General features: G+C 63.0%; 60 protein-coding genes, 1 tRNA gene and 2 pseudogenes (2 of these 63 only partly in view). 46 read left to right on the top strand and 17 right to left on the bottom strand.

Annotated features, from left to right (window positions below):
• The 11 genes and pseudogenes from BN69_RS07400 to BN69_RS07450 all read left to right on the top strand — a co-directional run.
• Positions 1-171, top strand: the 3' end of a protein-coding gene (locus BN69_RS07400) for a hypothetical protein (protein ID WP_014890959.1). The gene continues 237 nt to the left of window position 1, outside the view; 171 of the gene's 408 nt are visible here — the last part of the coding sequence; the start codon falls outside the window, past its left edge; the stop codon is at positions 169-171.
• A 69-nt stretch (positions 172-240) separates the two neighbouring features.
• The gene (locus BN69_RS07405; RefSeq protein WP_014890960.1) at positions 241-561 is read left to right on the top strand and encodes a hypothetical protein; all 321 of its coding nucleotides are present in this window, start codon (positions 241-243) and stop codon (positions 559-561) included.
• A 2-nt stretch (positions 562-563) separates the two neighbouring features.
• Positions 564-725: pseudogene (locus tag BN69_RS07410) on the top strand (phage portal protein); the annotation flags it as partial.
• A 188-nt stretch (positions 726-913) separates the two neighbouring features.
• Positions 914-1,102: a hypothetical protein gene (locus tag BN69_RS07415; RefSeq protein WP_014890962.1), complete on the top strand. Its 189-nt coding sequence runs from the start codon at positions 914-916 to the stop codon at positions 1,100-1,102.
• Entirely contained in the window at positions 1,099-1,275 is a 177-nt protein-coding gene (locus BN69_RS07420; protein ID WP_014890963.1) for a hypothetical protein, read from the top strand. The genes BN69_RS07415 and BN69_RS07420 overlap by 4 nt, the downstream gene beginning before the upstream one ends.
• Entirely contained in the window at positions 1,275-1,874 is a 600-nt protein-coding gene (locus BN69_RS07425; RefSeq protein WP_014890964.1) for an HK97 family phage prohead protease, read from the top strand. Before BN69_RS07420 ends, BN69_RS07425 begins: the two co-directional genes overlap by 1 nt.
• Positions 1,875-2,007: 133 nt before the next feature.
• A complete protein-coding gene (locus BN69_RS07430) occupies positions 2,008-3,234 on the top strand; it encodes a phage major capsid protein (protein ID WP_014890965.1) in 1,227 nt (408 codons plus the stop codon).
• Between the two features lie 69 nt (positions 3,235-3,303).
• A complete protein-coding gene (locus tag BN69_RS07435; RefSeq protein ID WP_014890966.1) occupies positions 3,304-3,879 on the top strand; it encodes a head-tail connector protein in 576 nt (191 codons plus the stop codon).
• The gene (locus BN69_RS07440; RefSeq protein ID WP_014890967.1) at positions 3,876-4,202 is read left to right on the top strand and encodes a phage head closure protein; all 327 of its coding nucleotides are present in this window, start codon (positions 3,876-3,878) and stop codon (positions 4,200-4,202) included. Before BN69_RS07435 ends, BN69_RS07440 begins: the two co-directional genes overlap by 4 nt.
• 10 nt (positions 4,203-4,212) lie before the next feature.
• A complete protein-coding gene (locus BN69_RS07445; protein WP_014890968.1) occupies positions 4,213-4,620 on the top strand; it encodes a DUF3168 domain-containing protein in 408 nt (135 codons plus the stop codon).
• Between the two features lie 12 nt (positions 4,621-4,632).
• On the top strand, positions 4,633-5,040 hold the full coding sequence (locus BN69_RS07450) for a phage major tail protein, TP901-1 family (RefSeq protein WP_014890969.1): 408 nt from the start codon (positions 4,633-4,635) through the stop codon (positions 5,038-5,040).
• A gap of 287 nt (positions 5,041-5,327) precedes the next feature.
• Here the strand turns inward: BN69_RS07450 and BN69_RS07455 are convergent, their stop codons facing one another.
• Positions 5,328-6,371, bottom strand: a complete 1,044-nt coding sequence (locus tag BN69_RS07455) for an IS110 family RNA-guided transposase (RefSeq protein ID WP_014889743.1) — start codon at positions 6,369-6,371, stop codon at positions 5,328-5,330.
• A gap of 233 nt (positions 6,372-6,604) precedes the next feature.
• Here BN69_RS07455 and BN69_RS07460 point away from each other — a divergent pair, with 233 nt between their 5' ends.
• From BN69_RS07460 to BN69_RS07520, 15 genes are all read left to right on the top strand, one after another.
• Positions 6,605-6,961, top strand: a complete 357-nt coding sequence (locus BN69_RS07460) for a gene transfer agent family protein (protein WP_014890970.1) — start codon at positions 6,605-6,607, stop codon at positions 6,959-6,961.
• Positions 6,958-7,197 carry a rcc01693 family protein gene (locus tag BN69_RS18725; protein ID WP_256364814.1) on the top strand — a complete coding sequence of 80 codons (240 nt, stop codon included), beginning with the start codon at positions 6,958-6,960 and terminating at the stop codon, positions 7,195-7,197. Before BN69_RS07460 ends, BN69_RS18725 begins: the two co-directional genes overlap by 4 nt.
• Positions 7,194-7,787: a phage tail tape measure protein gene (locus BN69_RS07465; protein ID WP_014890972.1), complete on the top strand. Its 594-nt coding sequence runs from the start codon at positions 7,194-7,196 to the stop codon at positions 7,785-7,787. Before BN69_RS18725 ends, BN69_RS07465 begins: the two co-directional genes overlap by 4 nt.
• Positions 7,788-7,802: 15 nt before the next feature.
• Positions 7,803-8,441 (top strand): DUF2460 domain-containing protein, encoded by a 639-nt coding sequence (locus BN69_RS07470; RefSeq protein ID WP_014890973.1) that lies wholly within the window; start codon positions 7,803-7,805, stop codon positions 8,439-8,441.
• A 44-nt stretch (positions 8,442-8,485) separates the two neighbouring features.
• The gene (locus tag BN69_RS07475; protein ID WP_014890974.1) at positions 8,486-9,376 is read left to right on the top strand and encodes a DUF2163 domain-containing protein; all 891 of its coding nucleotides are present in this window, start codon (positions 8,486-8,488) and stop codon (positions 9,374-9,376) included.
• Entirely contained in the window at positions 9,373-9,804 is a 432-nt protein-coding gene (locus BN69_RS07480; RefSeq protein ID WP_014890975.1) for an NlpC/P60 family protein, read from the top strand. The genes BN69_RS07475 and BN69_RS07480 overlap by 4 nt, the downstream gene beginning before the upstream one ends.
• A gap of 145 nt (positions 9,805-9,949) precedes the next feature.
• Positions 9,950-13,831, top strand: a complete 3,882-nt coding sequence (locus tag BN69_RS07485; protein ID WP_014890976.1) for a baseplate multidomain protein megatron — start codon at positions 9,950-9,952, stop codon at positions 13,829-13,831.
• A gap of 8 nt (positions 13,832-13,839) precedes the next feature.
• The gene (locus tag BN69_RS07490; protein WP_014890977.1) at positions 13,840-15,429 is read left to right on the top strand and encodes a DUF2793 domain-containing protein; all 1,590 of its coding nucleotides are present in this window, start codon (positions 13,840-13,842) and stop codon (positions 15,427-15,429) included.
• Positions 15,430-15,494: 65 nt separating this feature from the next.
• Positions 15,495-16,106, top strand: a complete 612-nt coding sequence (locus BN69_RS07495) for an N-acetylmuramoyl-L-alanine amidase (RefSeq protein ID WP_014890978.1) — start codon at positions 15,495-15,497, stop codon at positions 16,104-16,106.
• A gap of 39 nt (positions 16,107-16,145) precedes the next feature.
• Positions 16,146-16,322 carry a hypothetical protein gene (locus BN69_RS19575; protein WP_014890979.1) on the top strand — a complete coding sequence of 59 codons (177 nt, stop codon included), beginning with the start codon at positions 16,146-16,148 and terminating at the stop codon, positions 16,320-16,322.
• A 1-nt stretch (position 16,323) separates the two neighbouring features.
• Positions 16,324-16,545, top strand: coding sequence for a hypothetical protein (locus BN69_RS07500; protein WP_014890980.1), 222 nt, complete (start codon positions 16,324-16,326; stop codon positions 16,543-16,545).
• Positions 16,532-16,726 (top strand): hypothetical protein, encoded by a 195-nt coding sequence (locus tag BN69_RS07505; protein ID WP_041926854.1) that lies wholly within the window; start codon positions 16,532-16,534, stop codon positions 16,724-16,726. Before BN69_RS07500 ends, BN69_RS07505 begins: the two co-directional genes overlap by 14 nt.
• 76 nt (positions 16,727-16,802) lie before the next feature.
• Positions 16,803-17,186: a PepSY domain-containing protein gene (locus BN69_RS07510; protein WP_014890981.1), complete on the top strand. Its 384-nt coding sequence runs from the start codon at positions 16,803-16,805 to the stop codon at positions 17,184-17,186.
• 22 nt (positions 17,187-17,208) lie between these two features.
• Positions 17,209-17,892, top strand: a complete 684-nt coding sequence (locus BN69_RS07515; protein ID WP_014890982.1) for a response regulator transcription factor — start codon at positions 17,209-17,211, stop codon at positions 17,890-17,892.
• Positions 17,893-17,896: 4 nt separating this feature from the next.
• Positions 17,897-19,273 carry an ATP-binding protein gene (locus BN69_RS07520; RefSeq protein ID WP_014890983.1) on the top strand — a complete coding sequence of 459 codons (1,377 nt, stop codon included), beginning with the start codon at positions 17,897-17,899 and terminating at the stop codon, positions 19,271-19,273.
• A gap of 77 nt (positions 19,274-19,350) precedes the next feature.
• On the opposite strand, the gene BN69_RS07525 is transcribed toward BN69_RS07520, so the two are convergent.
• Together BN69_RS07525 and BN69_RS07530 are read right to left on the bottom strand one after the other, a co-directional pair.
• Positions 19,351-19,746 carry a DUF3126 family protein gene (locus BN69_RS07525; protein ID WP_014890984.1) on the bottom strand — a complete coding sequence of 132 codons (396 nt, stop codon included), beginning with the start codon at positions 19,744-19,746 and terminating at the stop codon, positions 19,351-19,353.
• A gap of 122 nt (positions 19,747-19,868) precedes the next feature.
• Complete coding sequence (locus BN69_RS07530) at positions 19,869-20,402, bottom strand: hypothetical protein (protein WP_041927211.1); 534 nt, start codon at positions 20,400-20,402, stop codon at positions 19,869-19,871.
• Positions 20,403-20,635: 233 nt separating this feature from the next.
• Between BN69_RS07530 and BN69_RS07535 the strand changes: the two genes are divergently transcribed.
• From BN69_RS07535 to BN69_RS07570, 9 genes are all read left to right on the top strand, one after another.
• Positions 20,636-21,217, top strand: coding sequence for a DNA-3-methyladenine glycosylase I (locus tag BN69_RS07535; RefSeq protein ID WP_014890986.1), 582 nt, complete (start codon positions 20,636-20,638; stop codon positions 21,215-21,217).
• Positions 21,218-21,221: 4 nt separating this feature from the next.
• Positions 21,222-21,854, top strand: a complete 633-nt coding sequence (locus BN69_RS07540) for an HD domain-containing protein (protein WP_014890987.1) — start codon at positions 21,222-21,224, stop codon at positions 21,852-21,854.
• Positions 21,855-21,875: 21 nt separating this feature from the next.
• Entirely contained in the window at positions 21,876-22,400 is a 525-nt protein-coding gene (locus BN69_RS07545) for a tyrosine phosphatase family protein (RefSeq protein WP_014890988.1), read from the top strand.
• On the top strand, positions 22,360-23,388 hold the full coding sequence (locus tag BN69_RS07550) for an NUDIX hydrolase (RefSeq protein ID WP_051013239.1): 1,029 nt from the start codon (positions 22,360-22,362) through the stop codon (positions 23,386-23,388). Before BN69_RS07545 ends, BN69_RS07550 begins: the two co-directional genes overlap by 41 nt.
• An 84-nt stretch (positions 23,389-23,472) precedes the next feature.
• A complete protein-coding gene (locus BN69_RS07555; RefSeq protein WP_014890990.1) occupies positions 23,473-24,243 on the top strand; it encodes a hypothetical protein in 771 nt (256 codons plus the stop codon).
• A 334-nt stretch (positions 24,244-24,577) separates the two neighbouring features.
• Positions 24,578-26,530 (top strand): chemotaxis protein CheB, encoded by a 1,953-nt coding sequence (locus tag BN69_RS19105; protein ID WP_014890991.1) that lies wholly within the window; start codon positions 24,578-24,580, stop codon positions 26,528-26,530.
• Position 26,531: 1 nt separating this feature from the next.
• Positions 26,532-27,713 carry a sensor histidine kinase gene (locus tag BN69_RS19110; protein ID WP_014890992.1) on the top strand — a complete coding sequence of 394 codons (1,182 nt, stop codon included), beginning with the start codon at positions 26,532-26,534 and terminating at the stop codon, positions 27,711-27,713.
• Positions 27,713-28,102 carry a response regulator gene (locus tag BN69_RS07565; RefSeq protein WP_014890993.1) on the top strand — a complete coding sequence of 130 codons (390 nt, stop codon included), beginning with the start codon at positions 27,713-27,715 and terminating at the stop codon, positions 28,100-28,102. Before BN69_RS19110 ends, BN69_RS07565 begins: the two co-directional genes overlap by 1 nt.
• 286 nt (positions 28,103-28,388) lie before the next feature.
• Complete coding sequence (locus tag BN69_RS07570; RefSeq protein WP_014890994.1) at positions 28,389-29,885, top strand: peptidoglycan L,D-endopeptidase MepK; 1,497 nt, start codon at positions 28,389-28,391, stop codon at positions 29,883-29,885.
• A 413-nt stretch (positions 29,886-30,298) separates the two neighbouring features.
• Here BN69_RS07570 and mdh read toward each other — a convergent pair whose 3' ends face one another.
• The gene (mdh, locus tag BN69_RS07575) at positions 30,299-31,261 is read right to left on the bottom strand and encodes a malate dehydrogenase (protein ID WP_014890995.1); all 963 of its coding nucleotides are present in this window, start codon (positions 31,259-31,261) and stop codon (positions 30,299-30,301) included.
• Positions 31,262-31,503: 242 nt separating this feature from the next.
• Here mdh and BN69_RS07580 point away from each other — a divergent pair, with 242 nt between their 5' ends.
• Positions 31,504-32,055 carry a hypothetical protein gene (locus BN69_RS07580; RefSeq protein ID WP_014890996.1) on the top strand — a complete coding sequence of 184 codons (552 nt, stop codon included), beginning with the start codon at positions 31,504-31,506 and terminating at the stop codon, positions 32,053-32,055.
• Between the two features lie 111 nt (positions 32,056-32,166).
• Positions 32,167-32,242, top strand: a tRNA-Lys gene (locus BN69_RS07585).
• 200 nt (positions 32,243-32,442) lie between these two features.
• Here BN69_RS07585 and BN69_RS19625 read toward each other — a convergent pair.
• Positions 32,443-33,028, bottom strand: a pseudogene (locus BN69_RS19625) (ATP-binding protein); the annotation flags it as partial.
• Positions 33,029-33,554: 526 nt separating this feature from the next.
• Positions 33,555-35,021: a choice-of-anchor I family protein gene (locus BN69_RS07595; RefSeq protein WP_014890998.1), complete on the bottom strand. Its 1,467-nt coding sequence runs from the start codon at positions 35,019-35,021 to the stop codon at positions 33,555-33,557.
• Between the two features lie 313 nt (positions 35,022-35,334).
• On the opposite strand from BN69_RS07595, the gene BN69_RS07600 reads away from it, so the two are divergent.
• A complete protein-coding gene (locus BN69_RS07600; RefSeq protein WP_014890999.1) occupies positions 35,335-35,685 on the top strand; it encodes a hypothetical protein in 351 nt (116 codons plus the stop codon).
• Between the two features lie 671 nt (positions 35,686-36,356).
• A complete protein-coding gene (locus BN69_RS07605) occupies positions 36,357-38,042 on the top strand; it encodes a PhoX family protein (protein WP_014891001.1) in 1,686 nt (561 codons plus the stop codon).
• A gap of 154 nt (positions 38,043-38,196) precedes the next feature.
• Here BN69_RS07605 and BN69_RS07610 read toward each other — a convergent pair whose 3' ends face one another.
• From BN69_RS07610 to BN69_RS07625, 4 genes are all read right to left on the bottom strand, one after another.
• A complete protein-coding gene (locus BN69_RS07610; protein WP_014891002.1) occupies positions 38,197-38,811 on the bottom strand; it encodes a hypothetical protein in 615 nt (204 codons plus the stop codon).
• A complete protein-coding gene (gspM, locus tag BN69_RS07615) occupies positions 38,808-39,416 on the bottom strand; it encodes a type II secretion system protein GspM (RefSeq protein ID WP_014891003.1) in 609 nt (202 codons plus the stop codon). The genes BN69_RS07610 and gspM overlap by 4 nt, the downstream gene beginning before the upstream one ends.
• The gene (locus BN69_RS07620) at positions 39,413-40,543 is read right to left on the bottom strand and encodes a PilN domain-containing protein (RefSeq protein ID WP_014891004.1); all 1,131 of its coding nucleotides are present in this window, start codon (positions 40,541-40,543) and stop codon (positions 39,413-39,415) included. Before BN69_RS07620 ends, gspM begins: the two co-directional genes overlap by 4 nt.
• Positions 40,544-40,635: 92 nt before the next feature.
• Positions 40,636-41,223 (bottom strand): DUF1190 domain-containing protein, encoded by a 588-nt coding sequence (locus tag BN69_RS07625; RefSeq protein ID WP_244435058.1) that lies wholly within the window; start codon positions 41,221-41,223, stop codon positions 40,636-40,638.
• A 188-nt stretch (positions 41,224-41,411) separates the two neighbouring features.
• Here BN69_RS07625 and BN69_RS07630 point away from each other — a divergent pair, with 188 nt between their 5' ends.
• From BN69_RS07630 to BN69_RS07650, 5 genes are read left to right on the top strand one after another with little or no spacing between them, the layout of a single operon-like run.
• Complete coding sequence (locus BN69_RS07630) at positions 41,412-43,163, top strand: GspE/PulE family protein (RefSeq protein WP_014891006.1); 1,752 nt, start codon at positions 41,412-41,414, stop codon at positions 43,161-43,163.
• A gap of 7 nt (positions 43,164-43,170) precedes the next feature.
• On the top strand, positions 43,171-44,385 hold the full coding sequence (locus tag BN69_RS07635; RefSeq protein WP_014891007.1) for a type II secretion system F family protein: 1,215 nt from the start codon (positions 43,171-43,173) through the stop codon (positions 44,383-44,385).
• Complete coding sequence (locus BN69_RS07640; protein WP_014891008.1) at positions 44,382-44,843, top strand: GspH/FimT family pseudopilin; 462 nt, start codon at positions 44,382-44,384, stop codon at positions 44,841-44,843. The genes BN69_RS07635 and BN69_RS07640 overlap by 4 nt, the downstream gene beginning before the upstream one ends.
• Complete coding sequence (locus BN69_RS18405; protein ID WP_051013242.1) at positions 44,828-45,238, top strand: type II secretion system protein; 411 nt, start codon at positions 44,828-44,830, stop codon at positions 45,236-45,238. The genes BN69_RS07640 and BN69_RS18405 overlap by 16 nt, the downstream gene beginning before the upstream one ends.
• A complete protein-coding gene (locus BN69_RS07650) occupies positions 45,235-45,861 on the top strand; it encodes a prepilin-type N-terminal cleavage/methylation domain-containing protein (protein WP_014891010.1) in 627 nt (208 codons plus the stop codon). Before BN69_RS18405 ends, BN69_RS07650 begins: the two co-directional genes overlap by 4 nt.
• Before the next feature lie 3 nt (positions 45,862-45,864).
• Here the strand turns inward: BN69_RS07650 and BN69_RS07655 are convergent, their stop codons facing one another.
• Entirely contained in the window at positions 45,865-46,389 is a 525-nt protein-coding gene (locus BN69_RS07655) for a prepilin peptidase (RefSeq protein WP_244435059.1), read from the bottom strand.
• 434 nt (positions 46,390-46,823) lie between these two features.
• Between BN69_RS07655 and gspD the strand changes: the two genes are divergently transcribed.
• Positions 46,824-49,118, top strand: coding sequence for a type II secretion system secretin GspD (gene gspD, locus BN69_RS07660; RefSeq protein ID WP_014891012.1), 2,295 nt, complete (start codon positions 46,824-46,826; stop codon positions 49,116-49,118).
• Between the two features lie 6 nt (positions 49,119-49,124).
• Here the strand turns inward: gspD and BN69_RS07665 are convergent, their stop codons facing one another.
• The 6 genes from BN69_RS07665 to BN69_RS19115 all read right to left on the bottom strand — a co-directional run bounded on the left by BN69_RS07665 (position 49,125) and on the right by BN69_RS19115 (position 54,753).
• Positions 49,125-50,084 carry a type II secretion system protein GspK gene (locus BN69_RS07665; RefSeq protein WP_014891013.1) on the bottom strand — a complete coding sequence of 320 codons (960 nt, stop codon included), beginning with the start codon at positions 50,082-50,084 and terminating at the stop codon, positions 49,125-49,127.
• 8 nt (positions 50,085-50,092) lie between these two features.
• Complete coding sequence (gene gspG, locus BN69_RS07670; protein WP_041927215.1) at positions 50,093-50,563, bottom strand: type II secretion system major pseudopilin GspG; 471 nt, start codon at positions 50,561-50,563, stop codon at positions 50,093-50,095.
• An 84-nt stretch (positions 50,564-50,647) separates the two neighbouring features.
• A complete protein-coding gene (locus BN69_RS07675; protein WP_244435060.1) occupies positions 50,648-51,157 on the bottom strand; it encodes a hypothetical protein in 510 nt (169 codons plus the stop codon).
• 356 nt (positions 51,158-51,513) lie between these two features.
• Positions 51,514-53,673: a hypothetical protein gene (locus tag BN69_RS07685; RefSeq protein WP_148277063.1), complete on the bottom strand. Its 2,160-nt coding sequence runs from the start codon at positions 53,671-53,673 to the stop codon at positions 51,514-51,516.
• A 206-nt stretch (positions 53,674-53,879) separates the two neighbouring features.
• Positions 53,880-54,191 carry an IS630 transposase-related protein gene (locus BN69_RS07690; protein ID WP_014891019.1) on the bottom strand — a complete coding sequence of 104 codons (312 nt, stop codon included), beginning with the start codon at positions 54,189-54,191 and terminating at the stop codon, positions 53,880-53,882.
• Between the two features lie 73 nt (positions 54,192-54,264).
• Complete coding sequence (locus BN69_RS19115) at positions 54,265-54,753, bottom strand: integrase arm-type DNA-binding domain-containing protein (protein ID WP_148277064.1); 489 nt, start codon at positions 54,751-54,753, stop codon at positions 54,265-54,267.
• A gap of 784 nt (positions 54,754-55,537) precedes the next feature.
• Here BN69_RS19115 and BN69_RS07700 point away from each other — a divergent pair.
• A protein-coding gene (locus BN69_RS07700; RefSeq protein WP_014891022.1) for an adenylate/guanylate cyclase domain-containing protein crosses the window boundary here: on the top strand, positions 55,538-55,980 show its 5' end (the start). It continues 583 nt past the right edge of the window; 443 of the gene's 1,026 nt are visible here — the first part of the coding sequence; it begins with the start codon at positions 55,538-55,540; the stop codon falls past the right edge of the window.

A 55,980-nucleotide genomic window follows, 5' to 3' on the forward strand; every position in this document is an offset into this window, starting at 1 on the left:
CGCGAGGAACGGATTGAATTGTTGCGTGCGATGGAGGCCTATTACGCCGACTTCCAGCGCGATCAACTCGATCCTGGGCTGACCTGGATGCGCGAGCGCAAGGAGATTTTCACCCCTGCTTTCGAGGAAGTGATCGGACTGATGCGTGAGGAGCTCGCGGCGACATCGTAAACGGTGTGCGCAGAACTCTTGGGTCATCGACCAGAATGGCAAACTCCACTACCTCTTTGGAGGTCGTTAATGTCCACCTGCTTTTTCTTCGATAGCGCCTTACGGCTCGACCAGACCAAGGAGCTGCTCTCCCAAGCTCGTGAAAAATATCGAGATATTCTCCGCTACTTCTGGCTTTCGGAAGTCGAAGAAGCGAGGCCTCCTAATATTGAAGACGACGCCGAATACGGTTTCGATCCAAAATGTACCTTCCTGATCGAATGGAACAAAGAACGCTCGGAACTGCTCGAACTCATCCCCGCGATCTTTTATGAGGCGTTCGGCAAGGAGAATATCCTTGTACGCGACAACAACTACGACGTGGTCCCGCCTCCCAAAACAGTTGATTAGCGGGCGCGGCGCGCGAGATCGCGCTCGCCTTCGGCGTGCCGCCGCTGCTGTTGGGTCTGCCCGGCGACAATACGTTCAGCAATTACGCCGAGGCCAATCGCGCCTTCCGGCGCCAGACCGTTCTGCCGCTCGTCGCGCGCGTGCAGAAGAGTTTTCGCTGGATCACGCTTTCGAAGGACGGGCGTCTAGCGTTATGTCGTTCCCGACGCTTCGCAATAGCGAAGCGATCGTGAATCCATAAGCAAACATCGAGACTCGATTGCAGTCCTGGATTCCCGATCGCGCGCACAGCGCGCGTCGGAAATGACTCGACAAGCGCGTCGCCCTGCCGCCTTAGAAATTGAACGCAGCCATGTCCGACATTCTGAACGCCATCTTGGAGCGCGGCGATCTCGCGCATCTCGCGCTCTTCCTGTGGGCCTGCGCCGCCACCGCGCAAGCCTATCTCGCGTTGCGCGAACTCGGCGAGGCGACGCGCCGCCTTGACGCTTTCGTGCGCGAACTCGCGCGGTTCAACCGACGCTGCAGGAGCGATCAATGAGTCAGAACAATTGGCTTCGGCATTTCTTCAAGCGTTCGCGCGCGCGCCCTGCGCGCCGGCGCGAAGACCCTTCCGCGGTCTTCAAGACCTTCGTCGAATTGCTGGCGCAATTGCGCAATGACGCCCGTGCGGCAAGCCAAGCGCCGATCAACGCCCAGGCGGAGCGGCGCTGATGGCGGCGCTTCGAAGAACTGGCGCTCGGGAAGTAAAGCGGGCCGAACTGCCGCTGCTGCAAGCAAATGACGCTGGAGCATTCTCGGGCTACGCCAGCCTCTTTGGCGTCGTCGACTCGGGCGGCGACATGGTGTTGGCCGGCGCCTTTGCGCGTTCGCTGATCAAGCGCGGCGCGCCAGGCGTGAAAATGCTTTGGCAGCATAACGCCGCCGAGCCGATCGGCGTTTGGACCTCGATCGTCGAAGACGCGCGAGGGCTGAAAGTCGAAGGCCGGCTCGATCTCTCCGTGGCGCGGGCGCGCGAGGCGCTGTCGCTGATGCGCAAGGGCGCGATCGACGGCCTCTCCATCGGCTTTCGCACACTGCGCGCGACGACCGAAAAATCGAGCGGCGTGCGCCGGCTTCATGAGATCGACCTTTGGGAGATCTCCGTCGTCACTTTTCCAATGCTGTCGCAGGCGCGCATCGGCGCGGTGAAGCAAAGTCGCAACGCCGCGCCAAGCGTCGAGGCGCTTGGCGCCAAGCTCGCGCGCCTGAGAGCGCGGCGCGCCGCGCTTGAATTCGCGCGGGCGCTGCGGCGCCTGTCGGAACATTCCTGAACTTTCGCATCGATCCGCGCTCTCGCCGTCGGGCGCAAACAAACTTCAAGACGGCCTTCCCAAACATGGACGCACCCGCCGGCTCAAGCCGCGCGGGCTTTTTCGTTTAACGCATCAGCATGAGGCTCCATACATGTCAACAATCGAAACCAAATCCGCCGGCGGCGACATTCTCGCCGATCTCAATCGCGCCTTCGGCGCCTTCAAGGAAACGAATGACGAGCGGCTGACGCAGCTCGAAAACCGTCTCGGCGCCGACGTCCTGACCGAAGAGAAGCTCGCGCGCATCGACCAAGCGCTCGACGACACGAAGAGCCGGCTGGATCGGCTGGCGCTCGACATGTCTCGCCCGCGCATCGGCGGCAAGCACGTCGACGATCACAGCGGCCGCGAGCATAAAAGCGCCTTCAATCACTATATGCGCTCCGGCGAAGCGAGCGGCCTCAAGGCGCTCGAAGCCAAGGCGCTGTCGCGCGGCTCCGGTCCCGACGGCGGCTATCTCGTGCCGCTGCCGACCGAGCGCGAAGTGCTGCGCAGACTCGCCAAGCTCTCGCCGATCCGCGCCATCTCCAGCGTGCGCGAAATCTCCGGCGCCTCGCTGCGCCGCGCCTTTTCGACGACCGGACCCGCGGCCGGCTGGGTCGCCGAGGCCGATCCGCGCCCGCAGACCAACAATCAGCTACTCGCCGACATGACCTTCCCGGCGATGGAGCTTTACGCCATGCCGGCGGCGACTCAGGCGCTGCTCGACGATTCCGTCGTCGACATCGAACAATGGATCGCCGAGGAAGTGCAGACCGCCTTCGCCGAACAGGAAGGCGCGGCCTTCGTCAGCGGCGACGGCGTCAATAAGCCGAAGGGCTTTCTCTCGTACACGACCGTCGCCGACGCGAGCTGGAGTTGGGGCAACATCGGCTATGTGGCGACGGGCGCCGCCGGCGCCTTCGCCGCGACCGATCCTTCCGATGCGCTCGTCAATCTCGTCTATGCGCTGCGCGCCGGCTTCCGCCAGAACGGCAAGTTCGTGATGGGCCGGCGCGCGCAGTCGCTCGTGCGCCAGTTCAAGACGACGACCGGCGATTACATCTGGGCGCCGCCCGCGACCGCCGACGCCGCCGCCTCGTTGATGAATTTTCCGGTCGTCGAAGCCGAGGACATGCCCGACCCGGCGGCGGGCTCGCTCTCGATCGCCTTCGGCGATTTCGAGCGCGGCTATGTGGTGGTGGACCGCGTCGGCATTCGCGTGCTGCGCGATCCCTACTCGGCCAAGCCCTATGTCCTCTTCTATACGACGAAGCGGGTCGGCGGCGGCGTGCAGAATTTCGAAGCGATCAAGCTGCTAAAATTCGCCGCGTCGTAATTCGCCCGCCCCATTGAGGCCGCGACGCGACGCGTCGCGGTCTTCCGCTCCCCCAACCTAGGACGCCCGATGCGACCGATGCTCATCGGCGCGCCGGCGATCGAGCCCGTCTCGCTCGCCGACGCAAAATCATGGCTGCGCGAAGACGGCGGCGACGAGGACGAGCTGATCCAGGCGCTGATCGTCGCCGCCCGGATGACGCTCGAAGCCTATACGCGGCGCTTCTTCATCACGCAAAGCTGGCGCCTGGTTTTCGACTGCTGGCCGCCTTCGGTTGGCGCGAGCGCAACGCTCCGCATTCCCTTCGCGCCATTTCAATCGGTGACGGCGATTCGCGTGTTCGACGCAAGCGACGCGCCGCAGACGCTCAACGCAGCGACCTATCGCGCGCCGCCGTCGATGGAGGGCGGCCGCGTCAGCTTCGCATCGGCGCCGCCGGCGCCGGCACGCGCGCGCGACGGAATCGAAATGGACGTTGACGTCGGCTATGGCGCGCTCGCGAGCGACGCGCCGCAGCCGCTCCGCCAAGCGATGTTGACGCTCGTCGCGCATTGGCGCGAATATCGCGGCGATAGCGGCGACGACGCTTTGCCCAAAGCGGTCGCGCAGCTCGCGGCGCCGTATAGACGGGAGCGGCTGCTGTGAGCGGCCTCCCCATCGGCGCGCTGCGCCATCGCGTGACGCTCGAGGCGCCCGTCGACGCGCCCGACGGCGCCGGCGGCTTTTCGCGCAGCTTTACGCCGGTCATAAATCTTTGGGCGCGCATCGCGCCTTCCGGCGTTCGGGAGGCCTTCGTCGAGCAGCGCGCCGAGCAGGCGACGAACCATGTCGTGACGATCCGCTGGCGCGACGACGTCACGAAGGACATGCGCTTTGCCTATCGCGGTCGCAAGCTTCGCATCCAGTCGGTTCTCGATCTCGACGAGCGCCGACGTTACTTGGTCTGCCAATGCGAAGAGATTTCCTAAAGGACTCGACATGAGCGCTTCACCCGTCGTCGCGCTGCGCAAGGCGATCCGCGTCTATCTGCTCACGGATGCAGGCTTCGCCGCCGCGTTCGGCCAAAAGCTTTACGACGAGGCGCCACGAGGAGCCGAACCGCCCTATGCGCTTTTTGGCGAAACGCAGCTGCGCGACTGGTCCGCCGATCTCTCGCCGGGCGCGGAGCAGCTCTTTACGATCAGCGTCACGTCGACGATGCGGGGGCTCAGCGAGGCGCTCGAACTCGCGCAGCGCATCGCCGATCTTCTCAATGAAGCGGCGCTCAATCTTCAGGATCATCGGCTGATCGACCTGCGCTTTCTCTCCATGGAAACGCGCCGAGACCAGAACGGCCGCTTCGCGCGGGTCAATCTGCGCTTTCGCGCCACGACCGAATATCTTTAACGGAGCTCAATGATGGCCGCCCAGAAAGGCAAGGATCTGCTCTTGAAAATTCATGACGGGGCGAACTTCGTCACGGTCGCTGGCTTGCGCACGCGACGCCTCGCATTGAACGCCGACACGGTCGACGTGACCGACGCCGAGTCGAGCGGCCGCTGGCGCGAATTGCTCGACGGCGCCGGATTGAAGCGCGCGAGCGTCTCCGGAACAGGCGTGTTCAAGGATCAATCGTCGGATGCGCTCCTGCGGCAGACGTTTTTCGACGGGCTGCTGCGCGTTTGGCAGATTGTCATTCCCGACTTCGGCGTGCTCTCGGGCCTGTTCCAGATCGCCAATCTCGATTACCGCGGCGAATATGCCGCCGAAGTGACCTTCGACATTTCGCTCGAATCGGCGGGCGCGCTCGCCTTCAGCGCGCTTTGATATCTCATCCGACCGAACAGCTCGGATGTCATATGTGGACGGCCCCGCTTGGCAAGCGGTTTTTTGTCGGCGCGGTGAACCTGGTGGCGGGTTTCGGTCATATGTCCGGCCTTTTGGCGCGGCGCGTATGTCCGCTGGCCCTGATGAAGTTCGACTGCGAAGGCTCCTGATCATTCCCGCGAGCTTTGTGCACGTGACACGTAGCGGAGTGTCCTTCGTCGTCGTTTCCGACCCTGTCGTTCATCACGTCGATGTTTCGCCCTCGCCAAACTGGATGGTTCGAACGGTTACGCCATCGAGGGCTTCCCTGCGCGCGCCATGATCTGGGTTCGGAAGGCCTCGCCGGTCGTCATCATGGCCCAGATGATCCGCGCCAGCTTGTTGGCGAGCGCGAGGCTCACGAGCCGCGCCGGCTTCCTGGCCAGGAGGGCGACGAGCCAATCGCGCAGAACGCCGTTGCGTTTGCCGGCCACGCGCAACAGCGAGGTCGCGCCGAGCGTCAGCAGCTTGCGCAGATAGCGGTTGCCCTGCTTGGTGATGGCGCCGAGCTTTTCCTTGCCGCCGCTGGAGTTTTGCCTGGGCGTGAGGCCGAGCCAGGCGGCAAAGTCGCGCGCGGATTTGAAGACGCTGGGGTCCGGGACGCTGGCGACGATCGCCGTGGCGACGATCTTGCCGACGCCGGGGACGCCGGCGAGCAATTTGCTGATCTCGCTTTGCGCATGGACGTTGGCGATCTCTTTATCGAGCGCGACGATCGCGGCGCTGATCGCCTCCAGCTGCTGGACGAAAATCTTTACGGTCGCCTTGGCGATTTCTGGAAGCGTCGCGTCATTCTTGGCTTTTTCCAGCAGTTCGCCCGCATGGCCGACGCCCTTGGCGGCGACGACGCCAAACTCCGCGAGATGTCCGCGCAGCGCATTGACGCTCATGGTGCGCTGCTTGACCAGAAGCTCGCGCGTCTTGTGCAGCATCAAGCTCGCCTGGTTCTCGGCGCTTTTGATCGGCACGAAGCGCATGTCTGGCCGCGACACGGCCTCGCACACCGCCGCGGCGTCGACCGCGTCGTTCTTGCCGCGCTTGACATAGGGCTTGACGTAAATCGGCGGGATCAGGCGCACGTCATGGCCCATGGCGCGCAGTTCGCGTCCCCAATAATGCGCCGAGCCGCAGGCTTCCATGCCGATCAGGCAGGGCCCCGCCTCGGCGAAAAAAGCAAGAAAACCATCCCGCCGCAGCTTGCGCGTGACGGCCCGCCCATCCTCGCTCACCAGCGCGTGAACTTGAAAATACCGCTTGCCCAAATCAATCCCGATTCTGATAAACTTCTTCATGGACGGCCTCCCTCTCTGTGGCGCTCCGGCGACCACGTCTTGGCACTTTAGATGCCGTTGAGGCGGGGCCGTCCACCCCATCATTCCCGGCGCTTCGCATCGGCGAAGCGATCGGGAATCCAGAAATCGCAACACGCATTTTTGATGTTGATCTGGATTCCCGGTCAGGCCTTCGGCCTGCCGGGAATGACACGTCAAGCGAACCGATCAACCGGGCTCCATATGAGGACGAAATGGCCAACGCAAAGCGGGGCGAGATCGTCGCGGTAATCGACGGCAAGAGCTACACGCTCTGCCTGACGCTCGGCGCGCTCGCCGAACTCGAAAGCGGCTTTGGCGTCAGCGACCTTGTCGCGCTCGCGAGCCGCTTTGAGGAACGACGGCTTTCCGCGTGCGACATACTGCGCATCATAGGCTGCGGGCTGCGCGGCGCGGGCAACGACATATCCGACGAAGACGTCGCGAGAATGAAAGTTTCGCAGGGTCTTGCAGGCTATGTGCGCATCGCGGCCGATCTCCTCGCCGCGACGTTCGGCGACGCGCCGGAGCGGAGCGCCGACGCAAACCCTCCGACGCCGCAGGACGCCTGAGGCAAACGGAAGAAGCGGCGCGCGATCCTTCCCATCGCACGCCCTTTCCGTTCGCGCGCGCCATGGCCTTCGGGCTCGGCGTCCTGCGGCTCCCGTCGCGCGACTTCTGGTCGATGACGCCGCGCGAACTTTTTTGCGCGGCGGAGGGCGTTTACGGCGTAGCGCCGGGCGCGCCGTCGCGCGCGGCGCTTGAAGACCTGATGCGTCAATTTCCCGATTCCCAAGGATCGACATGACGACCGATTTCGACCCCTTCCCGGACCCGTTCAATGCGCCAGGCGCGAATGAGCGCGTCGCGACAGCTAATCTGCAAGCGACGAAACTTCTGCTCGATCAGATCAACGTCTCGGCAGGAAATGTCACGAAGACGCTTCAGCTGGGTTTCGGCTCGGCGGCGGCGAGCGGCCGCAGCTTCAACGACGTGCTCTCGACGATCGCACAGTCGCTGACGCGCATGGCTTTGCGCACAGGAACCAAGGCGCTCGCCGAAGGACTGGTGAGCGGATTGAGCGGCATGTTTTCCGGCGCCTTCGGCGGCGCCGGGACGGTTGCGCCTTTCGCGGAGGGCGGGGTCGTCGCCAGTCCAACCTATTTTGCGAGCGGCGGCGCGATGGGCCTGATGGGCGAGCGCGGCGCCGAGGCGATCATGCCGCTGGCGCGCGGCGCCGACGGCCGGCTCGGCGTCGTCGCTCAGGCGGGCGGCGCCCGTCCGATGTCCGTCTCCGTCAATATCGCCGCGCAGGATGTCGAGAGCTTTCGTCGCTCCGAAGCGCAGATTACGGGCGCGCTGGCCCGAGCCGTGGCCCGCGGCCAGCGCAGTCTCTAAGCGGGCGCAGCCGGCATGAGCGATTTTCACGAGATCCGCTTTCCGCTTGATGTCTCGCTGGGCGGGCGCGGCGGACCGGAGCGGCGCACAGAGATCGTGACGCTCGGCTCCAATCGCGAGGCGCGCAACGCCCGCTGGGCGCATTCGCGGCGCCGCTATGAAGCTGGCTACGGCGTCAAGAGTTTCGCGCAGCTTTCGCAGATCATCGAGTTCTTCGAGGAGCGGCGCGGCCGGCTTTACGGCTTTCGATGGCGCGATCGCGCCGATTGCGCCTCCTGCGCGCCGGGCGCGACTGTAAGCCCGACGGATCAATCCATAGGCATGGGAGACGGCGCGCGCGCCGCATTCCAACTGGTGAAGACCTATGGCGGCGCCTTTTCCGCTTATGCGCGCGACATCGTAAAGCCCGTCGCTGGAACAGTGCGGGTCGCGGTCGGCGGCGTCGAAAAATCGGCGCCGGATGTGAGCGTCGACGTCACGACAGGAATCGTGACCTTCGCGCCCGGCGCCATTCCCTCGGCGGGGGCGGTCGTCACGGCTGGATTTCTCTTCGACGTGCCTGTGCGCTTCGATACGGATTTTCTCGAAATCGACATGCACGCCTTCGAGGCCGGCGCGATTCCCAATATTCCGATCGTTGAAATCATCCCGTAGCCCCGCCCTGGGAGTGAAACGATCAACCGAACTGGAAAATATCCATGCTCTTGCTCTCTTCTTCGATGCAGGCGAAGCTCGATCAGCGCGCCACCACCTTCTGCCATTGCTGGCGCGTTGCGCGCAACGATGCGACAGCGATGGGCTTCACTGATCATGACCGCGATCTGACGTTCAATGGCGTGACCTTTCGCGCAAACACTGGTCTCTCAGCGTCGCAACTCGAATCAAGCGTCGGCTTTGCGCCGGGAACGGGAGAAGCCGCCGGCGCCTTGAGCGACGAGAGCCTCACCGAGGCGGATCTGCTGAACGGCCTCTATGACGGCGCCTCGGTCGAGACATGGTTCGTCGATTGGACGAATGTCGCTGATCGCGCCTTGCTGGATATCGCGACGATCGGCGAAATACGCCGCGGCGAGTTGGCCTTCGCCGCGGAGCTGCGCTCGAGCGCACATCTTTTCGATCAGCAGCAGGGCCGCGCCTTTCAACGCAGTTGTTCGGCTGATCTCGGCGACGCGCGCTGCAGGTTTAATGTTTTGGCGCCGGGCTTTCACGCGACGAGCGTCATCGCCGCCTTCGCCGGCGGCGCAATCGACATGGATCTTTCCGAAAATTTCGGCAGCGGCTTCTTTGCAGGCGGCGCGCTGACCTTCACAAGCGGCGCGAATGCGAACGCCCGTTTCACGATCAAGTCGCATTGGCAGGAAAATCTTCGCGCGAGCGTCACGCTGTGGACGCCGCCGGGCGGCGCGATCCTCGCCGGCGACGCCGTTCTCGTGACGGCCGGCTGCGATAAGTCGCCGACATCCTGCCGCTTGAAGTTCGACAACATCGTCAACTTCCGCGGCTTCCCGCATATGCCGGGCAACGACCGCGTCATCGCCTATCCGAGTTCGCTCGCGCCGGCGATGGACGGCGGGAGTTTTTTTAGATGACCCGCGCCGACATCGTCACGGCGGCGCGGCGCTGGCGTGGCACGCCTTACGCGCATCAAGCCTCGCTCATCCATGTCGGCTGCGACTGCCTTGGGCTCGTGCGCGGCGTCTGGCGCGACGTCATCGGCGACGAGCCGGAGGCGGCGCCCGCATATACGCCCGATTGGGCCGAAGCGTTGAGCGCCGAGACATTGCTTGACGCCGCCCATCGGCATTTCAGAGCGGCGCCTTTAAGCGATTTTCGCGAAGGCGACGTTCTGCTGTTTCGCTTTCGCGAACATCTCCCGGCGAAACATCTCGGCGTCGCGACATCGACGACGCATATGATTCACGCCCATGCCGGCGCCTGCGTCGCAGAGGTCGCGATTGGCCCGCATTGGCGCAAGAAGCTCGTCGCCGCCTTCGCTTTTCCGAACGTTGTGGATTGAAGACGTCGCGCGTCCATCATTCCCGACATGCGCTCGGCGCGTGATCGGGACTCCAGGACCAAAGCCGACATTCCTGAAGCTGCCGTGAGTTCCCGATCAGGCTTTCGGACTTGCGGAACGACACTGCGAGCTCTTCGAGACGCTCATGGCCACTCTTGTTCTGCAGACGATCGGCTCTGTCGCCGGCGGCGCGATCGGCGGACCTATTGGTTCGTCCATCGGCGGCGCGCTCGGCGGCTTCGGCGGCTCCTTCGTCGACGCAGCGCTGCAACCGCATGCATCGCCCCGCTATTCGATCGGTCCGCGGCTGAAATCGATGGACGGGATCACCTCAACGGAAGGCGCCGGCGTGCCGCGCGTCTACGGCCGCGCGCGCATCGGCGGACAGATGATCTGGGCGACGCGCTTTCTCGAACGCGTCAATGCGTCCTTTGCGCAGACGCAGCATCAGGGCAAAGGCGGCGGCGGCGGCGGGATCGGCTTCAACATTCAGTTCACCTATGCCTATTCGGCGAATTTCGCGATCGGGCTATGCGAAGGGCCCGTCGCTTTCGTGCGGCGCATCTGGGCTGACGGATCGGAGCTCGACATGACGACGCTGCCGATTCGCATCTATGCCGGGACGGAAGATCAGGAGCCGGATCCGCTGATCGTCGCCAAGGAAGGGGCGGAGAACGCGCCCGCCTATCGCGGCCTCGCCTATATTGTTTTCGAGGATCTCGCGCTCGCGCCGTTCGGCAATCGCATTCCGCAATTCACTTTCGAGGTGGTGAAGCCCGTCGAAGGACTCGGCGCGATGATCCGGGCCGTCGACCTCATTCCCGGCGCGACGGAGGCCGGCTATCACCCTGCCCTTAAGCTCAATTTCTACTCGCCCGGCGCCACGGCGGCGGAAAATCGTCATCAGCTCACCGCGGCGACGGACTGGACCGCGTCGATCGACGCGCTGCAGGCGCTTTGTCCGAATCTCGAAAGCGTCGCGCTCGTCGTCGCCTGGTTCGGCGACGATCTTCGCGCCGAACATTGCACGATCACGCCGCGCGTCGACGCGACATTCAAGACCATCGGTCAATTCAACTTCATTGTCGGGGGCTTCTGGCCACCCGACTGGTCGGTCGCCGGGCTGACGCGTTCGACCGCGCGGCTCGTGTCGCAAATCGACGGACGCTCGGCCTATGGCGGAACGCCCAGCGACGCGTCGGTGATGGCCGCTATCGCAGACCTCAAGGCGCGCGGCCTCGCGGTGACCTTCTATCCCTTCGTGATGATGGACGTGCCGCCGGGCAATGCGCTGCCCAATCCTTACACAGGCGCCGTCGAACAGCCGGCGTTCCCCTGGCGCGGACGCGTCACATGCGATCCCGCGCCGGGTCGACCGGGTTCGCCTGACGCAACCCCGGCTGCTGCGGCGCAGCTCAACGCCTTCTTTTCGCGCTATCGCGGCTTCATTCTGCATTACGCCAATATTTGCGTCGCGGCCGGCGGCGTCGACGCCTTTCTCATCGGCTCCGAGCTGATCGGCCTGACGCGCGTGCGCTCGGCGCCGGGCGCATATCCCGCCGTCTGCGCGCTGATGACGCTCGCCGCCGAAGTGAAAGCGATCCTCGGCCCGCAAACAAAACTCTCCTACGCCGCCGACTGGACGGAATATGGCGCGCATGTTCCGGCAAGCGGCGAAGCGCGCTTTCCGCTCGATCCGCTGTGGGCGTCAAGCGCCGTCGACTTCGTCGGCGTCGACGTCTATTGGCCGCTCTCCGACTGGCGCGACGGCGACGCGCATCTCGACGCGCAGGAAGCGGCGAGCATTTATGATCTCGACTATCTCAAGTCTCGCATCGTTTCGGGCGAGGCCTATGATTGGCATTACGCCGACGCCGATGCGCGCCTGGCGCAAGATCGCACCCCAATCAGCGACGGGCTGGGCAAGCCTTGGATCTTCCGCCAGAAGGATTTTCTGTCGTGGTGGTCGCAACCGCATTACGAGCGCGTCGGCGGCGCTGAGCTGGCGGCGCCGACGGCGTGGGTCCCGCAATCCAAGCCGATCTGGATTGTGGAGACGGGATGCCCGGCCGTCGACCGCGGCGCCAATGCGCCGAACGTCTTTCCGGACCCGCGCTCGAGCGATGGCGGTCTGCCGTATTTCTCGCGCAACGGCCGCGACGATCTCATGCAGGCGCGATTCATCGAGGCGATGATCGCGCATTTCGATCCGGCGGCGCCCGGCGGCGGGGCGCGCAACCCGACGTCCAACCTCTACGCCGGGCCGATGGTCGATCCGGCGCGCTTGCACATATGGTGCTGGGATGCGCGCCCCTTTCCGGCCTTTCCGACGCAAGCCGACGCGTGGAGCGACGTCGCCAATTGGGAGACGGGCCATTGGTTGAACGGACGACTCGAAGGCGCGCCGCTCGACCGCCTCCTGCCGGCGCTCGCCGGCGCCGTCTCCGCGCCTGAAGTTGTCGCGCAGCGGCCGAACGTCGGCGGCTTTCTCGACGGCTATGTGCTGGAGCGGCCGATGTCGCCGCGCGAGGCGATCGATCCTCTCGCCGCGCTTTACGGCGTCGACGTCGTGGCGATCGCGGGCGCCTTGCGCTTCATCGATCGGCGCGGGAAGCCGGTGTGCGAAATTCACGAAGACGATCTCGTCGCCGGCAAAAGCGCGTCGCTCGTGACGCTGGCGCGGGCCCAGGAAAGCGAACTGCCGCAGGAGATCGCGCTTTCCTTCTGCGATTCCGAAAACGACTTTCAAATGGCGCGAGTCTCCTCCCGCAGACTCGAGGGCCGCTCGGCGCGCCAGAGCGAAGCGCAAGCCGCGGTGATGACGAATCGCGCCAATGCGCAAGCGCTTGCGGAGAGCTGGCTTCAGGACGTGTGGATCGGGCGCGAAACCGCGGAGTTTACGCTGCGGCCAGGCCTGATCGCCCTGCAGCCTGGCGATCTGGTGCGGCTCGGCGCGGCGGGCGGCGGCCGGCTGTTTCAAATTCAACGCATCACGGACGGCGCCGCGCGGCAAGTGAGCGCGCGCGCGGCGGACGCTTCCGTCTATAACGCGACCGCGCCGCTGCTCGGACGCACGAATATCGTTTCGCCGAAAATGGTCGGACCGCCGCGAGTGGAAATTCTCGACCTCGCGCTGGCGCGCGACGAAGAAGCGCTCTCCTATGTCGCCGCCTTCGCCGATCCCTGGCCCGGACCGCTCGCGATCTGGAGACTGACGGTCCAGGGCGGCTATGAGCAGATCGCGATCATCGACAAGCGCGCGACCATCGGCGAGACGCTCGACGTCCTGCGCGCCGGTCCGGCCGGGCGTTTCGACAATGGCGGCGGCGTCACTCTGCGAATCGGCGCCGGACACCTCTCGTCGGTGGGCGATCTCGCCGCGCTCGCGGGGCGCTCGGCGATGGCGATCCGCGTCGACGGCGACTGGGAGATTTTCGCTTTCGCGCACGCCGAACTTGTCGGCGAACAGACATATCGTTTATCAAGGCTCATTCGCGGACTCGGCGGCGAAGAACATCTCGCCACCCGCGATGCGCCGGCCGGCGCGACCGTCGTGCTGCTAAATGACGCGATCGCGCCGCTCACGCGCAGGGTCGGCGAGATTGGCGCGCCGATGACCTATCGAATCGGTCCGGCGGATCGCGACTGTGCGGAGCCGATCTTCGTTCAACCGACCGTCGCCGCAACAAACAAGGCGCTGCGCCCCTATGCGTTGACGAAGGCGCGCGCGCGCCGCACGCCCGCGGGGATCGTCATCGATTTTGTGCGGCGCGGACGCATCGATTCGGACGCGTGGCAAACGCTCGACATTCCGCTTGGCGAGGCGAGCGAGTCCTACGAAGCCGATATCGAGCTGCCGAGCGGAACGCGCACCCTGACGGCCGGCTCAACATCCGTCCTGTATCCCGCCGACGAAGAACTCGCCGATTTCGGCGCGCCGCAGAGCGAACTGACGCTCTCGCTTCATCAGATGAGCGCGACGGTCGGACGAGGCTTTCCGCTGACCATCACACTGCCGATCCAATAGGAAAGAAGATGACGCAAACGACGCATCTTGCGCTGCCCTTCATCGAGGCGGCGCAAGCGCAAAAGCACGTCACGCATAATGAAGCTCTGGCGCTGATCGACGCGCTGACGCAGCTTTCGGTCTCTGCGCGAAACGTGACGTCGCCGCCCGCGACGCCGGCGGAAGGCGACCGTGTGCTCGTCGGCGCCGGCGCGACGGGCGACTTCGTCGGCAAGAGTGATCAGATCGCCACATTCCTCGCGGGCGGCTGGGCCTTCCTTGCGCCGCAAGCCGGTTGGCGCGCTTATGTCGAAGCGGAATCGCTTCTGCTGCTCTATGATGGCGCGGGATGGATGGATTGCGGCCTGTCCTTGCGCCAGCTGCAAAACCTTGCGCTGCTCGGGATCGGCGCGACCGCCGACGGCGCCAATCCGCTGCTCGCCAAACTCAATGCAACGCTCTTTACCGCAAAGAGCGTCGGCGAAGGCGGCTCCGGCGATCTCCGCTTCGCGCTGAACAAGGAGAGCGCGGCCAACACCCTCTCGCAGCTTTACGAGTCGAACTATTCCGCGCGCGCCGAAACAGGCTTGATCGGCGACGATCATTTTCGCGTCAAAGTGTCGCCCGACGGTTCGATCTGGAAGGAAGCGATCGTCATCGACAGCGCGACGGGCGCAGTCGCCCTTCCGAGCGGCGGCCCGGCGAAAGTTCAGCTCTTTACGTCGACGGACACTTATACGCCAACGCCAGGAATGCGCTTTGTTGACGTGATGCTTTTTGGCGCGGGAGGGGGCGGCGGCTCAGGCGCGCGACAGGCGGCCGGGGCGATCGCCTCAGGCGGCGGCGGGGGCGGCGGCGGCGGAATTGCGAAAGGCAAGTTCACCGCAGCTCAGATCGGCGGGGGCGTCACCGTCACGATCGGCGCGGGCGGCGCGGGCGGCGCGGCGCAGACCGTCAATAGCACGGCTGGAAGCGGCGGAACTGCCGGCGGCCATACGACGTTCGGGACGTTGATGTTCGCCGGCGGCGGCGGCGCGGGCTCTGGCGGCGGCCTTGCGGTGGGCTCGGGCGGCGGCGGAGGCGGCGGGATGACGACCGGAGGCAATGCCGCTGGCGCAACTGGCGGCGGTCCCTCGTTGGGCGGGCCGGCTGGGGGGTCTGCTGCAGTGGGCGCGAGTAACTATGCAGTGGTTTATGGCTCGGGCGGGGCCGGTAGCCCCGCAACTGGCGCGGCGGGCAATGGCGCTGGAAACTGTGGCCCTGAAGCTGGCGGGTCGGGCGGCGGGTCGGGCGGCGGCATTACCGCAGCCAATGCAACCAGCGCGGGCGGCGTCGGAGGGAGAATCTACATTAACGGGGCGGTCGTGCAGGCCGCCGGCGGGGCTGCCGGCGTCTCCGGCAGCGCCGGATCGTCATACGCCAGCGGGGTTGGCCCTCTCAATCAAGCCGGCGCAGGCGGCGGCGGCGGAGGTTCTCACACGACGACTCCTGGCGGCGGAGGCGTGGGGGGGCTTGGCGGCGGAGGCGGCGGCGGCGGCGGCGCGTCGCAGAACGGCGCCAATTCCGGCGCGGGCGGCAATGGCGGCGGCGGCTACGCCGTCGTCTTAGAATATTTCTGATCGCATCAAGCGCGTCGCGCGCGATTCCTCATCAACAACGACATCGGAAGAGAAGTAGTCGGCCCATGGCCTTCGCCGTGAAGAATCACGTCCTGCACCACAACGACAAGCCTGTCGCTCAGAAGCCGACGCCCAACGTCGGCGGCGTTTTGAAGCCCTCGCTGCTGATCATGCATTACACCGCCGCCCAGTCGGCGAAGGGCGCGATCTCCTGGCTGTGCAATCCCAACGCGAAAGCCTCCGCCCATCTCGTCGTCGATCTCGACGGCGCGGTGACGCAGCTCGCGCCGTTCAATCGCGTCGCATGGCACGCGGGCAAAAGCGTTTGGAGGCGGCGCTCGAACTGCAACGCCTTTTCGATCGGCATTGAGCTGACCAACGCCGGACCCTTGACGAAGCTCGCCAACGGAAAATTCGCCGACGCCTACGGAAAGAATGTGCCGGCGAGCCAGGTGGCGATGCTCGTCCACAAGCTGGATAGGGGCGGCGAAAAGCCCTGGATGATCTATCCCGCCCTTCAAATCTCGGCCGCCGTCGATATCGCCAAGGCCATCTGCCAGACCTACGGCATCAGCGACATCGCCGGCCATGACGACATTGCGCCGACGCGCAAGCGCGATCCGGGTCCCGCCTTCGCCATGGAATCGTTCGTCTCGCGCGTCCTCGGCCGCAAGTGAAACCGCGCCGGCGGCTTCCGGCATAAAAAGGAGCTCCCAATGCAAGGCTATCGCACCTATGTCGCCGCAGGTCTCGTCGCGCTTTTCGGCGCGCTCGCCTCGACCGACTGGATCGCCTTTCTCAATGATCCGAAGGCCGGCGCCATCGCCATCGGTTCGGCGGCGTTGATGGCGATCATGCGCAGCATCACCTCGACGCCGCCGGGAACGGCCTGACGTGTCGAAGCTGATCGCGCTCGCTCTCGTCGCGGCCGCCGGCGTCGTCGCCTATGCGCTTGGGCGCGCCGTGTTGGCGCGGCTCGTCGCCGGCGGCGGCGCTGCGGAGAACGCGCGGCGCGCCGAATCCGATATGCGCGCCGCCAAGCGCCAGGCCGAAATCATGGTTGAGCGCAGGAGCGTTGAAGATGTTTCGCAAGATTTCGATCATGGTCGCTTCTAGCCTCGCGCTTGCGGCATGCCGGTCGACGGGCGGCGGCTGTCCGCCGCTCGTCGCGTATTCTTTCGAAGAGCAGAAGATTGCGGCGAAGCAGCTGCGCGCCTTGCCGCAAAACGCGCCGCTCGCCGCCATGATCATCGACTACAAGAAGATGCGGGACGCCTGCCGCGCCTCGGAGCGCTGAGGCGCGCTGCCGCATTTTTATGACTATTCATTGCGCATTCAGGGCTTTCGGCCGACTATGCGCCGGGGAGAGGCGCATGCGGGCCGCCGGAGGTTGTTGGAGACGGGCGCTCGCCGTCGCCGCTCTCGCGGCGACGGCCGCCTTCCTGCGCGCCGCCGCCAGCCGCGCCGAAGAGGCTCCTGCGCGGCTGCAATGTTTCACCATGGCGCAGGCGCGCAGCAAAATGGAGGCGCAGAAGCTCGCCGATCCTTTCCGCTGCATGCGGGACGTCGCCCTCCGGCTGCAGGCCGAGCCGCTCGGCGCGCGGCTGTGCCAATTGGGCGAAGGACTTATCTATGAGATCAGTCTGCTGCGCCGGGACGGCCACATCGTCAAGATTCTTGTCGACGCGTTCAGCGGCCGGCCTCATTCTAGCGCTATAGGCGCGGGCTCTATGGGCGCAGGCCCTTTAGGCGATTGAGTCTCGCACGCGGGAGGACATATTGCGGCTGCTCGTCGTTGAGGACGACAAGGATTTGAACCGCCAGATCGTTCGCGCGCTTGAACAATCGGGCTATGCGGTGGACCGCGCTTTCGATGGCGAGGAAGGTTGCCATCTCGGCGAAACGGAGCCCTACGACGCCGTCGTCCTCGACATCGGTCTGCCGAAGAAGGACGGCGTGACCGTTCTCGAAGAATGGCGCGCGGCGGGACGCGACATGCCGGTGCTGATCCTCACCGCGCGCGACCGCTGGAGCGACAAGGTGCAAGGCTTCGACGCCGGCGCCGACGACTATGTTTCAAAACCCTTCCACATGGAGGAGGTGCTGGCGCGCATCCGCGCCCTGCTGCGCCGCGCGACGGGCCATGCGACGAATGAAATCGTCTGCGGCGCGGTGCGGCTCGACACCAAGGCCGGCCGCGTCGTCGTGGACGGCGCGCCGGTGAAGCTCACCTCGCACGAATACCGGCTGCTCGCCTATCTGATGCATCACAGCGGACGCGTCGTATCCCGCAGCGAAATCATCGAGCATCTATACGATCAGGACTTTGACCGCGACTCGAACACGATCGAAGTCTTCGTCGGCAGGTTGCGCAAAAAGCTTGGCGTCGATCTGATCCAGACCGTGCGCGGGCTGGGCTACATGGCGGCCGCGCCGGCAAAGGACGCCGGCTATAAACGCTAGGCGCATGCCGCTTTCCTTCGTCTCCATTCGCTCCATCGCCGCGCGTCTGTTCCTGACGGCGGCGGCGATGAGTTCGGTCGTGCTGATCGTCGCCAGCATTCTTCTGACCGCCTACTACCGTAGCGAAGCCGAAGAGGTTTTCGAACGGCGCCTCGACGTTTACCTGCGCGCCATCGTCGCCGACGTGTCCGAGTCGGGCCAGGAGGGACGCACCGGACCCGGCCAGCTCGGCGACCCGCAGTTTGAATTGCCGGGCTCGGGCTGGTATTGGCAGATCACGCGTCTCGACGACAAGTCGCATGACATCAAGGCGTCGCGCTCGCTCTTCGCCAACACGCTGCCCAAGCTGTCGGATCTTGGCGTCGCAGCGGAGGTCGGCGGCTTTCGCCGCGGCTACGGGACGGGCCCCGACGGGCGCAGGCTGCGCATCGTCGAGCGCGTCATCGACGTCGGCGACGTCGGCATCTATCTCGTGCAGGTCGCCGGCAGCGGCGAAGAGATGGAAGAGCAAATCGCCCGCTTTCGATTCGCGCTGATCGTCGCTTTCGCGGCGCTCGCGATCGCGCTCGCCATCGGCGCCGCCTTCCAGGTCCGCTTCGGCTTGCGGCCTTTGCGGCAGTTGCAGCGCGAACTGGCGGCGATCCGCGGCGGCGAACGGGAGCACATCATGGGCGCCTACCCGAGCGAAGTCGCGCCGCTCGCCGAAGAGCTCAATCTCTTGATCAGCGCCAATCGCGACATTCTCGAACGCGCCCGCACGCAGGTCGGCAATCTCGCCCATGCGCTGAAAACGCCGCTCTCCGTCATCGTCAACGAAGCCGATTCCGCGCCCGGGCAACTCGCCGGGAAAGTTCAAGAACAGGCGCAGATCATGCGCGATCAGATCTCCTTCTATCTCGACCGGGCGCGGGCGGCGGCGCGCGGCGGCGCGCTCGGCGCCGCGACGCAGATTGCGCCGTCGATCGAGGCCTTGCTGCGCGCCTTCAGTAAAATCTATGGCGACAAGGGCGTGATCTTTTCCGGCGGCGCCGATCCGCGTCTGCGCTTTCTTGGCGAGCGCCAGGATCTCGAAGAAATGATCGGCAATCTGCTCGACAACGCCGGCAAATGGGCGAGGAGCCGGGTGACGATCGACGTCCGCGTCGAAGGCGGGTCGCGACCGACGCTGCGCGTCACCATCGACGACGACGGGCCGGGACTCGCTTCGCATCTGCGGGCCGCGGCGACTCAGCGCGGGCGGCGCCTCGACGAAACCAAGCCCGGATCAGGTCTCGGCCTGTCGATCGTCGTCGATCTCGCCGCCGCCTATGGCGGTTCGCTGCAGCTCGACGACAGCCCCAGCGGCGGTTTGCACGCCGAGCTTCGACTGCCGGGGTTTTGAGGCGCGTCGCGCCCGTCCTGAGCAGAGCCTGGGACCGGATCAGCGATCGAACCGCCGCCCCGATTTCGTGCGGCGCGTCACTCGTCTTCGAGATCGAAATCGAGAATGGCGACCTGCAGCGTGAAGCTCGAGAGCTTCGGATCGTCAGCGGAGATGACGCCGAGAAATTCGCCGTCGGCGTTGAGTTCGACGGAATCGGTCTTGCGCCCGCGCGCCACGATCGACAGGCGATCGTTTTCGAACAGCTTGCGCAGATAGGACTGAAGCACTTCGCGTCCGACGGGGATTTTCATCTCGAAGGCGAAGGAACGATCCCCGTCTTCGTCGTCGACCGAGATCGAAGCGATCCTTCGCTCGCCAAGATGCACGGCGGCGTCGTCCGGATTCTTCGGATCGGCTGTGACGCGAACGCCGTCGTTGCCGAGCGAACGGCGCAGAAAAGCCTGCAGTTTTCGCAATTCGGTTTTATCCAAACGCCCGCCCCCGTTCAGCGATCAGCTTCATTCCCTCTGCCACGACGTCGTTCGCCGGGCAAGAGCGCATGAAAAACGCCCGGCGGAGAGCCGCCGGGCGACGTCAAAAAGCGCAAAGAGCGTTATTCGCCTGCGGCTTTCAGCCTCTTGTTGCACTCGCTCCAATATTTTGGCCAGGTGATTTTTGAACCGGCCTTTTTGAGCTCAGCCTTTTTCGCCTTCCATTCCTCGCTGCATTTCTTCTGGCGCTCGCGCGCCGCGGCTTTCGGATCCGTCGCGGGTTTGGGGGTCGCTTCGGCAGCAGGCGGCGGAGTCGGCTCGGCGGGCTTGGCTTCCGTCGCGGGCGGCGGCGTGGGCTTCGACTCCGCGGCGGCCGGCGGCGGCGTCTCGGGCTTCGCCTCGGCAGGCTTGGCTTCCGCCGGCTTCTCTTCGCTGGGCTTGGCCTGCTCCGCCAATCGCCCGCGACAGGCCTTCAAAAATTCCTGCCAGCTCTGTCCGCCGAGTTCGTTGGCCGCCTTGGCCGCCTGGTACTGCGATCCGCATTCCTTCAATACGTTAGCCTGCGCATACGCGTCCCCTGAGCTCGCGGCGAGGGCGACGGCGACGGCCAGAGCGCCGCCGGCCGCAGCGTAAGAAACAGCGATACGGATCCCCATATAAATCTCCATTGATCGACGGCGCGAACTGAGCCGCAACAACTGCGACGGCGCATAGAAGCATGACGCGCGCCATCTGCGCCCGCCGGGCCGACGATAGTCCCAACTTGGTTGTGAACGCAATCCAAACGCGCGATAAAGCCCGAGCGCGCGGCGTTTTTTCGTCCGCTTTTTTGGGGTGAGTCTTGGCAAGCGTTCGGGAACAGCCGGCAAGTTGGCGCGAGCTCGCGGTCGTGTCGCATCCCGACGGACTGAAACGCTGTCCTTGGCCCGGCGCCGATCCGCTTTATCTCGACTATCACGACAATGAATGGGGGCGACCCGAGCGGGACGGCCGGGCGCTCTTTGAAAAGCTGATGCTCGACGGCTTTCAGGCCGGCCTCTCGTGGATCACCATCCTGCGCAAGCGCGAGGCGTTTCGCGCGGCCTTCGACGGTTTCGATCCGGCAAAGATCGCGAGATTCGATCAGAAGCGCGTCGCGGCGCTGATGCGTAATGATGCAATCGTGCGCAACCGCGCAAAAATCGAAGGCGCCGTGCTCTCGGCGCAGGCGTGGCTGGAGATCGAGGCGACGATCGGCTTTTCGGATTATCTGTGGGGTTTCACGGACGGACGACCGATCGTCAATCGCTGGACGCGCATGAGCGACGTGCCGACGCAAACCCCACTTTCCGAACGCCTCTCCAAAGATCTCAAGGCGCGCGGTTTCAAATTCTGCGGACCGACGATCGTCTACGCGTTCATGCAGGCGGTCGGCATGGTGGACGATCATCTGACGGGCTGCCATCGCCACACAGGGGGCGAGGGCGGCTGACGCGATGCGGGCTCCTTCCACGAAAAATCGTGGGCGGCCGGCGCCCGGCGAGGCGCCCCGCGCCTGGCAGCGGATGTTGTCCGGACGCCGCCTCGATCTGCTCGACCCTTCGCCGCTCGACGTGGAGATCGAAGATATTGCGCATGGGCTCGCGCGCGTCGCGCGATGGAACGGTCAGACCGTCGGCGCGCATATTTTCTCGGTCGCGCAACACAGCATGCTTGTGGAAAAGGTCGCATGCGCGCTCGATCCCGCGATCGGCCGAACGGAGCGGCTTTACATGTTGCTGCATGACGCGCCTGAATATGTGATCGGCGATATGATCTCCCCGTTCAAGGCGGTGATCGGCGACGCCTACAAAAGCGTCGAGGACCGCATATTGGGCGCGATTCTCCTGCGTTTCTCTCTGCCGCCGACGCCCTCTCCCGCACTGCGGCGCCTGTGCAAGGAGGCCGACCGCGCCGCCGCTTTTTTTGAGGCGGTGCAGCTTGCGGGCTTTACACGGGGCGAAGCCGAGCGCATCTTCGGCCGCCCGGCGATCCCGCCGCAGCCCTTCATAGACGAACTCGCCCCGGCTCCCATTGAGGAGACGCAGGCGCGTTTTCTCGCTCGGTTCCGGGCGGTCGACGAAAGTTGAAGAAGAACGTCGGGGAGAGAAATGCCGAATGGGCGCCTGTACGTCTGTTCCCTGACTAAGGTGGTCGACACGGTGCGCGAAAGCGGCGCGCGCTCGCTTGTCACCATTCTTACCGCCGGGGCGTCGCTTGTTCGGCCTTGCGAAATCTCCCGCGAGCGCCATTTGCGCATCGCTGTCTCCGACATCGACGCGCCGCGGGAAGGACACGTCCTCCCGGGCGAGGAACATATCAATCGGCTGCTTGCTTTCCTTGAGGAATGGGACCGCTCCGCGCCGCTCGTCATACACTGCTACGCTGGGGTGAGCCGATCGCCCGCGGCGGCTTTTGTCGCGGCCTGCGCTTTAGCGCCGCGTCGCAGCGAAATGGACATCGCGCGCGAACTGCGCCGCGTCTCGCCGACCGCGACCCCGAACAGACGGCTGGTCGCGCTCGCCGACGAAAGGCTTGGGCGGAACGGGCGAATGTCCGCCGCGATCGCCGCAATCGGACGCGGGACCGACTGCTATGAGGGAGCGCCCTTCGCCCTGGAATTCGCCGACGCCTAACCGGGCCGCCGAAGAGCTCGCGCCCCTCTCTCCGCCTGTCGAAATCGGCCTCACCGCCGCAATCGTCGCCGTTCGAGACGACGAGCCCTTGATCCTGACGACGCGCGGGGATGGGCCGGCGGGAGTCGCCGCCCTTCCCTCCGGACCTTTCGATCCGATCCGCCATCGCACCTTCGAGATCGGCCTGCGCGAATGGGTCGCCGAGCAGACCGGCGCGCCGCTGGGCTATGTCGAGCAGCTCTATACATTCGGCGATCGCGGACGCCACGCCCGCGCCGGCGACCGCGATCCGCACGTCGTCTCGGTCGGCTATCTGGCGTTGACGCGCATCCGCGACGACGCCGATCGGCGCGCAAGCGTCTGGCGAAGCTGGCATGATTTCTTTCCCTGGGAGGATTGGCGCAGAGGCCCGCCCGTGGTCCTCGAGGAAACGATCGCGCCGGGGTTGACGGATTGGGTGGCCGAGGCGCCGGACGCCGTTTCCTCCTCGGGCGTCTCGCGCCGGGTGCGGGTCAACCTTCTCTTCGGCGGCAAGGGACGCGCGTTCAATGAGGAGAACGTCCTTGAGCGCTACGAGCTTCTTTACGAGGCGGGGCTTCTCGAGGAGGCGCTGCGCGATGGTCGCGAATCGGCGGAGAGACGGGCGCCGCTGACGCCGCTTGGAACCCCGATGCGCCATGATCACCGCCGCATTCTCGCCACAGCGATGGGCAGACTGCGCGCCAAAATGAAATATCGGCCGGTGATCTTCGAGTTGATGGCGTCCGAGTTCACGCTGACTGAGCTGCAGCGCACAGTAGAAGCCATTGCTGGCCGACATCTGCACAAGCAGAACTTCCGCCGTCTGGTGGAATCAACGGCCATTGTCGAGCCAACGGGGGAGATGTCCTTAAAGACAGGCGGACGCCCAGCTGCTCTATTTCATTTTCGCCGCAATGTTCTGCAAGAAAGGCCTGCGCCAGGGCTTCGCGTCGGCATCCGAGGCTGATGTCGGTCCTTAAGACGATGTTCACCGCGAAATGGTGAATGTTTGCTGAAGCGAAGCTCGCAACGCGTAGAGTAGAGGTGCGTCTTGGGCTATTTGTCGCCGCCCCCCATGCCGGCGCCGGTCGTCGTCTACAAGGACGTCGGCGGACTGGTCAGCGATTATGAAGCGCTCACCGAACGCTATCGCCGCGAGAATCGCGAGGTGCGGCTGCATGAGTGCCGTTCCGCCTGCACGCTGGCGCTGAGCCTACCGAACGTCTGCGTCTATCCGGACGCCAAGGTCAAATTCCATCAGGCGTATAACGCCATCAACCGGGAGGTCGACCTCGGCGTCTCGTCGCAGCTGTTCGCGTCCTACCCGGCCGCCGTGCAGGCGCGCCTGGGCCATCTGACTCGGGAATATCGCGTGCTGACCGGGACGGAGCTGATCGCTCTTGGCATGCGCAATTGCGAGGGCGGCCCGACCATGATCGCGAGCCGCAAGCAGCAGCGCGCGGCTTCGACCAGCGTCGCCAGCGCACGACCCGATGGGCAGTCCGGCGCGAGCCTCGCCGCCTTTGGCGATATCGCGACTAAGGTGCAGTCCGCGGTCGCCACCGCCCTTGCGAGCACCGGCGGCCAGACGGCCGATCCGATCCGCGTCGCCGTCGCCGATCGCCGGCAGCTGACAGGGCTGGCGCGCGGCGAAGAGGCGAATGCGCTTCCCGAACCCGCGCCGCTGCCGCCGCGCCGGCCGCCATCCGAGGCCTTCGCGGGGCAGGAAACGGCGTCGCTCTCTCCGGCCTATCTGCGCCTCATCAGCGGCGCGCAGCCCATCCTGGGGCCGCAGCTCGTGCGCACGGTGGCCTCGAACTGAGCGGCGCCGTCGCAGACCGCCGCGCGGCGCGGCTGTGAGGCGCGTTCAGACTTTTTCGCTCGCAGTTGGTCCCACAAGAGCGCGCGCTGTTGATCGGCCGCGCCGCTCGCTGGTCCGCGCCGCGAGCATAAGCCTCCTCGCATAACGGAGTCTGGGCGGCTTCGCGGGCGAGCGACAGGCCTCTGGAAAGCCGCCTGAAGTCAGAGGGCGGCGAACTTTCCAAGAGCTGCAAAAGCGGCATATACGTCTTATGTTCTTCCCTCGCGTCATGCGCTCTGATCGAGCCGCGACTACGGCGCGACGCGGGACGGAATCAACTCATTAAACGGAAGTTATGGCGTCGGATTCTCGATTCCCCATCGTTGGCGTTGGCGCTTCCGCCGGTGGACTGCGGGCTCTCGAGCAATTCTTCCAGGCCGTCCCCGCCGATCTCGGCATGGCCTTCGTGATTATCACGCACCTCGCCCCAGATCGCGAAAGCTTCCTCACGGACATACTCGCGCGCCACACCAGCTTGAACGTGCATGTCGCGCGCGAAGGCCAGAAGGTCGAGCCGAACAGCATTTATGTTTTGCCGCCCAACGCATCTTTGACGATAGAGGGAGGGACTCTCCGACTCCATCAGATCGAGCCCGGCCATGCCGAACGCAGCCCGGTCGACGTGTTTTTCAGTTCGCTCGCCCAGGATTGCGGGGAATACGCCGTCGGCGTCGTGCTCTCCGGGAGCGGCAGCGACGGCGTTCTCGGAATCAAAGCGATCAAGGAACACGGCGGCCTTGTCCTTGCACAATCGAGCGACGGCACCAAGCCAAGTTTCACGGGCATGCCCGACAGCGCGATCGCCAGCGGTCTCGTCGACTTTGCGGTTCCTGTCGAGGACATGGCCGCGAAGCTGTCAGAGAACAGGCGAAGCATCGGATTGGTCGATGCGCTTGCGGAAAGGGGCGCCGCTCAGGGCGACCCTCCCGACGCCAAGTCGATCGAAATGCTCTACGCCATGCTTCGTTCCCAACTGGGGCATGATTTCAGCGGCTACAAAAAGCGCACATTTATTCGACGCGTTCATCGCCGCATGCAGATCAATCATTGCGATTCGCTGCAGTCTTACGTCGCGTTCCTGCAACGTGACCATGATGAGCCGACGCGGCTGTTTCGCGATCTCTTGATCAATGTCACGAGTTTCTTCCGTGACACTGAGGCTTTCGACGCTTTGGAGAAGGTCGTTATTCCGCGTCTCTTCGAGGGCCGCGGCGCCGCAGACACGCTGCGGATCTGGGTCCCGGGCTGCTCAACCGGAGAGGAAGTCTATTCGATCGCGATCCTGCTTCGCGAGCATATGGACAAGATAACAGGGTCGCCGCGCGTCACGGTCTTTGCGACGGACATCGACGAACATGCGTTATCGGTGGCGCGCGCCGCCCGCTATCCGTCCGCGCTGATGAAAGGCGTGTCGCCCGAGCGGCGAGAGCGATTCTTTACGAATAATTCCGGCAGTTTTGTCGTCGTCAGATCGGTGCGCGATCTTTGCGTGTTCTCGGTCCACAGCATCTTGCGCGATCCGCCGTTCTCGCGCATCGACATGATCTCCTGCCGCAATCTGTTGATCTACTTCGGCGCCAATGCGCAGCGCCAGGCGTTGCCGACTCTCCATTACGCGCTGCGGCCGGGCGGCTTTCTCTTTCTTGGAAAAGCCGAAACGATCGGCCGCTTTTCGGAATTATTTGCGCCGGTCAACAAGACGAGCTGCATTTTCCAGGCGCGCGACATCGGCGCCCCGGCCCACATGCCGACCTTCGTTAACGGCCTGCGCCCGGCTCCCTTCGTCTCGCCTCGGAGCGATCATGTCGCGGCAGGATGCATGGTCGCCCGACAGTCGGCGGAGGCGCGAATCGCCGACCGCTTTGGACCGCCGCATGTGATCGTCAATGAAGATGGCGACATCATCCATTATTCCGCGCGCACGGCAAAATATCTCGAAGCGCCCTATGGCGCGCCCACGCGGCAACTGCTGACCCTGGCGCGCAAGGAGCTGCGTCTCGATCTACGCAGCGCGCTCCGGGAAGCGATCGAGACGCGACGGGCCGCGACACGCGACAATATCGCTTTCGAAACAGATCATCATGTCGAACATGTCTCGATTTCGGTCGAGCCTCTGACGGGCGGAGCCGATGGCCGAGCGACGTTTCTCATCGCCTTCGAAGAGAAAGCACCTTCAAAAGGGGTTGGTCGATGCGAACGAAGCGCTTCAGCCGCAAGAGTCCGCCGGCGCATCGCCGATCGAAATTGAATTGCGCGACACGCGCGAAAGACTGCAAGGAACGATAGAGGAATATGAGACGGCGCTGGAGGAGCTGAAATCCGCCAACGAGGAACTTATTTCACTCAACGAAGAGTTTCAGTCGAGCAATGAAGAGCTCGAATCCACAAAGGTGGAATTGCAGTCGCTGAACGAGGAGCTGCAGACCGTCAATCAGGAACTGCTGGCCAAGGTGGAGGATCTCGACCGGGCGAACAGCGACCTCACGAACCTCTTCGCGAGCACCAATGTCGCCACGATTTTTCTCGACCGTGATCTCGTGATCCGCAGCTTTACGCCCGCGGTCACGAGCCTCTTCAGTATTCTTGCGACCGACAGAGGCCGTCCTTTAGGAGACCTCGCGATCAGGCTCGATTATCCGGAACTGCAGGACGACATCAAGAGCGTCATGCGGACGGGAACGCCGATCGAGCGACGGGTGAACCAGAACGTGGCCGGGAGGCCGCATTTCTTATGCCGCTTGACGGCCTATCGGAACACAGAAGGAAAAACCGATGGCGTCGTGGCGACGTTCGTCGACGTCACCGGCCTGGCGAGATCAGAAGAACGCCAAAGGACATTGATCGCCGAGCTCAATCACCGGGTAAAAAATATCATCACCGTTATCTTGGCCCTCGCCAAGCAAACGTTGGCTCAGACGCAGGGATCGGAAGCCTTTCTCACCAGACTTTACGCCTTGGCGAGAAGTCACGAGTTGCTGGCGCGGGAAAGTTACGGCGCCGTCAGTCTGGAAGAGGTGGTGCGCGTGGCGCTCGCGCCCTACTTCTCCGAGGGCGGCCAGCGGCTGACGCTTTCAGGACCACCGATCACGCTGCCGCCCAAGGTTGCGATGAGCTTTGGCATGATCCTGGATGAACTCGCGACCAATGCGGTCAAATATGGCGCGCTGTCGAACGGTTCGGGCCATGTCTCTATCGACTGGTCTTCGACGCAGACGCCGGATGATCGAACGTCGACGTTGACCCTGAGGTGGCGCGAGGACGGCGGGCCGCGCGTGGCGGATCCAAAGCAGAGGGGTTTTGGTCTGACGCTCATCGATCGCGAAGTGAGTTACGGGCTCTCCGGCAGCGCCGCCTATGATTTTGGCGAGACCGGATTCTCAGGAACGTTCATCATTCCGTTGAAGCAGAGGCCCGAATCGAGTGGGAGCTAATGGCGAGTTCAACGCTAAGGGGAAAGCGCGTCCTCATCGTCGAGGATGAATCGATCATCGCGATGATGCTGGAATGCGAATTGAACGACGGCGGCTGTGACGTCGTCGGCCCCGTACCTTCCGTCGAAGACGCCTTGCGGCTCATCGACAGGGAGCGTCTGGACTGCGCCCTGCTCGATTACCGACTTGTCGACGAGACCAGCGGAAGAGTTGCTTCCGTGCTGGCTGAGCGAAATGTCCCGTTTTTGCTGATGACGGGACATTGCGCTGGCGACCTGCCGGCTGAGCTGCGCGACAAGACTCTCCTGCAGAAGCCGGTGACGGGCAAAGCTCTTCGCGCCGCTCTCGAAGCCATTTTGGATATTGCCGCGGCAAACGGCAAAGCCTGAGCAATTTTTCGCCACGATGTTGCCCTAGCCTCTGAATTGGTGGGGAATTCAGGCGTCGCGACGCCAGGGGCAAAGCGCGTAACTTCGCATTTTGCATAGGATTTTCGCCCCGCCTCGCGCCAACAGGCGCAAAGGCGCCTTCCAGCCGAAAGGCCAGGAGGCTTTGTTCGTGTCAGGGGCGACGTCGATTCAGGCGCGCTAAAAGCGGGACGGGAACCAGCTATTGACGACGCCTCGTTCCAGCGCGCGCCTAATTTCCGCTCCGCTCTCGACCGCTCTTGGTCTCATGGTCTTTTGTCTGGCGACGCTCGCGCCGAAGATGACCGAAACCGCGGTCGCAAATGGCGACACAAGGACGATCCATCTCTACCACGCCCATACGCATGAATCGATTTCGGCGACATATCTCGTCAACGGGCAATATGACGCCCAAGTCCTTCATCAATTGAACTGGTTTCTGCGCGATTGGCGACGCGACGAGCCGACCAACATGGACCCGCGCCTCTTCGACGTCGTCTGGGAGGCCTACCGCCACGCGGGCGCCGGCGATCAGGTCGTGAACGTCGTCTCCGCCTATCGCTCACCCGAAACGAACGCCATGCTGCGCGCGCGTTCGCGCGCCGTCGCTAAATATTCCCAGCACATGCTCGGCAAGGCGATGGACACGACGATGCCGGGAATGCCGATGTCGCAGATTCGTGAGATCGGCATGCGCATGCAGCGCGGCGGCGTTGGCTACTACCCCAACGCTGGCACGCCTTTCGTCCATCTCGACGTCGGCAATGTGCGCCACTGGCCGCGGATGAGCTACGACGACCTGGCGCGGCTTTTCCCTGACGGCAAGACCGTACATTTGCCAAGCAATGGCCAGCCCCTCGCGCGCTATGAAGAGGCGCGGGCCGAGATCGAAGCGCGCGGCGACGGCGCTTATGTCGTCGCGCCCCGCCGCACCTTCGGCGGCTTCTTCGCCATGCTGTTCGGCGGCGGCGGGGGCGGCGAAGAAGACGACGCGGAGGTCACGGCGCCGGCCCCGAGCGCCCGCAAGCAGTGGGCGTCGCTCGCGCCGCGGCCCGCACGCGGGACAAGCGGCGAAATGGAAGAGCAAAGCGCGGCGGCCGCCGCGACCGACGCCTATCGCTACGGCGCCAAAGAGCTTTCGCGGGCGGAGTCGGATTTGCCGCGTGGCGAGACGACCCTGTCCACGCCGGGCGCGGAAGCGCCCGAGCAAGAGCCGCCCGCCGCGAAGCTTCCGACAGTCCGCGCGCCGCTGCCGCCGCAGCGTCCGTCATCGCTCACCGCCCGCCTGGACGCGCGGACGGCGTATGACAGATCCGCCGAGCTGCAAAGCGCGGTCGATTATCAGGACGCAGACGGCGCTGACCGCGGTTCGGGCAGAATGCCCGCAACCGATGCGCCGCCGCGTCGATCTAAGCTCGCGAACGCGCCCCTGCCCCCGACGCGTCCCGGGGTCCTCGCCGCGAAGGCGACAAGCGCCATCGCGCGGCTGGTCGACTCGCCCAAAAATGAGACCAGAAAGTCCAGAGCGGCGGCCAGGCAAGAGTCGCTTGCCTATGCGCCTGAGCCGCCGCAGGGCGCTGAGCCGCCGGACGCCGGCGCAGCGGAAAAGAATGCGACCCCGGCTCCCGAAGAGGCGAGCGCTCGCGGCGCCCCCCCTCTCCTAGGGGCATCAACCGGCCTTCGAGCGGCCGCCCGGTCCCGCGGACGCAGTCATTCGACGAAGGACGTCTCCGTCGAACAGGACGCGGAGACCCGCGCGCGGTGAAGTCGGCGCGCTCGGGACAGTCTGCGAAGCTTTGTAGAGCCGCTGCGCGCGCCTAAAACGCGTCGCGCGAGAACTATAGATCAGGCCTCGGCGCAAAAAACTCAGGGTAAGAGAGCAACGGCGTTTATCGCCGCGATCGCGATAAGGATTGCCCCGCGGACAGCAAAGTAAAGCGTGCCGGCGATGGCGAGTATCTTGATAAAGCCAATAGCGTCAGGGTCAAACATGGCTTCGAGTCCACTCCGGCAAGCCTGAACCTCTCAGGGAGATTCAGTCTTCAGACAGTCTAACCCCCAACTTGCAAGGAATGTTCCTACTGTCGCGCCCAAGCGCCAAAAGCCTCGGCCGCCGTCCCCGCGGTTGCGCCGTAAGAAAATCGCCGACCGGACCGCCGGCCCCGCCTCAAAGAGACGTCAGGCGAAAGCCGGGTCGAGCGCCTTGGCGGCCTCCAGCAGCGCCCGAACCGACGCCACGGATTTTTCGAACATGGCCCGCTCCGCCGCGTCGAGCCTTATCTCCATCACCCTCTCGACGCCATTCGCGCCGATGACCACGGGAACGCCGACGTAAAGTCCGTTCACGCCATATTGGCCGGTGAGATATGCGGCGCAGGGCATCACCCGCCTTTTATCCTTGAGATAGCTCTCGGCCATGGCGATCGCCGCGGTCGCCGGCGCGTAATAGGCCGAGCCGGTCTTGAGAAGGCCGACGATCTCGCCGCCGCCCTTGCGCGTGCGCTCGACGATCGCGTCGATCCGCGCCTGCGTGATCCATCCCATGGCCACGAGATCCGGCAAAGGCACGCCGGCCACCGTCGAATAGCGCACCGACGGCACCATATCGTCGCCATGGCCGCCCAGAACGAAGGCGCTCACGTCTTCGACCGAAACATTGAGTTCCTCGGCGAGGAAATAGCGAAAGCGCGAAGAATCGAGCATGCCCGCCATGCCGACGATCCGCTGCGTCGGCACGCCGGACGCCTTCTGCAGCGCCCACACCATGACGTCGAGCGGATTGGTGATGCAGATGACAAAGGCGCTCGGCGCATAGCGCTTGACGCCCGCGCCGACCTTGGCGATGACGCCGAGATTGACTGACAGAAGATCGTCGCGGCTCATCCCCGGCTGGCGCGGCACGCCCGCCGTAACGATGATGACGTCCGCCCCCTCGATCGCCGAATAGTCGGAGCCGCCGCTGAGCTTGGCGTCGAACCCCGCGACGGGAGACGACTGGGCGATGTCGAGCGCCTTGCCCTGCGGCACGCCGTCGACAATGTCGAAAAGAACGATGTCGCCTAATTCCTTGAGGCCGGCGAGATGGGCAAGCGTTCCGCCGATATTGCCGGCGCCGATCAAAGCGACTTTTCTTCGCGACATAATCAAACTCGTTCTTTGCTTCTTAGAAACAGCTACCGCGCTTTTGCGGCGGTGGGAAGACGTCTCGGCGCTTGTCGTAAGCAGAGCCTTACACGTTCGCGCAGGGGCGCTCCATGACCCGACATTGCGCCCGGCGGTTTCCCGGCGCGCGGAATGTCGCAGGGATTGCGGGCCGTCGCGGCGCTCCTTACCTGCGAAGCTCGAGGGGCGCGCGCGCAAGCCGCTCGGTGGAAGGGCGACCCATGAAAAGCGAGTTTTTGCTGAAACGACTGTGCGCCGCCACGCTCGCGGCGAGCGCCTGTTTCTTTGGCCCCGCCGCGGCGCAGGCGGCCGACCCGGACGAATCCGAGCTTCTGCAGCATTTCGAGAAGGTCGACGTCTGGCATGCGCCCGTCGACTATAACGTCCGCTACAACAACCAGGACGTGATCGTCACCCGAGAGATGGTGGCGCAGCCCGCGCCCGAGGGAGACCTCTGCTACATCCGCTTCGATCTCATCAGGGGCGAGGGCGATTACGGCTACGGTTTTAAGCCGGGAGCGCCGCGTAACGCGCATTGGGGGGTCAATGTGCTGAAAAGGGGCACGATTCTCAACCAGCTGGCGTCGCAGTTGAAGATGAACGTCATCTATTTTTACGCGCAGGGGCCGAAGACCGACGCGGCCAAAGCGGTTTGCGCGCGCAAACAGGCCGCGCCCACGCCCGCCGCGGGCAACGCCCACACGGGCCCATGGGCCGATCTCGTGACGAAAGCGCGTCTGATCCACGGATGGCCGGCGGCGCGCGCTCCGTAATCCGGCGCAGGAAAATGCGGGCGGGCGCGCGTAACGCTGGACAGCGGCGAGCGGTTTTGATATTCGCACCGCTCGTTCGAAAAAGCGTCGCGCTCGCGGCGCTGGGCGAACGGGCGCATAGCTCAGTTGGTAGAGCAGCTGACTCTTAATCAGCGGGTCCAAGGTTCGAGCCCTTGTGCGCCCACCATTAAATTCAAAGACATAGAGCCTTCACAATTGGCTCGCGGTTCGGCTTGGCGACCATATGGCGACCAACCGATTGCGCTGAATTTTTCTTGGGAATGTTCGCCTCCCGCCGGGGCCGCATATCGTAGCGGCGTCACCTGCTACGCCACCACGAGAGTGAGAGCGGGGCGTCGAACGCCACTGACTCGGGACCCCAGTTTTTCATCCAAAAGGGGACCCCTTTCCCGATGCGCATTTCTGCCGTCGTTGGCGTGACGGAGGGGGGCGTAGCCCGAGCGAAATGACGCCAACAACGGCGGCGGTCTGACCAATCGGGGCGGCGTCAGGCGCGGTTGCGAAGCGCCAGCTTTCGTTGCCGGTTTCGACAATGTCGCGATGATGGGTGAAGCGATCGAGCAGCGCGCTCGTCATCTTGGCGTCGCCGAAGACGCTCGGCCATTCGCCGAAGGCCAGATTGGTCGTGACGATCACCGAGGCGCGCTCATAAAGCCGGCTGACGAGATGGAACGGCAATTGGCCGCCGGCCTGCGCGAAGGGCAGATAGGAGTCCGTCGAGAACGACGAAGTCCATGCGGGTAAGATAATCGGCGATGCGTCCCTGGCGCCCGGCGCGGGTCTCCGACGCCAGGCGATTGACGAGGTCGACGGTGTTGAAGAAGCGCCCGCGCAGACCAGCGCGGATGCAACTGCGCGCAATGGCGATGGCCAGCCGCGTCTTGCCGGTTCCCGTGCCGCCGACGAGAACGACATTGCGCTGCTGGGGAACGAAGCCGCCGCCGGCAAGGTCGGCGCGCCGCTCTCGACAGCTAGTTCCCCGTGACTGATCGGAGTCGATGTCGTCGGTTGGCGTTGTCGGAGTCGGAGGCCGTCAACAGTAGAGCGTTCCACGGTCGAGAAGAAAGACGCTGGCGCGTCCTTCGCATGGCTGATGCAGTAGGAATAATGCATCAAGGCGTCTGGCCGAACGTTGATCTCGGCGAGCGCCATCGACGGCGGGACGAGCTGGGAACCCAGCGTCTCCCTTAGAGCGCTTCCCGATCACATGGAATCATGTGATCGATAAGGAATCGCTCAAAACAAAACGTTGGAGCAGGTTCTCCTCGAAAAAGTCTGTCAACTTTTTCGGAACCTGCTCTAGCCGACCGCGCCGCGCCGCCGAGATCCGGCAACGCCCTTATGGCAAGCCCGGAAAACATGCAGGAGGTGGGGGAGACACAGATTTACGGAACTCTTGTGAACGCGAGCACTTGTGCAATTTGTCCGGCACTCGTGACTAGAGGTTGCAGGAGCGCTTCCGCGCTCTCGCGACCTATTCACTTCAGCGCGAACTTATAGCGCAGACGAATCTCGAACAGCGAGGTCGTATCCGACGCCTCGTTGGCGACAGCGAGGAAATTGCGCCCGCGCACGTTGAAAGCGGTCAGGCCTTCCGGCGAGATATCGCCGTCGCTAATGACCATGTCCAAAAATTGCGCCGCAAAGGGATTGGTCACGTCATAAACCGCCATGGCCGACTTCGTCGTGCGCTCAAGCCCGATGAACGCCAGCACACGACCATCGATATGCATCAGCGCCACGCCTTCCGGCTCGACGCCTTTGTTGTCGCTGCGCGCATGATCATAGACGCCGCGGCTGATCGCTTCGGCGTCGAGCCGATTGCCGCTGTCGAAGACGATGCGGCCTGTGGCGTCGCGAATCGAGAACGACCGGCCGCCGAACGCGACTAGATTGTCCCGGCTCGACTCGACGTTCGACATTGTCAGACGGCCGAGCAGTGACCCGTCCGGCACATATTCCACGCTGGCGCCGCCGGCGGAGCCGCGACGCTCGTCCTCGCCGTCGCCGCTTCCATTGTCTCTTGCGTCGCCTTCATTGGCCATGACCAGATAGCTGCGACCGCGATATTCGTAGGCGGCGATGGAGTCAGGCTGGTAAAGCCCCTTTACAGGGACCTGCTCCAGCTTGACGCCCCCGTCCTGATCGTTCGGGTCAATGCCGTTGCCGGGAAGATTGAAGTCTTTCAGGCCGAGGCCGATGATCCGTTCGAAACGACGCGATCTCAGGTCCAGCACGGCGACGCCATTGGCTTCCTGAAGGCCGACATAGGCCTTATCGCCGCGAGGGTCGATCGCGATATATTCCGGCTCCGGATCGTAGGGGCACATATCGGGGCGCGTCGTTCCGTTGCCGGTCGCCGGAAACTTGCGAAGCTCGGCATAGCCCGGCAGCGTCGGGCTTATGGGCAGCGTCTTGACCTCGCGCGTCCACACATCGATCAGGCTGACGCTGCCCGGCGGATCCACCGGACAAGGCTGACCGGACGTGCGCGCATTCGGCGTCCCTTCGTTGGCCACGAGCACCGTGCGGCCGTTAGGCGCAAAGGTCAGCATGTCCGGCAGGGCGCCAACGGTGACCGGGGCGCCCACCCGCTGGCTCGTGCGCGTGTTGATGAAGAGGACGACGCCGGGTTGCGCGCGATCGGTCGCCTCGACTGCAAGCGCGGCGAGCCCCTCGTGGATCGCGACGCTGTTGACGGCTCCATAGGGCGCGACGCTGACATTCCCGATCCATTTGCCGGTGGCGCGGTCAAGAACATCAACGCCAACCACGCCCGCCACCCACAGCGTGTCGGTGCGCTCGTCATGCGCGACGATTTCCGCTTTTTGTCCCGGGATGTTGCTCTGCGCGTGGGGATAGCTCCACACGCGGCGCGTTTCGACCGATAGCGACGGGTCAGCTGACGCGCTTCCGACATAGAGCGACGCGAGAGCGATGGACAAGCCACGCAAGGCCGTACCGGCGCGACGTTTGGGGTGCAGGCGCATTGCGTAGTCTTTCCCTATATGGAGAAGCTATAGCTGGAGACAGACAATCCACGGGGAATGTTTCAGCTGCATGACATCTTCTTGTGTCTGCGTCAGGAGCCGTCTTGGCTTGAGCATGCATCAAACGTGAGAATATCGAAGGTCGATATTCTCACCTTTGATGGCTTTCCTTGCCGACTTGAGCTTCGAGACTAGGAGAGTATGCAAAGTCGTGGGGAGTATGTAATTTTTCGAGGGTTAAGATCGGCTCTTTGGGAAAGGCGAGTCCATGCAAAAGCTGGTTTGGCGGGTGAAGCTCGTCACTGATCTTGGGGACGGAGCGCCGGAAATCGACGTCGCGGCGGCCCGGATAAAAGAGACGAGTTTGCAATTCCTGAAACGCTTGGCCTTTCGCTCGCCGAAGGGAAGCGCAACCGCCTTTGTCGAAAGCGCCGTCAACGAGATCCTGTCAAAACGCATGATCAAGGAACAGCAGATGCGATGGCATAGATGGACCGTGCAGCCGTTCCTCGACGCGCGCGTCGCCGTTCGCAACAAAACACTCCCCGTTTCGCTCAGGCGCCTCTATCCAGATTTTCAGCCAGACAATGAAAATCGCTCAGTGCGCCTGTCAGCGTGACGAACCCCACGACTTTGCATGCTCTCGGCGGAGATCGCCATGTCTTTTCGTTTTCTCGGCGCAGCGTGTGTGCTTGTTTTTTTCTCCCTCTCAGTGTCCACGCACGCCGCATCGGCGCACAGGCGGCAGGAATGGCGCGCCCCAGGTCCGCCGCGCCTTGGACCTTGGATCGAGGAGGGATGGTGCTGCGAGGACTGGTCTCGCGCGCCAGCCATCCGCGATTGGGGTTTTTCCGCGCCTTGGAGCTACGATCCGCAAACCGGCGTTCCGTCAAGCACGGCGGAATATCCGTGGGGATATACGACTCCCTTCGTCAAAGTGGGATCAAGATGCGTTGCAAGCGAAATGAATGGCAGCCCTGGAGGCCTTGCGGTCCGCTATCAGCGGGTCATGCCATCATATTACTGTCGTTGAAGCTGCGGTAACTCCCCCATTCGCGAACATGATATTTGAGCGCGCGACAGGGCGCCCATCTGAGCCGTTTCGCATGTCGCGCGTCGAGCGCGAAATGTGTCTATCCCAATCAGGGATTGCTTGGTCGCGGTTAGCCGCGCGATTTCTGAAACCATGACGCCCCCTGACACACGCCCGTTGAATAATTGTAATGCGCCGCCCCTAGGTTCGCGCCCGCGTTTAAGCTTGTTTTTAGCTTAGTCTTGAGGGGGCAAAATATGAGTCGACTTTTCCTGGCGTTCGCCGCCGTGCTCGGCGTCGCATCTACGAATGGCGCCGCGGCGCAGAATGCTTTATCCGCCTCGGCGCAGAAAATAGGGCCCAGCACGACAACCGAGCCTTACCTTGTTCCGACAGCCGCTGGCGTCTCTGTCACTTCCATTCTGACTGCCGGCGACTCGGTTGAGGGTTACCGTATGGTCGGCATTCCAGACGGGCTCGGAGCCTGGCTTCCGCCGACCAGCGCCTTAGACTTTCTGTTCGGTCGTCAGCCACGTTCGTTCAATCTCGTGATGAATCATGAAATCGGGCGCACGCTGGGGATTCCGCGCGCGCACGGCTCCAAAGGCGCATTCGTGTCGCAATGGACGATCGATCGCGCGACCTTGAAAGTGCTTTCTGGCCGCGATCACATGACCAGCCCCAACGACCTGCTGACGTGGAGCGGCGCCGGTTACACGCCCGGTACGAGCGCGCTGGAGCGGCTCTGTTCCGCGGACCTTGCGAACCCGAGCGCATTCGGCCTCGGACCGAAGAACCGCATCTTCCTGAGCGGCGAGGAAACATCGCCGCCGTTCACCGCCGACCACGGCCGCATTTTCGCACACATCGTCGACGGATCAGACAAGAACAAATCGTTCGAGTTGCCGCGGCTCGGCAAAATGTCGTTCGAAAACGGCCTCGCGAACCCGTTTCCCGATCACAAGACGATCGTGATGCTGCAAGACGACGCCGGACGCGAAACCAACGTCACGGCGGCGACCAACGTTTGTCGGACGGCAGGTCAGACAGGCTGTACGGAGCCCCCCAGCGAACTGTATATGTATGTCGGCTCGCAAAAGCCGCATGGCTCTCAAATCGAGCAGGCGGGCCTCACCAACGGCAACTTCTACGGCATACGCGTCGTTCTCAAAGGGCAGGTCGTCACGGGCGAGAATAAGGATTTTGTTTTCGCTTCGGCGGCGCCCGCCGTCACCTCCGCGCGATTCGAAGTCGTCAATTTTGGCGATGTTTCGAACAAGACCGGCGTGCAGATTCAGGATTCTGCTATCGCCAACAATGTAACGCAGTTCGTGCGCGTCGAGGACGGCGCCTGGGATCCGCGTCCGGGCAAGTCGCGCGACTTCTACTTCATCACGACCGGACGCATGACGTCTGACGCGACGACCTGGCGTCCTTCGCGTCTATGGCGACTGCGCTTCGACAGCATCGCACGGCCTGAGGCGGGCGGCACGATCGAGATGCTGCTCACCAATCAATTCTATCCGGGCGCCGCCACCACGCCGGACGCCGACCCCAGCTTCCAGATGCTCGACAACATGACGATCGACCGGCTGGGGCGCATCATTATGCAGGAGGACGTCGGCGGCAACGATCGGTTGGGCCGGATCTATGTTTACGGAATCGATAGCGGCCAGTTGGTCCAGGTTGCGCGTCATAATCCCAAGTTCTTCAGCAGCGGCGCATCGAATCCGACCTTCATCACCAACGACGAGGAGAGTTCGGGCGTGATCGACGCTGCGGAAATACTGCGCGACGGCTGGTTCCTGGCGACGGTCCAAGGCCATCGTGCGTCAACCGACGTCGAACTGTTCGAAAGCGGCCAGATCTTGGCGCTCTTCATCGATCCGTCGATTGCCCGGGGCCGTGGCGGAGCGCCCTTGCTTCCCGCGCCGCAGCCCTGACCTCAAGCGTCAAAAGGCTTCCTTGGAAGCTCAGCGCTTCTGCGCAAGCCACTGAGAAGAGCGTCCGACGCGTAGAGCGTCGGCGCTCCCTCATGCGCAACGAAACATTCCTCGCGCCAAATGAGTCGACGGCCCGCCCGTCCGCGCCAATGAGTCAGTCGGCGGATCCTTTGGTATTGGGTGGAATTTGACGTGGCGCCAAAGGGGAATGCTTATACAATTTTACCTTCGTAAACTGTCCCCCGTTTTGCAAAATCACTTCCGCGTTTGCTATGGATGCGACAGTCCAAGCGTCGATCGCTTCTCCCACCTTGCGCCATGCGCCCTGTGGCGAGCTTGCTGAAACGAGAAAGGCCTTCGCCTTTCTCTCGTGCCGCACGATCGCGGCGACGATCAAGTCCGTCGGCGCATCTGACAAGGTCGCCGCTTCGATCGAGGCCGCGTCGCTTTTGGGCAATGCTCTACGGTTCTTGGAAAAAATTGGTCGTGAGAGGGATTGGATGTCCGCCGATGCGGGTTTGGCCGGACCCAGTTCGATCGCATCCAGCCTCGGCGGCGTCCAGTCCGGAACGCTGACGCCGCTTTCAGCGCTCAAACCGCCGATGATCGCATAGAGCGCAAAGGCCGCCGTTCCCGACGCGATCGCCGACAGGAAGACCAGGACGATCGCCTGGATCGGCGATAGCTGCATCTGCTTCACGCCCGAGAGCCGCGATTGCGCAATCTGCAAGAGCTCCGGCAGCCGATCGTGAATTTTTGATTTTATCATGGGCGGCCTTTTTTCGGCGCGCCGCCGAAGACGTCGAATTGCGCCTCGAGTTCGTCGGTCTGTTGCGCTGCGCCCCAAAACACTCCCTGACTTCGGATTGTCGCGGAGGTGATGACGAGCAACGGCGGCTCTCCTTCGAGAGCGCGTGCGAGGGCATGAATGCGATCATGCGCCCCTGTGACATCGATTCGCGCGCCAACGAGCGTTACGCCCTGGAACGGCTTTTGAGGCAGCATCTGAATAGACCTCACGGTCACCCGGGCCGCTTCCGCAATCGTCTTGAGTCGCGCTTGCAAATTGGCGTTGATGACGCCATCGCTGTCGCCGTCGAAAAGTTCGCCGCGGCCGTTGATATCCAAAACCTGCTGAGCGTAAGCCTGGATCTGGTCTTCATGCGCGACGACGGCCTGGTAGCGCGCGAGAGTCTGCTCGCGCTCGGCGATGGCGTCGGCGCCGGTCGCAATGATGCGGCGCGCAGGTTCAATGAGCACGAGATAGACGACGAGCAAAGCCAGCAGATTTACGCCGGCGAAGGCGGCGTGGCGTCCCGCGCGCGAGTGCCGGAGCGCTCTCCAACTCAACGGCGCGTTGAGCCACCGTTTCACTTGCCGCCCTCCGGTTTCTTCTGTTCGATTTTCGCCTGCAGCGAAAAGCCCTCGCGCTTTTCGCGCGGGTCGGGAGTGATCGGGGCCGTTAGCCCAGCGTCGCTGAACAGCGGCGATTTGTTAAAGAGCGCCGGCAGGCCGACCGCCGAACTCGCGAATCCCACAAGATCAATCGCCCGCTCATTGGGTTTCGAATCGCTCAACCGGAAATCGGCGACGTAAGCGTCGTCCGGCAGAATGCGCGCGGTTTCCTCCCACAAGTCAGCGAATTGCGGTCCATCGCGCCGGGTCGCTCGCAGCACCGACAGGATCCGACTCTCCGAGGAGGCGTGGTCTACCGCCTGCCGCACCCGCGCGGCGCGCGCCGACATCTCCTGTATCTGCGCGTCGAGTTCAGCGGTGAACGCGTTCTGGCGCCAAAGCGTAGTCACCACGCCAATCAGCGCGAACGCCGCTGTCGCGGCGCAGAGGCCAAGCGCCAGATTGCGGAAACGCTGCGACCTTTGGGCTTCGGTCTCCAACCGGATAAGCGGCGCCTCCTCACCGTCCGTCGGCAGGCCGGCGGGTCGGATGAAGGCAAGGTCGGAGAATGCGAGACCCGCCCGCTCGACCGCTTCGACCGCCCTGTCACGCCGCAAAATCCATAGGCTGACCCGCAACTTGCCTCCCGCGACAGGATGCTTCGCAAGCGTGTGGCCATAGATGACGTCCGCAACGCGCAAAGGAGTTCTGCGTTCGATGTCAGCGACGAGAAGCCGGGGCAGAGTGCTGGCCGCCGCGCTGGGAATGTCAAACCGACGCACGAAGAAGGATTCAGGCTCAATCTCGAGCCCGATCCGCACCGCGTTACGCGTCAGTTCGCGACTCCTCAACGCCTCTTCGAGCGACGTGGACGCGATTTCATCGCCGGAAAGACGCCAGAGCGGCGCGCCACGCGAGTCGAGGCACCAGAGATCGCACGCTCCTGCCTTGAGAATAAGCTGCCGGTCGCCCCTGTCAGCGAGCCAAGCGACCGTTTCGGGAGGAAATAGGCTGAAGAATTCACGGCGATACCATGCGAGGAACCGAAGCGCCGTCCTCTTAATCGAACCTTCGAGGATCTGCCGCTTCCAGAACTCGGATGCCACTTTAAGACCCCTCCAATGGAGAGACGCGTCGACGAACGCCATCGATAAGGTAACGCCCGGGCCGTCGCAGAGCAACGATTCCGGCGCACGTCCTATGGGATGAACGGCGCGTTCTTCAGTCGTAGCCGGCGCTGCTCGCGCGTTTCCGTCGCAGACGTCTGCGCGCCGGTTGGACCCTCGATCGTTCCGAGCGCCGCCGCAGCAAATCTTACTTCGCCTGTGAAGGCCTTGTGCTTGGAGAAGAGAACAAAGTGGTCGGGCGCAAGAATCGCGGCGCTTTCGCGTAGCTCCTTGTCTTCAATTTCCGCTTCATACGATCTTGATACCGGGAAATAGGCGAAAAGTCGTTGCGGCGTATCGACCGCCAGCGTCGGCGCCGCTTCTACGCCTCCCGGGGCGGCTATTATTTCGACGCCCAGCGCAGATGGCGCGAAGGCGGGACGGTCGGCCGGCTCATCGGACAGGGGTTCTTCGATCGACGCGCCAGCCTGGATTGGTTCGCACAGACGGAAATGCAAGTGGCACTCGCCGCGCTCGAAATAGCGCGGCGCCTTGTCGCGCAGCTGCGCACGCGCATTGGCGAAAGCCGCCGCACATTCCTGAGGCGTGAAGGCGCCCGACGTCATACAGGCGTCTCGTGTGGCGAAGAAATAGGTCTTTTCCATAGTCTCGGCGCGCACGGGGGGCGCGGGAAACAACGCGCAAAACGCCGAGCCAATGAGAATCGTTATTGCAAATATATGAGGCGCGACGATGAACCCTCTATAACTGGCCATTACAGTCACTCGGCGACGACCTCAAGCGTAGGTGCATATTATCGGCAAATGTGTCATTCTAAAGTCAAGTACAGGCTTAGAGGATTGTGCTGATGGAGTCGCAAACGGAAAGCGGAAGTTCGGCTCGCGGCGACCGAGCGGCGTGGCCGGACGTCAACAGTCCGCATTTCGCGACGAGCTTCGCCGCTTTTCTTCTCGCGCAAAACGCCATCGACGACCTGGCGTTGCAGCGCTCTCTGAGAGCGGCCACGCAGAGCGGCGAACGCTTCGACCATGTGTTGACCAAGCTCGGGCTCGTTTCGGAAGCCGATCTATGTTCGCACCTCAGCAAATTCCTGAAAATACCGCAGCTCCGCGCTGCGGACATGCCGCTCGAGCCGCCCTTGCGCGAGGAAATTCCCGAAAAATTCATCCACGCCAATCGGCTGTTGCCGCTGTCCCTCGACGGACAACGGCTGAAACTCGCGGTCGCCGATCCACTCGACCTCGAACCGGTGCGGGCGCTGGCCTATTCGACGGGTTACGACATCGACCTCCTCATCATCTCGCCGGCGCAGTTCGAGAAGGCTTGGTCCGCGCTCTATGGCGCGCGTCAGGACGGCGCGCCTATTCTCGACAACGACCTGCGCGCCAACGACGCGAGCGAATTTGACCTGCAGCGCTTGCGCGACATCGCAAATGAAGCCCCCGTTGTCCGACGCGTCAATCAGATCATCGCCGACGCGATCGAAGCGCGCGCTTCCGACATTCACATCGAACCCTCGCTTGAAGCCGTGCAGGTTCGCTACAGGATCGACGGCGCGCTGCGCGCCGCCGAGACGCTGCCTCCGGGGCTGAAGGCCGCGGTCGCCTCGCGCATCAAAATCATGGCGCGCCTCGACATCGCCGAGCGTCGCCTGCCGCAGGATGGGCGCATCAAGCTCGCGATCCGAGGCGTCGACATCGACTTTCGCGTTTCGACGCTGCCAACCGCGCATGGAGAGAGCATCGTTCTGCGCATTCTCGACCGCAGCCAGATCGCGCTGGATTTCGACAGGCTAGGCTTCGAGCCGAAGACAACGGCGCAACTGCGCAAGGTCATGCGCAATCCCAACGGCATCGTGCTCGTCACCGGCCCGACAGGCTCCGGCAAGACAACGACGCTTTACACCGCGCTCAAGGAGCTGACGACGCCGGATGCCAAAGTGTTCACCGTCGAGGATCCGATTGAATATCAGCTTGCGGGCGTCAATCAGGTTCAGGTGCAGCCGGCGATCGGCCTCGACTTTCCAAATACGCTGCGCGCCATCTTACGCCAGGACCCCGACATTATCATGATCGGCGAAATTCGCGACTCGGCGACGGCGCGCATCGCCATACAAGCGTCGCTTACGGGCCATCTCGTCTTTTCGACATTGCATACGAACAGCGCCGCCGCTTCGATAACCCGCCTCATCGACATGGGCGTCGAGAGTTACCTTATCGCCTCCACGGTGAAAGCGGTGCTGGCCCAGCGATTGGTGCGGCGCCTGTGCGAAGTCTGTGCGGCGCCTCTCGAGTCGCGCGAGCAGGTCCGCGCCCAATTTGCAGGAGAAATCTTCGCCCGCGGCCCCGACCGGCTGTCATCGCCGAAAGGCTGCCCGCAATGCCGAAATCTGGGGTATTCTGGTCGTGTGACCATTGCCGAGCTACTCATCGTGAACGAGCGCATGCAGCGCCTTGTGTGCGAAAGCGCGCCCGACGCAGCGCTCGAGGCCGCGGCCCGCGAAGACGGGATGTCCACCATGTATCAGTGCGGGATGGACAAGGCTTGGCGCGGCGAAACGACGATTGAAGAAGTCGCGCGCGTTACGCGCATGGATTGATCCCGCCATGCCAAAGTTCAATTATCGCGCCTATAGCGGCTCCGGCGATCTTGTCGAGGGCGAGATTGACGCGCGCAGCAGCGACGACGCCGAACAGGCGCTTTTCCTTCGCGGGCTAACGCCGTTTGAGACGCGCGAGGCGAGACCGGCGTCGTCTGTCGCGCGTTTTTCCTTCGGCAGAAGAGGTCCGAACGCCGCTCAGATCGCTTTTTTCACGCGGGAATTCGCGACGCTCGAACAAGCGGACCTTCCCCTCGACCAGAGCTTGCGCGTTCTCGCCGCGCAATGTCCGTCGGAGGCCCTGCGCGCGCTCGCGCAAGAACTCTTGAAAGCGATCGTCGACGGCGCCTCTCTCTCCGACGCCTTGTCCCGCCGCCCGGACGTTTTCTCGCGTGAATACGTCAATGTCGTGCGTGAGGGGGAGACAGTGGGAAGAGTCGGCGCCGCGCTGACGGATCTTGCCGAAATGCTTGAACGCCGCCAAGACTTGAAGTCGCGCGTTCAGAGCACGCTCATATATCCCGCGCTGCTCATTACGCTCGCCATTATTTCCACCGGCGTGGTGCTCGGGACGCTCATCCCAAGCATTGCGCCGATCTTCGCCGACAATGGCAAGGAGATGCCGCCGGGTCTGCAGTTCGTTCTTGGACTACAGGCGAACGCCGGCGCGATCGGCGTTGCGCTCGGCGCCATCGGCCTGGCGATTGGGATCGCCTACAAGATGGCGCAATCACGCCCGCCATGGCGGATCGCCATCGCTCGCATTTATCTTCAGCTTCCAGTCGTCGGCGGACTTTTGTCGCAATTCAGCGCGGCGCGATTTTCCCGCACGCTCGGCTCCATGTTGAAAGCCGGGGTTCCGCTTCTGCAGGCGCTCGAAAGCGCGCGGATGGCGGTTTCCAACCAATTCATCAGCGATGAACTGATTGGCGTCATCGAGGCGGTGCGTGGCGGCTCCAATCTCAGCAGCGCGCTCGCCGGCGTGCCGCTTCTGCCGCCCGTGGTGACGCAGATGATCGCCATCGGCGAGGAGACGGCGCAACTCGGCGACATGTTGCTGCGCATCGCCGCAATGTTCGAGCGTCAGACACAGCGCTCGATCGAACGCGTCATGGCCTTACTGACGCCTGCTCTGACCATTACGATCGCTGCCGTCGTCGGCGGGTTGATCATGACGGTCATGAACGCTGTGCTCAGCATCAACGATCTGGCGGCGAAGTGACGCCGCGGCGCGGGAAGCTGCGGCGGCGCGGGGGCTTCACGCTGCTCGAGTCGCTCGTTGTTCTCGCGCTGCTCGCGCTCATCGCGAGCATGGCGTCGCAACTGCTGCGGCCACCCTCCCTGCGCCTGCGGCTCGAGACGGCGACGCGAAATTTCTGTGCGACGCTGCGCGCGTCGCGCGCCCGCGCGATAGCGACCAACAGCAATGCCTCCGTCGTCGTGGACCTCTACAATAAGACCTATACGTCGCCAGTGGGCGCGCCGGGCAGGTTCCCAACCGAAGCGCTGATCGCGCTCGACGTCGCAAATACGCAGCAGTTGTCGGTCCAAAGCGGCGCGATCACCTTTTTTCCTGATGGCGGCTCGACAGGCGCCGACATGACGTTGCGAACGCCCGACGCGCAGGCGAACATCGGCGTAAATTGGCTGACAGGCAGCGCCAAATGCGACGTCAGCTGAGATCTCGGCAGGGCTTTTCTCTTATCGAGGCGCTCGTAGCGCTGGCCATTTTGGCGATGGCGCTCGGCCAGCTGCTCAATGGAGTCAGCGGCGGCGCCCGCAACCACTCGCGCGCCGATTTCCTGTTGCGGGCCGAACGTCAGGGAGCCTCGCAGCTCGCTGCGCTTGGCGTGGATGGGCCTGTCCCTTACGGCAAGTCGACCGGCCGCTATCCGGATGGCCTCTATTGGTCTCTTTCCGTCACGCAGGGGCCCAGCGTCGCCGACCCGTCCGGTCATCCGATCGCCACGAGTTTGCAGGCGCGGCTGCTGATCGAGAATCCCACCGGATACGGCCAGAGCTTCAAGCTCTCTTCGTTCAAAATCAGGCCCGTTGAACAGCGGCAGGCGCCATGAAACGACCCAGGCGCGACGGTTTCACGCTTCTCGAGTTGCTGCTCTCGCTCACTTTGATTTCGCTGATCACGGCCTCGATCATGGGAGGCGTTCATCTCGGCCGGCGGAGTTGGGAAAACAGTCGCGCCGGCGAAGCGCTCGACGAGATCGAGGGGGCCGTGCGAACGGCGTCCAAGCTCATCGGCGCGAGTTTCATTGTCATTCCGGATCAGACTCAGCCCGGGCGAACCGATCCGTCGCCCATCTTCATCGGCGCAGCAAACGGGTGTCGCCTTGTCATGCTGAGCGAGGGCGGCGCGCAGTGGGGCGGTCTCGTCGTTGCGGAGATCGCCGTGGACAATGGCCCAAATGGCGACGATCTCGCCGTCTGGACAAAAGTTTATCGGCCGAAGGAGGGGCTCGGGCCCGCGCGGGAGACCATGCGGAAGACCGTCATTCTCGACGGCTTGGCCGGGCTCGAATTTTCCTACTTCGGCGCCCAGCAGCCAGGAAAAGCGCCCGGCTGGAGCTCCCGATGGACCAGCGCGGATGTCCTCCCTGCCCTCGTCAACATCAAGGTCAGCGCCAAGCGCTTCGGCGGCGTTATCGAGATCGGGTCGACGGTGGCGATCCGCCAGCAGTAGCGCTCAGCCGAATTCAATCGGACCAACGACCCAGACGACCCACAGGCCGAGCGCCAAATGCGGGGCGAAGGGCATCGGTGCGCGCGCATTTTCGAGCGTTCCCTGACGCAGGCTGATCACGGCCGATAGGAGCGCCGATATCGTCGCATAGACGAGACAGCTCGGCAGGCCTTCCGAGCCGAGCCAAAGTCCTGCGACGGCGAAGAGCCGAGCGTCGCCTTCTCCAACGCCAGCCGCGCCACGCAGGGTTTGATAGGCAAGAGAGACGAGCTGCAAGGCGATGAAGCCCAGCGCCGCCGCCGCGATCCTCGCGCCGATGGCTTCCGGCGCGATCGCAACGATCGTCACCAATCCGCAAAGGACGAGAAATAGAAGTGGTCCGTCAGGGATCACGAAGTAGCGGGCGTCGAACAGCGCGATCATGCAGAGCGCCATGAAAAGAAGCAGGCTGGGCAGCAGCAGCCAACCAAGTTCATCGCGTTGCCCCAGCAGAGCGGCGAGCGCAAGCAGCGACAGCCACGCGGTCATGGTCAACGGTCGCGAGTCGGAACGCCCCAGCAAAATGCCGCGAGCCACGGGCCCGAGCGCGCGGCGCCGACGTCGGCAAGAAGGCCCAAACAGCCTACCGACCGACATGAGCGCCTGCGAACTGATCGCGCAACGGAAATCCCCACCCTTTGCTGAACGGGCTCCTCGCTCGGGCTGCAGTCGAGCAGCCAAGAGAGCTTTGCCCGCTTCATCGAACACAATGACTTAACCCCTTTCCATCCTGAAGCGCGAATCATCACCGTTGTCTTACGCAGCGAAGCTTAGTAGACATGGCGAACGGTTCCGGGCGTCCAGACTTCTTGTTCACCCACGAGTTTCAGGTGTTGCGTTTGTTCCTCAGAGCAGCTGCCCTGACTTTAGTCGCCGCCGGCCTGGCCGCTTGCAATGCCTCATCGGTGGCGGGTGGACCGCCTGTGGCGGAGTGGAACGTCGCGCCATTGAAGGAAGGTCCGCGACTGCGCGGGGATGGGGCGAGAACTTCCGGAGTCACGCTCCCATCGGGAGGCAGGGGCCGGGCCATCGTCGCGACCGGCACGGGCCGGCTGATCGGCTCCGGGCAAGCCCCCGCAGCGGCGTCAGAATCGGCTGGCGAGGACGGCGTCACCCTTAACCTCGTCGACCTTCCGATCGCGCAAGCCGCGAAGATAGTGATCGGCGACATCGTTGGCGCCGACTTCGTGGTGGATCCCAAGCTCGATGGCAAGGTGACGGTCCATACAGCGAATCCCGTGCCTAAGAGCACGGCGCTCGATCTTTTCCAGTCAGCGCTGCGGGTGTCGGGCGCCTCCGTCGTCAAAGCTGGTCAAATCTATAAGGTTGTCCCGAGCGATCAGGCGGCCGTCTCGGGCGAAGTGATCTTGGGCGACTCGCTGCCGCCCCAGGCCGCGCCGTTAGGCGAAACCGTCAGGGTTGTCCAGCTGCGCTTTGTCTCAGCCGCCGAGATGAAGCACGTGCTGGAGCCGATTGCGGAGCATGGTTCCATTGTGCGCGCCGATGGCGCGCGCAACACGCTGACGATCAGCGGGACGGCGCAAGACATCGGAACGTTGCTCGACGCGATCCGCATGTTCGACATCGACACGATGAAAGGCATGTCCTTCGCCCTCGTTCCCGTCCGAAGCGGCGACGCCGATCTGCTGGCCGAGGATCTCAAGAATGTTTTCGGCTCGGAGCGTGAGGGCCCGATGGGCGGCATGATCCGTTTCATCGGCAACAAGCGTCTGTCGTCAATACTCGTGATATCGTCGCAGTCCGAATACATCTCCCGCGCACGCGCATGGATCGAGAAGCTCGACGCGCGCGCGGAACACAGCGACAAGCAGTTTTTCACCTACCGCGTTCAGAACCGCCCCGCCAAAGAGGTTGCGACGGTTCTGACATCGATCTTCGGCGCCAAGGGACAGACGGATTCGAGCGTTTCGCCGCGCCTCGGCCAGTCGTCGCTGTCGTCGGGCGGCCTGGGCGGCGGGGCGGCGGGCCCGCTCGGCGCGCTTTCCGCGTCCGGCCCGACCGGCGGCGGCGCAGGCGGCGGCCCCACATCTCCGACCGGCAGCGGCTCCAGCGACAGCAGCCCGTCGGGCGGCGGCTTCGGCGCGGGATTCGGCGGCGCCACGAGTTCGCCCAGCAGCATCAGCGGGCTCAGCGTGCCTGGCGGACCGAGCAACGGCGCGGCGGGTCCGACGCCGGCGGTCAGTCTCGACAACGACCGCTATAAGATCGGCGTCGACGACGCCAAGAACGCGCTGATCGTCATGGCGATTCCGGAGGACTATCGGCGGATCCGCCGCGTTATCGAAACGCTCGACGTGCTCCCGAACCAGATCTATCTCGAGGCCACTATCGCCGAAGTCCGACTGAACGACACCATTCGCTTCGGCGTTCGTTGGTTTATGCAAACGAATCCGCACCTTTTCGGCTACAGCAACCTCCCCGGGGCCACTCCAGCGGTGAACGACGTCCTCGGCCACAACTTGATTGGCGCGAGCGTAGGGGCCGTGTTTCCCGGCTTCGCTTACGCGGTCCGAGCATCCAATCAACAGATCACGATCGATGCGTTAAACGCGATCACTGACACGAACATTATTTCGACGCCGTCGCTGACGGTGCTCGACAACCGAGAAGCCATTCTGCAGGTGGGCGACCAGATCCCCGTGCAGACTTTGACCAGCGTGTCTGCGATAGGCAACACTTTCAACTCGGTCAATTACACCAACACCGGCGTCATTTTGAAAATCACGCCCCATATCAGCGAAAGCGGACGGGTGATGTTGGAGATCGAACAGGAAGTCTCCAACGTCGATCCCTTGTCAGACCCTAACAGCACAACGCCGCGAATTCAGCAGCGCAGGGTCAAAACTCAGGTCGTCGTCAATGACAATGAGTCGTTGATGCTCGGCGGACTGGTGAAGAACGAGACCGGCAAGAACTCTTCCCAGATCCCGATCGCCGGCGATGTTCCGCTGGTCGGCAATTTGTTCAAGAATCATGGCGACTCCATCGGCAAGCAGGAGCTGATCATCATGCTCACGCCCCATGTGGTGCGCTCGCTCAGCGAGGGTCGCGAGATCACTGAAGAATATAAGCGCAAGCTCCTCGACATATCGTCGCGCGCCATCGGACGCCCCCACGACATCGAACAATCGGTGCGGCGCACCCTGTTGGATCCCTGGTCGAAAAGTCCTTGGCGCGCGGACAAGGAGATGCGCTGACGCCGCTCAGCATTCCCCAACAAGGACGTTCTTGGCGGCGCCGATCGCGCGCAGCCGATCGGCGTACCGAGATTGACCGCGCCTGATTTCCCGAATCGCAAATTGCTTCCCGTCGGGCGGCCGCAAATCGAGAATGGCGTCTTTTGCGATCGTCTGGCCGGTTGGGAGGCGAACTTCGGCGTGAATGAGAAAGGCGCTCTGGTCGCCTGGCTGATTGAAATTCGCCGGGAAGCGCGGATCCGTCCGGTTAAGATTATTGGGATAGGGTTGCGACGCAAGAGCTCCCACCGCCTCGACAGGAAATCCCGAAAGCGCGGCGAAGAGCGCTGGCGGGCTCGAACGAGAGTCGACTCCCGAGTTTTTTGAATGGACTGTGACCAAAGGCAGAAGCGCGCTGAAGAGCGCGGAGTCGAGGCCGTTCACCTGATCGAGCTCCATGATCGTCTCGAACACCCCCTCCTTGGCGGCGAGGGGCTTACCGCCCTTCGACGTTGAGCCCATCTGGACGCCGGCATCGGTCGGCGACGTCCGATAGGCGATGATCGCGCTCGCCGCTTCCTCGGCTCTGCGTTCATCGAGGCCGAGGCCGAGAAACGCCGCTTGCAACAGTTCAGGCGGCGCGGCGTTCAAATCGATCTTGCCGGATTCGGCTTCCACCGCCAAAGCCACCACGGCTTGATCCAATACGCAAAATTTCGGCGCGCCGTCGTATACCGTCTCGCTCGTAGGCAAGGCGTCGCGTCGCATGAGCAACGTGAGCGTCGCGATATTGATCGCGCTTTCCGCAAGATAGTTCGCCTCCGTGGCGCTCGCGATATTGAAAGCGACCTGCAAACGCAAACGCCCGGAATTCATAAAGGCGACGACGAGCATGGCGATCAGCCCCGTGCCCCAGATCACCGCAAGCAACGCGAACCCCGCGCGTCGCTTGTTGGCGAAGCGAGGCGCTTCGCTGCCTGGGCACACGCCTTATCTCACTTGGCCTGCACGCTGCGAGAGATCGCGCCTGCGGAGCCCTCGCGGCCTTCGGGACCCAGTGACCCGACATCGTAGGGGCTGTCCCTGCCGGGCGATCGATAAAGATAGGCGTGTCCCCACGGATCTTTGGGAACGCCCGCGGATTTAAGATAGGGACCGCTCCAGGAGGAAACGCCGGCGGGCCGCTGCACCAGCGCAGTGAGTCCCTCCTCGGTCGTCGGATACCGTCCGGCGTCGATATAAAAGAGATCGAGCGCGCTGCCGATATTCTCCATCTGAATTTGAGCCGTCTTCACTTTGGATTCAGAGAGATAATTCAGAACTCGCGGACCGACGAGCCCAACGACCAAGCCGATGATCGCAAGCACGACCAGCATCTCGACCAGCGTGAAGCCGGCGCGGCGCCTTGCGGGGCGCATCACTCGGGCGCGGCGCCTCGCAGAGCGATCCAAATCCTTCTGCTGCATTTTTTCTGCTCCCATCCTGAAACCTTAGACGCTTCTTAAGCGCGCCGACTCGCCAGTCGACGCCGCGTCCGCCGGGAAACGACGTCAAAGCTCCACGTACACGTCGCAGCCGTAGATCGATACCGGATTGCCTTCCGCATCCTCGATTTTGTTCCAGCATTTGCCAATGCCCGAAATCATTCGATAGATGAAGACGCCTTCGGCTTCTACGACGCGCCTTTCGGGCATGCGCTGCCGACCCAAATAGTTGAAATAGGCCACGGCGATGTCATCGCCGCAGCGGTAGAGCGTTCCGCGGTCGAGCAGAAAGACGCTGGCGCGGTCCTTCGCATGGCTGATGCAGTAAGAATAGTGCATCAACGCGTCAGGTCTGACGTTGATATCGGCGTGGGCCGGCGATCCCAGGACCAGCGCGCCCCCCACCAGCAGAAAGACAAATGAGCGCGGCGCGGCGTCTTTGATTTTCGTTGACGAAACTTTGGGCAGAGACGGCTTATCTCGGCGCGCGACGCCGAGCAGGCTAATCAATCTCGCTCGGAAACGCCGAAAAATAAATCGCATCACACCTCCGGCAATCGAGCCGCGACCCGTCATGTCTATTGCTGTTTCATGGCCGGCGCAACGCGGAAGAAACGCAGGGCGGCGCGTCCTCGAATGCGCGCTCTGGAATCAAAATGGACTACGCTCTCGATGCAGAGAGAGCCTCATGCGAGGCGCAACTCTGTTTGAGGCAATTAATGCTCGGTCTATTGCAGATATGTGTCGGCAAGCGTTTCATCGTCGCGCTTGAAAGGGCCGCCGCGCGCCCCAAAAGTTCGGCGATGAGCACGCGATTCGTTGGATAATGACCTGCGGCTTTTGCGCCGCAGCAGGCGACCGGCTGTCGACCTCGACAGTCCGCCGATCGCCTGCTGCGTCATTTGCGCGCCGGAGGGCGCGCCCTAACCTGCTCAGAACGGGTTACAGTTCCGATTGGCGCAAGAAGGCCCGGTGATGATCGCGAACCGAGGCTCGTCCGGCCGCGACAATTCATTGATCGAGTTCTGGCACCAACTGCGCGTTCCCGCCAACGGGCAGGACATGACCTTCGGATCAAACCCCCGGTTGTTGTTCCATGCAGGCCATGGAACCTTCGAGTTGGCCTGAATCTGGTATGTTTTCCCCTGCGCGTCCTGAATAGTCACTGTGCAGGGCACCGTTTTCGTCGCAATGGGAACGACGATCGTGCGGCTGTAGTTATTCTCGTTAGGGGGGAACGGCGGAAAATCGACGTCAGCGACGTTTTTGCAGATCCCGTATTTGGTCCATTCAGGTCTGTTCTGCGCTTTTGTATCCCCGAGATTGATCTCGAAGTCCGTGTTGAAATCGGCAGGTTTGGGAACTGGAATGTTATTGGGCAGACCTTTCGGGCCTCCGACGGCGACGACAAGCCCCTCTCCTGTGTTGCTCTGAAAGCCGGCGGCATCGTCAACCGAAAACGCATAAGAGTTCGCGTTGAGATACTGGCTTCCATGGACCAAGAGCGTGAAGGGGTTGAACAGCAGCCTTTGCGCGGCTGATTGGCCCAATGTTTGACCCAACTGCGCCAACCGCAACACTTGCGCTGGCAGCGCTTGCGGCAACTGCGGCAGCTGCGTCTCTACGAAGTTATATTGCAGCTGAATATACTGGTTGATCGCCTTCGAAAACGGAGGCCAAGTGTTCGGCGCGAACGGGTTCAACGCATTGACGCCGGCTCCAATGTTCGTGCAGTAATTGTTGAATGGAACCCACCCGTATACATACTGCATGAGATACAGCTGACCGAGTTCGCCATTTAAGTTAGCGGGCAGCGGAAAGCCGCTTTGACAACCTTTGAGCGCCAGATATTTTTGGAAGTTCTCCTTGAAGAAGCTTTCGATGTTCTTATAGAAGCTCGCCTGCGGACACCCAGCTCCTGTCGTCGTGCAAGCCTTCCATTGAGCGACGAGATCTTTGAGCGCCTGCGAATCCAGAGAATTGGGCGTGAACGCCGTCTTGTTATTGTTGTTGGCCTTTTGGTTTAGCGCGTCCGTGATGAGGTTATAGGCGCCGGGAAGCCGCGGTCTTGCCTCGGCGTCAAGCGAACCCTTATAGCGCGGCCATTGCATCGAAGTTCGAAATGTTCTGAGCTTGGTTCTAAAGTCCGAGAAGGATTGCGTGGTGCCCAGGTAGCCGACCGCGCTCTTGTCCGTGCCATCATCTTTACAGGGCTCCGTCCGACAAGGGGCCAAAGCGATCGGCAAATAGACCTGGTCCAGGTAGGAAATGTTATATCCGACCTTCAAGTCGATGATCGCCGGGGGCGACACCGTCGTTTTGACGTTTGCAAATGTGTGCTCGAGCAGTTGAAACGGAATGCCTTCTGCGAAAGCTTCAGTATCCGAGAACAGGTCATTGACGGTTGAGGTGCAACCATCGCAGGAGAACTGCATGGATCCGGCCGCAGTTTTCAGCAGTTTCCCCTGATCTTGCTTATGCGCCGCTTCGATTGCTTCCTTGCTATCGAAAATAACGATACGGCCGCCGTTCCACCAGTCGGCATAGGGGTCTGGATCGTTCAGCAGAGTGGAATACCACGGGACCGTGACGGTGACCGACCCCTTGGCGGGAATGCCGGTCGTAGAATTGATATACACACGCGAGTAATGGGTCTCTGCGTAGGGCTTCGAAGCATCATTAAAGGCGGCCTGGAGCCAGGGATCGGGATTCTGAATGCCGGCCTGAATTACCGCCCAGATAGGTCCATCGGTGTTATTGTATATGTGGACCTTTTTATAGCAGTCCGGCGACGGACACTGGATGGCGCTTGCGGTTGGGACATAACCTATGACCAGCATCGCCAACAAGCACATATGTTTTATCTTGGGTAATGAGACTTTCATATGACACCCCCCAATCGCCGTCCTTGCGACGGCGAGCAGTATATTTGCAGCATTCGCATAGTTTTGTAAAACGTCGAGTTTCGAATTTCCTCCAGCGTAGTTGAGTCCTTGTGTCACGTTGCGCCCAATTGCAAGAATGCGCCTGTCAGGAGCTATCTTGGCCTGACAATGCGCTTTCAGGAAAATCAATAATTTAGTCGAAGCCATTGTGCTTCGGAATATTTATTTAAATTGACAATATGGCTTGCAAAGGCCGCCCGCATTTACGCGCCATGTTGGTCGTCGTCCATGTCTCGTCGATGAAGACGCGCTTTGCAGGATCGAGATCGAGCTGGCCTTCGAACCAGGGCTCGCGCTTCGCCTTCACATCCGCGCGATCTTGTCCGCTCGCATGGGCGCTCTTTTTTTGAACGTCAGCCCCAGGCGATCGAGAAAATCCAGAGCGCCGCGCGGCGCGCCTTGACGCCGCGCTCGGTCAGGAGTCGCTCGAGAAGCTCGCTGATCGTCATATCCGGCGTCGCCTCGATCACGAGCAGATCGTCGCGATGCGCGTCCGGCTTGGAGCGGCGCGCCTGACGCTCGCCCGTTTGTCGCGCCCGGCGAACCCACACGATTGCCGTCGCCTCGCCGATCCCGAAACGCTCGGCGGCGCCACGCGCCGAAAGCCCCGCCAACGCGGCGTCGATTACGCGATCACGCAAATCCTGGCTGTAGGCCCGCGCCATGCTGCGCAGAATCGCACGGCGCGATCGGTTCGGGGATCCTCAGCCGAATCGCAAAACCACGCGCTCCAGCTCGTCACAATTGACGGGGCCAGAGTTCTGCTTCTCTGGGTTCGACCTGCCACGAACGAAAGACCAGGCTGCGGTTCGAGTTGGCATTTTGGATCAACGCAGCGACAATAGGACCTGACCAATTTTTTATCGCCGTTGCTTGATCTGTCTCTGCACATAGTGCGTCGATCAAGTTTGGATCAAGCTCGAGAAGTTGGAAGGTCGTCGTCCAGATTAAAGGTCCAGTGCTGACGCGTTTCAGGCTGCGGTAGTGAGCCGCCGTCGTGCCCTTCCGCTTCGCGCCGATGTGCTCGGAGAGAAATCTCCTTGCCAGTTCGTCGACCGTGATTGCCGCTCGCTCACCACGACGTTCTTCTGCAGGGTCACCGCCGCGACGCACTTCGGCAAGAGTTGCCTGAGCTAACCCCCTCGCCTGCTCCGGCGTCAAATGTCCGAACCGGCCCATCGAAAAAGCGTCGACGGCAACCGGAAAGCGTCTCGCGCGTAATGTCAATCATAATCAATCTAATATCGCAGCATCGCGTAAGATCGGATAGCGCAGAATAGGCCGTGGATGAGACTCTTAATCAGCGGGTCCAAGGTTCGAGCCCTTGTGCGCCCACCAATTTAAGCAATCCGTTACGCAAAAATGCGGCACTAGCGGAATTACCTGCAAATTCGCTTGGGAATATTCAGAGTCGCTTCTCTCACTCTCCACAAGGTCCTTCTCTCGCCTCCGTTTCGTGGCCGCGCCCGCCTATGTCGATGTTGAGGATGACTTAAGACGGCGCGGACTCGTCAGTCCGCGATGGGCGCCGACGCCAAGGCCGTCGCGCAGACGATCGCAAGGGCTCTGACCGCGCAACGAACGAGCGGCCGAAACGTAAAAATCTCGCGATCTTCCTCTACTGTCTCGGCTGCGTTTGCGGCGCCGTTATCTCGGCGTGCGCTCGGACGCGCGATGCGGGCCAAGCCGACGTCGTCTTCGAACGCCCCGCCGACGGGAGCCGCCAATGCACTGGCTCGAAAAACACGAGCGGGAAATGCAATGACGACGGCGCCGCCGCGCGCGTCTCTACGCTAAAGGACAAGGAGCCGTTGGACGCGCTTCATACGAAAGATCTTCCCAAACCAACCAGGGATTCTCTCGACCCCGACGCCCCCGCTCCGACTGATGCGCTCAAGCGTATCCTATTCGGTGCGTCGTCGTCTGGCCGTCGATCCAGAATTGCGCGGACCGATTTGCGCGTGCGATAACGCTGGCGATCGGCGTCCCCAGCACGGACTGAAAGAAGCTCATGGATCATTCGCGCAATCCCGGATCCCCGCTCCATTTGAAGCTGGCCAGAGTTTTACTCGGGCTGCTGAACGTCGCCCTGCTCATCGCGGTTGCGCTCGTCCTGCTCCCGCTCGTCACGCCTTATTTCAAGCATGCGGGGTCATACCGCTGGATTGAATATGTTGAAGTCCTTGACGCGCGGATGATCCGGTGGGTCAAGTCGCTGGTCCCGACCAACTTCAAGGGCTATGAGCTGGCGCGCTGGTTCATCGTCGCAGGACTTCTCTTCGGCCGCATGTGGGTCGACGCCATGCGACGCAAGATCTCGACCGCGATCTACCATGCGACGGTGCAGCGTGACTTCGAGGCGCTGCAGTCCGCTGCCCCGTCCGACGCGCGGGTGCTTGCGCCGGTCAAGGAAAAAATGAAGACGATGGACGCGCGCAACCCCAAGAGCCGCGC

Origin of the sequence: Methylocystis sp. SC2 (assembly GCF_000304315.1) — a bacterium.
Lineage (GTDB): Bacteria > Pseudomonadota > Alphaproteobacteria > Rhizobiales > Beijerinckiaceae > Methylocystis.

What these genes read in the sequence shown, in the direction of transcription:
- BN69_RS19575 (WP_014890979.1), top strand. Translation starts at nt 16,146, where the DNA reads ATGCAAGGCTATCGCACCTATGTCGCCGCAGGTCTCGTCGCGCTTTTC.
- BN69_RS07465 (WP_014890972.1), top strand. Translation starts at nt 7,194, where the DNA reads ATGACGACCGATTTCGACCCCTTCCCGGACCCGTTCAATGCGCCAGGC.
- BN69_RS07435 (WP_014890966.1), top strand. Translation starts at nt 3,304, where the DNA reads ATGCGACCGATGCTCATCGGCGCGCCGGCGATCGAGCCCGTCTCGCTC.
- BN69_RS07600 (WP_014890999.1), top strand. Translation starts at nt 35,335, where the DNA reads ATGCAAAAGCTGGTTTGGCGGGTGAAGCTCGTCACTGATCTTGGGGAC.
- BN69_RS07610 (WP_014891002.1), bottom strand. Translation starts at nt 38,811, where the DNA reads ATGATAAAATCAAAAATTCACGATCGGCTGCCGGAGCTCTTGCAGATT.
- gspG (WP_041927215.1), bottom strand. Translation starts at nt 50,563, where the DNA reads ATGCAGCAGAAGGATTTGGATCGCTCTGCGAGGCGCCGCGCCCGAGTG.
- BN69_RS07580 (WP_014890996.1), top strand. Translation starts at nt 31,504, where the DNA reads ATGAAAAGCGAGTTTTTGCTGAAACGACTGTGCGCCGCCACGCTCGCG.
- BN69_RS07530 (WP_041927211.1), bottom strand. Translation starts at nt 20,402, where the DNA reads ATGGGGATCCGTATCGCTGTTTCTTACGCTGCGGCCGGCGGCGCTCTG.
- BN69_RS07505 (WP_041926854.1), top strand. Translation starts at nt 16,532, where the DNA reads ATGGTCGCTTCTAGCCTCGCGCTTGCGGCATGCCGGTCGACGGGCGGC.
- BN69_RS07480 (WP_014890975.1), top strand. Translation starts at nt 9,373, where the DNA reads ATGACCCGCGCCGACATCGTCACGGCGGCGCGGCGCTGGCGTGGCACG.
- BN69_RS07495 (WP_014890978.1), top strand. Translation starts at nt 15,495, where the DNA reads ATGGCCTTCGCCGTGAAGAATCACGTCCTGCACCACAACGACAAGCCT.
- BN69_RS07415 (WP_014890962.1), top strand. Translation starts at nt 914, where the DNA reads ATGTCCGACATTCTGAACGCCATCTTGGAGCGCGGCGATCTCGCGCAT.
- BN69_RS07540 (WP_014890987.1), top strand. Translation starts at nt 21,222, where the DNA reads ATGCGGGCTCCTTCCACGAAAAATCGTGGGCGGCCGGCGCCCGGCGAG.
- mdh (WP_014890995.1), bottom strand. Translation starts at nt 31,261, where the DNA reads ATGTCGCGAAGAAAAGTCGCTTTGATCGGCGCCGGCAATATCGGCGGA.
- BN69_RS07565 (WP_014890993.1), top strand. Translation starts at nt 27,713, where the DNA reads ATGGCGAGTTCAACGCTAAGGGGAAAGCGCGTCCTCATCGTCGAGGAT.
- BN69_RS07650 (WP_014891010.1), top strand. Translation starts at nt 45,235, where the DNA reads ATGAAACGACCCAGGCGCGACGGTTTCACGCTTCTCGAGTTGCTGCTC.
- BN69_RS07605 (WP_014891001.1), top strand. Translation starts at nt 36,357, where the DNA reads ATGAGTCGACTTTTCCTGGCGTTCGCCGCCGTGCTCGGCGTCGCATCT.
- BN69_RS07405 (WP_014890960.1), top strand. Translation starts at nt 241, where the DNA reads ATGTCCACCTGCTTTTTCTTCGATAGCGCCTTACGGCTCGACCAGACC.
- BN69_RS07690 (WP_014891019.1), bottom strand. Translation starts at nt 54,191, where the DNA reads ATGGCGCGGGCCTACAGCCAGGATTTGCGTGATCGCGTAATCGACGCC.
- BN69_RS07630 (WP_014891006.1), top strand. Translation starts at nt 41,412, where the DNA reads ATGGAGTCGCAAACGGAAAGCGGAAGTTCGGCTCGCGGCGACCGAGCG.
- BN69_RS07490 (WP_014890977.1), top strand. Translation starts at nt 13,840, where the DNA reads ATGACGCAAACGACGCATCTTGCGCTGCCCTTCATCGAGGCGGCGCAA.
- BN69_RS07510 (WP_014890981.1), top strand. Translation starts at nt 16,803, where the DNA reads ATGCGGGCCGCCGGAGGTTGTTGGAGACGGGCGCTCGCCGTCGCCGCT.
- BN69_RS07635 (WP_014891007.1), top strand. Translation starts at nt 43,171, where the DNA reads ATGCCAAAGTTCAATTATCGCGCCTATAGCGGCTCCGGCGATCTTGTC.
- BN69_RS07455 (WP_014889743.1), bottom strand. Translation starts at nt 6,371, where the DNA reads ATGAAGAAGTTTATCAGAATCGGGATTGATTTGGGCAAGCGGTATTTT.
- BN69_RS07450 (WP_014890969.1), top strand. Translation starts at nt 4,633, where the DNA reads ATGGCCGCCCAGAAAGGCAAGGATCTGCTCTTGAAAATTCATGACGGG.
- BN69_RS07430 (WP_014890965.1), top strand. Translation starts at nt 2,008, where the DNA reads ATGTCAACAATCGAAACCAAATCCGCCGGCGGCGACATTCTCGCCGAT.
- BN69_RS18405 (WP_051013242.1), top strand. Translation starts at nt 44,828, where the DNA reads ATGCGACGTCAGCTGAGATCTCGGCAGGGCTTTTCTCTTATCGAGGCG.
- BN69_RS07655 (WP_244435059.1), bottom strand. Translation starts at nt 46,389, where the DNA reads ATGACCGCGTGGCTGTCGCTGCTTGCGCTCGCCGCTCTGCTGGGGCAA.
- BN69_RS07550 (WP_051013239.1), top strand. Translation starts at nt 22,360, where the DNA reads ATGAGGGAGCGCCCTTCGCCCTGGAATTCGCCGACGCCTAACCGGGCC.
- BN69_RS07485 (WP_014890976.1), top strand. Translation starts at nt 9,950, where the DNA reads ATGGCCACTCTTGTTCTGCAGACGATCGGCTCTGTCGCCGGCGGCGCG.
- BN69_RS07425 (WP_014890964.1), top strand. Translation starts at nt 1,275, where the DNA reads ATGGCGGCGCTTCGAAGAACTGGCGCTCGGGAAGTAAAGCGGGCCGAA.
- BN69_RS07460 (WP_014890970.1), top strand. Translation starts at nt 6,605, where the DNA reads ATGGCCAACGCAAAGCGGGGCGAGATCGTCGCGGTAATCGACGGCAAG.
- BN69_RS07685 (WP_148277063.1), bottom strand. Translation starts at nt 53,673, where the DNA reads ATGGCTTCGACTAAATTATTGATTTTCCTGAAAGCGCATTGTCAGGCC.
- BN69_RS07445 (WP_014890968.1), top strand. Translation starts at nt 4,213, where the DNA reads ATGAGCGCTTCACCCGTCGTCGCGCTGCGCAAGGCGATCCGCGTCTAT.
- BN69_RS07675 (WP_244435060.1), bottom strand. Translation starts at nt 51,157, where the DNA reads ATGACGGGTCGCGGCTCGATTGCCGGAGGTGTGATGCGATTTATTTTT.
- BN69_RS07520 (WP_014890983.1), top strand. Translation starts at nt 17,897, where the DNA reads ATGCCGCTTTCCTTCGTCTCCATTCGCTCCATCGCCGCGCGTCTGTTC.
- BN69_RS07545 (WP_014890988.1), top strand. Translation starts at nt 21,876, where the DNA reads ATGCCGAATGGGCGCCTGTACGTCTGTTCCCTGACTAAGGTGGTCGAC.
- BN69_RS07475 (WP_014890974.1), top strand. Translation starts at nt 8,486, where the DNA reads ATGCTCTTGCTCTCTTCTTCGATGCAGGCGAAGCTCGATCAGCGCGCC.
- BN69_RS07570 (WP_014890994.1), top strand. Translation starts at nt 28,389, where the DNA reads ATGGTCTTTTGTCTGGCGACGCTCGCGCCGAAGATGACCGAAACCGCG.
- BN69_RS07420 (WP_014890963.1), top strand. Translation starts at nt 1,099, where the DNA reads ATGAGTCAGAACAATTGGCTTCGGCATTTCTTCAAGCGTTCGCGCGCG.
- BN69_RS07470 (WP_014890973.1), top strand. Translation starts at nt 7,803, where the DNA reads ATGAGCGATTTTCACGAGATCCGCTTTCCGCTTGATGTCTCGCTGGGC.
- BN69_RS19105 (WP_014890991.1), top strand. Translation starts at nt 24,578, where the DNA reads ATGGCGTCGGATTCTCGATTCCCCATCGTTGGCGTTGGCGCTTCCGCC.